Source organism: Streptomyces sp. NPDC101227 (assembly GCF_044767545.1).
In the GTDB taxonomy this organism is placed as follows: Bacteria; Actinomycetota; Actinomycetes; order Streptomycetales; family Streptomycetaceae; genus Streptomyces.
The window spans coordinates 321,650-377,420 of sequence record NZ_JBIWOD010000004.1 but is presented as its reverse complement, the minus strand read 5'-3'; the positions used below and the strand labels follow the sequence as shown (position 1 = coordinate 377,420).

Annotated in this window: 49 protein-coding genes (1 of these 49 only partly in view); 27 read left to right on the top strand and 22 right to left on the bottom strand. The window is 72.3% G+C overall.

Translation table 11 applies throughout. From position 1 onward, the window contains the following. Positions 1–95 precede the first annotated feature (95 nt). Entirely contained in the window at positions 96–668 is a 573-nt protein-coding gene (locus ACIRPT_RS11265) for a L,D-transpeptidase (RefSeq protein WP_403825408.1), read from the bottom strand. Positions 669–786: 118 nt separating this feature from the next. Here ACIRPT_RS11265 and tsaB point away from each other — a divergent pair, with 118 nt between their 5' ends. Genes tsaB through tsaD form a run of 3 tightly spaced genes read left to right on the top strand, consistent with a single transcriptional unit; the run spans position 787 to position 3,099 of the window. After that, entirely contained in the window at positions 787–1,446 is a 660-nt protein-coding gene (gene tsaB, locus ACIRPT_RS11260; protein ID WP_403825405.1) for a tRNA (adenosine(37)-N6)-threonylcarbamoyltransferase complex dimerization subunit type 1 TsaB, read from the top strand. A gap of 44 nt (positions 1,447–1,490) precedes the next feature. Further along, positions 1,491–1,985, top strand: coding sequence for a ribosomal protein S18-alanine N-acetyltransferase (gene rimI, locus ACIRPT_RS11255; RefSeq protein WP_403506026.1), 495 nt, complete (start codon positions 1,491–1,493; stop codon positions 1,983–1,985). Next, a complete protein-coding gene (tsaD, locus tag ACIRPT_RS11250) occupies positions 1,978–3,099 on the top strand; it encodes a tRNA (adenosine(37)-N6)-threonylcarbamoyltransferase complex transferase subunit TsaD (protein WP_403825402.1) in 1,122 nt (373 codons plus the stop codon). The genes rimI and tsaD overlap by 8 nt, the downstream gene beginning before the upstream one ends. Positions 3,100–3,109: 10 nt before the next feature. Here the strand turns inward: tsaD and ACIRPT_RS11245 are convergent, their stop codons facing one another. Beyond that, positions 3,110–3,724, bottom strand: a complete 615-nt coding sequence (locus tag ACIRPT_RS11245; RefSeq protein WP_403825399.1) for a Uma2 family endonuclease — start codon at positions 3,722–3,724, stop codon at positions 3,110–3,112. Positions 3,725–3,754: 30 nt separating this feature from the next. Next, positions 3,755–4,954 (bottom strand): methyltransferase domain-containing protein, encoded by a 1,200-nt coding sequence (locus ACIRPT_RS11240; protein ID WP_403825397.1) that lies wholly within the window; start codon positions 4,952–4,954, stop codon positions 3,755–3,757. A gap of 82 nt (positions 4,955–5,036) precedes the next feature. On the opposite strand from ACIRPT_RS11240, the gene ACIRPT_RS11235 reads away from it, so the two are divergent. Then, positions 5,037–5,918: a polysaccharide deacetylase family protein gene (locus tag ACIRPT_RS11235; protein WP_403825394.1), complete on the top strand. Its 882-nt coding sequence runs from the start codon at positions 5,037–5,039 to the stop codon at positions 5,916–5,918. A gap of 23 nt (positions 5,919–5,941) precedes the next feature. Here ACIRPT_RS11235 and ACIRPT_RS11230 read toward each other — a convergent pair whose 3' ends face one another. After that, entirely contained in the window at positions 5,942–7,321 is a 1,380-nt protein-coding gene (locus ACIRPT_RS11230; RefSeq protein ID WP_403825900.1) for an FtsW/RodA/SpoVE family cell cycle protein, read from the bottom strand. A 480-nt stretch (positions 7,322–7,801) separates the two neighbouring features. Here ACIRPT_RS11230 and groES point away from each other — a divergent pair, with 480 nt between their 5' ends. Together groES and groL are read left to right on the top strand one after the other, a co-directional pair. Then, positions 7,802–8,110 carry a co-chaperone GroES gene (groES, locus tag ACIRPT_RS11225; protein WP_240110632.1) on the top strand — a complete coding sequence of 103 codons (309 nt, stop codon included), beginning with the start codon at positions 7,802–7,804 and terminating at the stop codon, positions 8,108–8,110. Between the two features lie 146 nt (positions 8,111–8,256). Further along, on the top strand, positions 8,257–9,879 hold the full coding sequence (groL, locus tag ACIRPT_RS11220) for a chaperonin GroEL (protein ID WP_403825897.1): 1,623 nt from the start codon (positions 8,257–8,259) through the stop codon (positions 9,877–9,879). 90 nt (positions 9,880–9,969) lie between these two features. Here the strand turns inward: groL and ACIRPT_RS11215 are convergent, their stop codons facing one another. From ACIRPT_RS11215 to ACIRPT_RS11195, 5 genes are all read right to left on the bottom strand, one after another. Continuing rightward, positions 9,970–11,007 (bottom strand): hydroxyacid dehydrogenase, encoded by a 1,038-nt coding sequence (locus tag ACIRPT_RS11215; RefSeq protein WP_403825894.1) that lies wholly within the window; start codon positions 11,005–11,007, stop codon positions 9,970–9,972. 102 nt (positions 11,008–11,109) lie between these two features. Further along, the gene (locus tag ACIRPT_RS11210) at positions 11,110–12,057 is read right to left on the bottom strand and encodes a carbohydrate ABC transporter permease (RefSeq protein ID WP_403825391.1); all 948 of its coding nucleotides are present in this window, start codon (positions 12,055–12,057) and stop codon (positions 11,110–11,112) included. Continuing rightward, complete coding sequence (locus tag ACIRPT_RS11205; RefSeq protein ID WP_403825388.1) at positions 12,057–12,962, bottom strand: carbohydrate ABC transporter permease; 906 nt, start codon at positions 12,960–12,962, stop codon at positions 12,057–12,059. The genes ACIRPT_RS11210 and ACIRPT_RS11205 overlap by 1 nt, the downstream gene beginning before the upstream one ends. Next, positions 12,959–14,290 carry an ABC transporter substrate-binding protein gene (locus tag ACIRPT_RS11200; RefSeq protein ID WP_403825385.1) on the bottom strand — a complete coding sequence of 444 codons (1,332 nt, stop codon included), beginning with the start codon at positions 14,288–14,290 and terminating at the stop codon, positions 12,959–12,961. The genes ACIRPT_RS11205 and ACIRPT_RS11200 overlap by 4 nt, the downstream gene beginning before the upstream one ends. 123 nt (positions 14,291–14,413) lie before the next feature. Then, positions 14,414–15,586 carry a LacI family DNA-binding transcriptional regulator gene (locus ACIRPT_RS11195; protein ID WP_403825382.1) on the bottom strand — a complete coding sequence of 391 codons (1,173 nt, stop codon included), beginning with the start codon at positions 15,584–15,586 and terminating at the stop codon, positions 14,414–14,416. A 285-nt stretch (positions 15,587–15,871) separates the two neighbouring features. On the opposite strand from ACIRPT_RS11195, the gene ACIRPT_RS11190 reads away from it, so the two are divergent. Next, complete coding sequence (locus ACIRPT_RS11190) at positions 15,872–17,803, top strand: DUF2264 domain-containing protein (protein WP_403825379.1); 1,932 nt, start codon at positions 15,872–15,874, stop codon at positions 17,801–17,803. 31 nt (positions 17,804–17,834) lie between these two features. On the opposite strand, the gene ACIRPT_RS11185 is transcribed toward ACIRPT_RS11190, so the two are convergent. Together ACIRPT_RS11185 and ACIRPT_RS11180 are read right to left on the bottom strand one after the other, a co-directional pair. Continuing rightward, on the bottom strand, positions 17,835–18,608 hold the full coding sequence (locus ACIRPT_RS11185; protein ID WP_403505559.1) for an SDR family NAD(P)-dependent oxidoreductase: 774 nt from the start codon (positions 18,606–18,608) through the stop codon (positions 17,835–17,837). 50 nt (positions 18,609–18,658) lie between these two features. Beyond that, positions 18,659–19,336, bottom strand: coding sequence for an MOSC domain-containing protein (locus ACIRPT_RS11180; RefSeq protein ID WP_403825376.1), 678 nt, complete (start codon positions 19,334–19,336; stop codon positions 18,659–18,661). 404 nt (positions 19,337–19,740) lie between these two features. On the opposite strand from ACIRPT_RS11180, the gene ACIRPT_RS11175 reads away from it, so the two are divergent. Further along, entirely contained in the window at positions 19,741–20,658 is a 918-nt protein-coding gene (locus ACIRPT_RS11175) for a LysR family transcriptional regulator (RefSeq protein ID WP_403825374.1), read from the top strand. A gap of 179 nt (positions 20,659–20,837) precedes the next feature. On the opposite strand, the gene ACIRPT_RS11170 is transcribed toward ACIRPT_RS11175, so the two are convergent. Continuing rightward, the gene (locus tag ACIRPT_RS11170; RefSeq protein WP_403505550.1) at positions 20,838–21,170 is read right to left on the bottom strand and encodes a WhiB family transcriptional regulator; all 333 of its coding nucleotides are present in this window, start codon (positions 21,168–21,170) and stop codon (positions 20,838–20,840) included. 379 nt (positions 21,171–21,549) lie between these two features. Between ACIRPT_RS11170 and ACIRPT_RS11165 the strand changes: the two genes are divergently transcribed. From ACIRPT_RS11165 to ACIRPT_RS11150, 4 genes are all read left to right on the top strand, one after another. Next, positions 21,550–22,161 carry a response regulator transcription factor gene (locus tag ACIRPT_RS11165; protein WP_003948568.1) on the top strand — a complete coding sequence of 204 codons (612 nt, stop codon included), beginning with the start codon at positions 21,550–21,552 and terminating at the stop codon, positions 22,159–22,161. A 359-nt stretch (positions 22,162–22,520) separates the two neighbouring features. Further along, a complete protein-coding gene (locus ACIRPT_RS11160; RefSeq protein ID WP_393545966.1) occupies positions 22,521–23,096 on the top strand; it encodes a sigma-70 family RNA polymerase sigma factor in 576 nt (191 codons plus the stop codon). A gap of 137 nt (positions 23,097–23,233) precedes the next feature. After that, positions 23,234–24,736, top strand: coding sequence for an IMP dehydrogenase (guaB, locus tag ACIRPT_RS11155; RefSeq protein ID WP_403505544.1), 1,503 nt, complete (start codon positions 23,234–23,236; stop codon positions 24,734–24,736). A gap of 100 nt (positions 24,737–24,836) precedes the next feature. Further along, the gene (locus ACIRPT_RS11150) at positions 24,837–25,964 is read left to right on the top strand and encodes a GuaB3 family IMP dehydrogenase-related protein (protein ID WP_403505541.1); all 1,128 of its coding nucleotides are present in this window, start codon (positions 24,837–24,839) and stop codon (positions 25,962–25,964) included. Positions 25,965–26,027: 63 nt separating this feature from the next. On the opposite strand, the gene ACIRPT_RS11145 is transcribed toward ACIRPT_RS11150, so the two are convergent. Continuing rightward, on the bottom strand, positions 26,028–26,555 hold the full coding sequence (locus ACIRPT_RS11145; RefSeq protein WP_403825368.1) for a hypothetical protein: 528 nt from the start codon (positions 26,553–26,555) through the stop codon (positions 26,028–26,030). A gap of 113 nt (positions 26,556–26,668) precedes the next feature. After that, complete coding sequence (locus tag ACIRPT_RS11140; protein WP_403825365.1) at positions 26,669–27,916, bottom strand: nucleotide sugar dehydrogenase; 1,248 nt, start codon at positions 27,914–27,916, stop codon at positions 26,669–26,671. A gap of 191 nt (positions 27,917–28,107) precedes the next feature. On the opposite strand from ACIRPT_RS11140, the gene ACIRPT_RS11135 reads away from it, so the two are divergent. Continuing rightward, the gene (locus ACIRPT_RS11135) at positions 28,108–29,814 is read left to right on the top strand and encodes a glycerol-3-phosphate dehydrogenase/oxidase (protein WP_403825362.1); all 1,707 of its coding nucleotides are present in this window, start codon (positions 28,108–28,110) and stop codon (positions 29,812–29,814) included. Positions 29,815–29,887: 73 nt separating this feature from the next. On the opposite strand, the gene ACIRPT_RS11130 is transcribed toward ACIRPT_RS11135, so the two are convergent. After that, positions 29,888–31,081 carry a serine hydrolase domain-containing protein gene (locus ACIRPT_RS11130; RefSeq protein ID WP_403825359.1) on the bottom strand — a complete coding sequence of 398 codons (1,194 nt, stop codon included), beginning with the start codon at positions 31,079–31,081 and terminating at the stop codon, positions 29,888–29,890. Positions 31,082–31,300: 219 nt separating this feature from the next. Here ACIRPT_RS11130 and ACIRPT_RS11125 point away from each other — a divergent pair, with 219 nt between their 5' ends. The 3 genes from ACIRPT_RS11125 (at position 31,301) to ACIRPT_RS11115 (ending at position 36,871) form a co-directional block, all read left to right on the top strand. Beyond that, on the top strand, positions 31,301–33,409 hold the full coding sequence (locus tag ACIRPT_RS11125; protein WP_403825356.1) for a serine/threonine-protein kinase: 2,109 nt from the start codon (positions 31,301–31,303) through the stop codon (positions 33,407–33,409). A 128-nt stretch (positions 33,410–33,537) separates the two neighbouring features. Next, positions 33,538–36,012, top strand: coding sequence for a protein kinase (locus ACIRPT_RS11120; protein WP_403825354.1), 2,475 nt, complete (start codon positions 33,538–33,540; stop codon positions 36,010–36,012). A gap of 124 nt (positions 36,013–36,136) precedes the next feature. Continuing rightward, positions 36,137–36,871 carry a DUF6333 family protein gene (locus ACIRPT_RS11115; protein ID WP_403825351.1) on the top strand — a complete coding sequence of 245 codons (735 nt, stop codon included), beginning with the start codon at positions 36,137–36,139 and terminating at the stop codon, positions 36,869–36,871. 147 nt (positions 36,872–37,018) lie between these two features. On the opposite strand, the gene ACIRPT_RS11110 is transcribed toward ACIRPT_RS11115, so the two are convergent. Continuing rightward, a complete protein-coding gene (locus ACIRPT_RS11110) occupies positions 37,019–37,966 on the bottom strand; it encodes an alpha/beta fold hydrolase (protein ID WP_403825348.1) in 948 nt (315 codons plus the stop codon). 107 nt (positions 37,967–38,073) lie between these two features. Between ACIRPT_RS11110 and ACIRPT_RS11105 the strand changes: the two genes are divergently transcribed. Then, positions 38,074–38,745, top strand: a complete 672-nt coding sequence (locus tag ACIRPT_RS11105; protein WP_403825345.1) for a TetR/AcrR family transcriptional regulator — start codon at positions 38,074–38,076, stop codon at positions 38,743–38,745. Positions 38,746–38,796: 51 nt separating this feature from the next. Here ACIRPT_RS11105 and ACIRPT_RS11100 read toward each other — a convergent pair whose 3' ends face one another. Beyond that, positions 38,797–39,984, bottom strand: coding sequence for a winged helix DNA-binding domain-containing protein (locus ACIRPT_RS11100; RefSeq protein ID WP_403825342.1), 1,188 nt, complete (start codon positions 39,982–39,984; stop codon positions 38,797–38,799). A gap of 70 nt (positions 39,985–40,054) precedes the next feature. Further along, a complete protein-coding gene (locus tag ACIRPT_RS11095; protein ID WP_403825891.1) occupies positions 40,055–41,581 on the bottom strand; it encodes an AMP-binding protein in 1,527 nt (508 codons plus the stop codon). A gap of 321 nt (positions 41,582–41,902) precedes the next feature. Here ACIRPT_RS11095 and ACIRPT_RS11090 point away from each other — a divergent pair, with 321 nt between their 5' ends. The 3 genes from ACIRPT_RS11090 to ACIRPT_RS11080 all read left to right on the top strand — a co-directional run bounded on the left by ACIRPT_RS11090 (position 41,903) and on the right by ACIRPT_RS11080 (position 45,050). Beyond that, on the top strand, positions 41,903–43,096 hold the full coding sequence (locus ACIRPT_RS11090) for an acyl-CoA dehydrogenase (protein ID WP_403825339.1): 1,194 nt from the start codon (positions 41,903–41,905) through the stop codon (positions 43,094–43,096). 8 nt (positions 43,097–43,104) lie between these two features. Next, positions 43,105–44,112 carry an acyl-CoA dehydrogenase family protein gene (locus tag ACIRPT_RS11085; protein ID WP_403825888.1) on the top strand — a complete coding sequence of 336 codons (1,008 nt, stop codon included), beginning with the start codon at positions 43,105–43,107 and terminating at the stop codon, positions 44,110–44,112. A gap of 464 nt (positions 44,113–44,576) precedes the next feature. Beyond that, the gene (locus tag ACIRPT_RS11080) at positions 44,577–45,050 is read left to right on the top strand and encodes an ATP-binding protein (RefSeq protein ID WP_403825336.1); all 474 of its coding nucleotides are present in this window, start codon (positions 44,577–44,579) and stop codon (positions 45,048–45,050) included. 486 nt (positions 45,051–45,536) lie between these two features. Here ACIRPT_RS11080 and ACIRPT_RS11075 read toward each other — a convergent pair whose 3' ends face one another. Then, positions 45,537–46,463 carry a cyclase family protein gene (locus tag ACIRPT_RS11075; RefSeq protein ID WP_403825333.1) on the bottom strand — a complete coding sequence of 309 codons (927 nt, stop codon included), beginning with the start codon at positions 46,461–46,463 and terminating at the stop codon, positions 45,537–45,539. A gap of 99 nt (positions 46,464–46,562) precedes the next feature. Between ACIRPT_RS11075 and ACIRPT_RS11070 the strand changes: the two genes are divergently transcribed. The 5 genes from ACIRPT_RS11070 (at position 46,563) to ACIRPT_RS11050 (ending at position 52,170) form a co-directional block, all read left to right on the top strand. After that, a complete protein-coding gene (locus ACIRPT_RS11070) occupies positions 46,563–47,468 on the top strand; it encodes an SDR family oxidoreductase (protein WP_403825330.1) in 906 nt (301 codons plus the stop codon). 55 nt (positions 47,469–47,523) lie between these two features. Next, positions 47,524–48,723: an acyl-CoA dehydrogenase family protein gene (locus tag ACIRPT_RS11065; RefSeq protein ID WP_403825327.1), complete on the top strand. Its 1,200-nt coding sequence runs from the start codon at positions 47,524–47,526 to the stop codon at positions 48,721–48,723. Further along, entirely contained in the window at positions 48,720–49,790 is a 1,071-nt protein-coding gene (locus ACIRPT_RS11060) for a Zn-dependent alcohol dehydrogenase (RefSeq protein WP_403825324.1), read from the top strand. Before ACIRPT_RS11065 ends, ACIRPT_RS11060 begins: the two co-directional genes overlap by 4 nt. Positions 49,791–49,922: 132 nt before the next feature. Next, complete coding sequence (locus tag ACIRPT_RS11055; protein ID WP_403825885.1) at positions 49,923–51,209, top strand: MFS transporter; 1,287 nt, start codon at positions 49,923–49,925, stop codon at positions 51,207–51,209. A 64-nt stretch (positions 51,210–51,273) separates the two neighbouring features. Then, positions 51,274–52,170 carry a hypothetical protein gene (locus ACIRPT_RS11050; protein WP_403825321.1) on the top strand — a complete coding sequence of 299 codons (897 nt, stop codon included), beginning with the start codon at positions 51,274–51,276 and terminating at the stop codon, positions 52,168–52,170. Positions 52,171–52,199: 29 nt separating this feature from the next. Here the strand turns inward: ACIRPT_RS11050 and ACIRPT_RS11045 are convergent, their stop codons facing one another. Next, positions 52,200–52,835: a flavin reductase family protein gene (locus ACIRPT_RS11045; RefSeq protein WP_403825882.1), complete on the bottom strand. Its 636-nt coding sequence runs from the start codon at positions 52,833–52,835 to the stop codon at positions 52,200–52,202. Positions 52,836–53,105: 270 nt separating this feature from the next. Between ACIRPT_RS11045 and ACIRPT_RS11040 the strand changes: the two genes are divergently transcribed. Continuing rightward, positions 53,106–53,696: an RNA polymerase sigma factor gene (locus tag ACIRPT_RS11040; protein ID WP_403825318.1), complete on the top strand. Its 591-nt coding sequence runs from the start codon at positions 53,106–53,108 to the stop codon at positions 53,694–53,696. Next, positions 53,693–54,292, top strand: a complete 600-nt coding sequence (locus ACIRPT_RS11035) for a hypothetical protein (protein WP_403825315.1) — start codon at positions 53,693–53,695, stop codon at positions 54,290–54,292. Before ACIRPT_RS11040 ends, ACIRPT_RS11035 begins: the two co-directional genes overlap by 4 nt. Before the next feature lie 457 nt (positions 54,293–54,749). On the opposite strand, the gene ACIRPT_RS11030 is transcribed toward ACIRPT_RS11035, so the two are convergent. Next, positions 54,750–55,628, bottom strand: coding sequence for an enoyl-CoA hydratase/isomerase family protein (locus ACIRPT_RS11030; protein WP_403825312.1), 879 nt, complete (start codon positions 55,626–55,628; stop codon positions 54,750–54,752). Positions 55,629–55,704: 76 nt separating this feature from the next. Next, positions 55,705–55,771: the 3' end of an acetate--CoA ligase family protein gene (locus tag ACIRPT_RS11025; RefSeq protein ID WP_403825309.1), read on the bottom strand. The gene runs 2,219 nt beyond the window's last position; 67 of the gene's 2,286 nt are visible here — the last part of the coding sequence; its start codon lies beyond the right edge, outside the window; its stop codon occupies positions 55,705–55,707.

Sequence of the window (55,771 nt, the reverse complement as noted above, 5' to 3'; positions counted from 1 at the left end):
CCGAAACGCAAGGAAAGCGGCGGACCGCGGAAGCGGCGAAGCGGGCGGAGCCTGCTCCTGCCGGGGCCCCGCCGGGTGGGCGAGGAGAACGGGCGTCAGGCGACCACGACGACCTTGGTGCCGACCAGCGCGAAGTCCCACATCGCCTTGCCGTCGCCCCGCGACTCACGGATGCCGCCGGTCTTCTTCGTCGCGCCCGGGTTCGGCTTCGGCGTCGAGCCGTCGACCGCCGCACTGAAGCCGACCACGACGCCGTTGACGCTGCCGAACAGCACGACGTGCTCGATCGCGAGGCCATCGGAGCCCGTCAGGCTCACCGAACGCTGGGTGACCTGGTACGCCCCGGCCACCGGGCTGACCGTGCTCGGCGCCACCTTGTACGTACGCAGCGCCTTGCCCTGCGCATCGACCAGCCACACGCGCTTGGCGCCGAGGGAGTAGACGACCCGCTTGCCGGTGCCGGACGCCGCGGGAACGGCGGCGGGGCGCGGCGTCTTGTCCTTCGGCGCGGGGCGGCCGGGGTGTGCGGGGCGCTTGGCGTGGTGGCTCGCGCCGCGCGCCGTGAGGTGGTCCGGGGCGGACGCCGAGGCCTGGTAGCCGAGGACGCCGACGGCCACCAGGGCGGCCGCGGTCAGAGCGGTGACGATCGTGCTGCTCTTAGCGGGCACCCCTGTGCCACCTTTCCGCTGCGCCGGATCCGTACAGAATTCTTGACCATGTACTCATGTACCGGGCCGACGGTAGCACCGGAACGGGCACCATCGGCCGAGCCGTAGTCTTGAGGGCGTGCTGCTGCTAGCTCTTGACACCGCCACCCCCGCCGTCACGGTCGCCCTGCACGACGGCTCCCGCGTCCTGGCCGAGTCCCGCCAAGTGGACGCCCGCCGGCACGGCGAGCTCCTGCTGCCCGCCGTCGACCGGGTGCTGGCCGAGGCCGGCCGCAAGCTCGACGCGGTCAGCGACATCGTGGTCGGCGTCGGACCGGGCCCGTACACGGGCCTGCGCGTCGGACTCGTCACCGCGGCGACGTTCGGGGCCGTCCTGGGCGTCCCGGTGCACGGCCTGTGCTCGCTGGACGGCCTCGCGTACGCCGCCGGCCTGGATGAGCCCTTCGTCGTGGCGACGGACGCCCGCCGCAAGGAGGTCTACTGGGCCCGCTACGAGAACGCGCGGACCCGCCTGACCGAGCCCGCCGTCGACCGCCCCGCGGACATCGCCGACCAGGTGGCCGGGGTCCCCGCCGTGGGCGCGGGCGCGCTGCTGTACGAAGAGGTGTTCACCGGCGTACGGCGCGAGGGCCCCGAGTACCAGTCCGCGGCCGCGCTCGCCGCGCTGGCCGCCGAGAAGCTCGCGGCCGGCGAGGAGTTCCTGCCCGACCGGCCGCTGTATCTGCGCCGCCCCGACGCGCAGGTCCCGGCCAACTACAAGGTGGTCACCCCCAAGTGACGGCCGGCCCCCCGCCCGAACTCCGCTCCGCGGCGCTGCGCGAGATGCGCTGGTGGGACATCGAGCCGGTGCTGGCGCTGGAGCGCGAGCTGTTCCCCGAGGACGCCTGGTCGGCGGGGATGTTCTGGTCCGAGCTGGCCCATGCGCGCGGTGCGGCCGCCACCCGCCGCTATCTCGTCGCCGAACTGGACGGCCGCCTCGTCGGCTACGGCGGCCTGTGCGCCATCGACGCCACCGGCGACATCCAGACCATCGCCACCGCCCGCGACCAGTGGGGCACCGGCCTGGGCGCCCGCCTGCTGACCGAACTGCTCTCGGCCGCCACCGCCTTCGAGTGCCGCGAGGTGCTGCTGGAGGTACGGGTCGACAACCTCCGCGCGCAGCGCCTGTACGAGCGCTTCGGCTTCGAGCCGATCGGCTTCCGGCGCGGCTACTACCAGCCGGGCAATGTCGACGCGCTGGTCATGCGCCTGACCACTGAGTCCCCCTCACCCGCATCCCCCGTACCAGGAACCCAAGGAAACCCGACCCATGGCTGACGAACCGCTCGTCCTCGGCATCGAGACCTCCTGCGACGAGACCGGAGTGGGCATCGTCCGCGGCCATACGCTGCTGGCCGACGCGGTCGCCTCCAGCGTCGACGAACACGCCCGCTTCGGCGGCGTCGTCCCCGAGGTCGCCTCGCGCGCGCACCTGGAGGCGATGGTCCCCACCATCCAGCGCGCCCTCAAGGACGCCGGGGTAGCGGCGAGCGACCTCGACGGCATCGCGGTCACCGCCGGTCCCGGTCTCGCGGGCGCGCTGCTGGTCGGCGTCTCGGCCGCCAAGGCGTACGCCTACGCCCTCGGCAAGCCGCTCTACGGCGTCAACCACCTGGCCTCGCACATCTGCGTCGACCAGCTGGAGCACGGCGCGCTGCCGGAGCCGACGATGGCGCTGCTGGTGTCCGGCGGCCACTCCTCCCTCCTCCTGGCCCCCGATATCACCTCGGACGTCCGTCCCCTGGGCTCGACCATCGACGACGCGGCGGGCGAGGCGTTCGACAAGATCGCGCGGGTGCTGCACCTCGGCTTCCCGGGCGGCCCGGTCATCGACCGCTTCGCGCGCGAGGGCAACCCGGACGCGATCCGCTTCCCGCGCGGGCTGACCGGCTCCCGCGACCCGGTCTACGACTTCTCCTTCTCCGGCCTGAAGACGGCGGTCGCGCGCTGGATCGAGGCCAAGCGGGCGGCGGGCGAGGACGTCCCGGTGGCGGACGTCTCGGCGTCCTTCCAGGAGGCCGTGGTGGACGTGCTGACCCGTAAGGCCGTACGGGCCTGCAAGGACAACGGCGTCGACCACCTGATGATCGGCGGCGGCGTCGCGGCCAACTCCCGCCTGCGGGCGCTCGCCCAGGAGCGCTGCGAGAAGGCGGGGATCACGCTGCGGGTGCCGCGGCCCAAGCTGTGCACGGACAACGGGGCGATGGTGGCGGCGCTGGGCGCGGAGATGGTGGCCCGCAACCGGCCGGCGTCGAACTGGGCCCTCTCGGCGGACTCGTCCCTCCCGGTCACCGAGCCGCATGTGCCGGACCCGGATCATGTCCATGGGCAGGGGCACGGCCACAGCCACGATCATGTGCATGAGCTGAGCAAGCGGAATCTGTATTCCTGAGGGGGCGGGCTCAGCCTGCCACCATGAAAGCAGTCTCCAGGGCGGGGTAGGGGGCGGGAAGCGGCAGGGTATGGCCGAGTTTCACCTCGACCCTGTCCCCGTAGTACGCCTTGTCCGGGTCTTCGTTGGGCACCGGGTCAGAGAAGGCGTAGGCCTTGCCTTCCTGGCGGTGGATCAACACGTAGACAGGCACTCCGGCCGCTGCGTAGCTGTGGTACTTGGGGCCGGAGTCCGTCGTGTGGTTCGTTGACGTGACCTCTCCGACGAGGGTCACCAAGTCGATCGAGTACCAGCCCTTGTGTGCTTTGCAGTACGCCTCGTCCATCTCGGTGGCTTCGCGGTGCAGCACGAAAAAGTCGGGGATGACCAGAGCGTCCGGTCGCCGGCCCTTTCCGGTGATGCGAAAGCCAGAGTTGGTCGCTGCAATGAAACCGGCCAATTCCAACTGGGTTGCCAGTTTGAAAGCACCTCGGTTGTGGTTCAAGTTGGGCTGAGGCGGCAAGATCGGAATTCCCTCGACGAACTCGGCCCGAACAGGCTCCCCGTATGCCTCTTCGAGCGCGACCAGCAGATCGGCGGGGTCCTGCCACTTGCTCACCGGCTCGGTGATGGGATCGGCGCTCATCGCTGTCCTCCCTCGTCGCTGAATGCCAGGCTAAGCCCGTACCGGGCTCCCCAACAGCATGCTCGGCCTCCCCGCCACCCGCGTGAGGATGATCGTGCAGGAGTTCACCCCTTCGAGGCGGAGCTTCTTGCGCAGCTCCTCCGGGGATACCGCAGAGCCCCGCTTCTTGATCTCCGCGATGCCGATCCCGCGTTCGCGCAGCAGGGCGCGCAGCTTCTTGACGTTGAAGGGCAGGACATCGGTGATCTCGTAGGCCGTGGCGTACGGGGTGGGGGTCAGCTCGTCGGCGGTGACGTACGCGATGGTCGGGTCGATCAGCCGGCCGCCGACCTGCCGGGCGACATCGGCCACCAGGTGCGCGCGGATGACGGCGCCGTCCGGCTCGTACAGATAGCTGCCGACGGGGCCCGGCTCGGGGTCGGGCAGGCCCGCGCCGAGCAGGGTGGCGCCGCCGGGGAGGAGGGTGGCGCGGCGGCCGCCGGGCGAGAGGGCCGTGCCGGGGCCGAACCACACCACCGCCTCCTTCACATCGCCGCCGTCGGAGATCCACTCCGTCTCGGCGTCCTCCGGCAGCGCCTCGTGCGGCACGCCGGGCGCGATCTTCAGCGCCGCGTGGGGAGCCGTGCGGGCGGCCTCGACGGCCCATGACAGGGGCGGCGAGTAGGCCTCGGGATCAAAGATCCGGCCGCCGCGCGCCTTCGTCCGCCGCGCCGGGTCGACGAACACCGCGTCGAACCCGGCCGTGTCCACCTCCGTCACATCCGCGCAGCGCACCTCGATCAGGTCGGCCAGCTCCAGCGCCCCGGCGTTGGCGCGCGCGGCGGCGCAGGCCAGCGGGTCGCGGTCGACGGCCAGGACCCGGATTCCGGCGCGGGCCAGGGCGATGGCGTCGCCGCCGATGCCCGAGCAGAGGTCGGCCAGCGTACGGACGCCCAGCGCGGCGAGCCGGGCGGCGCGATGGGTGGCGACGGTGGCGCGGGTGGACTGCTCGACGCCGTTCGGGGTGAAGTACATCCGCCGGGCGTCCGCCCCGAACTTCGCCGCCGCGCGCTGCCGCAGCCGGGCCTGGCCGAGGGCGGCGGACACCAGTGGCGCGGGGTGGGTGCGGCGCAGCCGGGTCGCGGCGGCCAGGTCGTCGGCCGGATCGTGGTCCCGCAGTGCGGCCAGCAGCTCCTGTCCCTCGGGGGCGAGCAGCGCGGAGAAGGTGTCGAGGTCGGTCACCTGCCCCATTGTGGGCCAGTCGGCTGACCGCTTCGGCGTGGTGGGTTGTGTCGCCGTGGCGAGGGGGCCCGCCGCTGCCAAAATCCCAGTTATGCAGATTGTCAGACTTTTCCGATCCGTCCGTGTACGGGACGAGGGTACGGGCGCGGTCGCGGGGGCCGCCGCCAGGGCTCGGGGCCTGGCGGCCCTCTCCGTACTCGGGTTGCTGGCCGCCGGCTGCGGCGTGGTGCGCGGCGAGGACCTGCTCGACAACGAGCCGGGGGCCGGGCCGACCGTCGTCGCCCCGGATCCCCGCGCCCTGCTCTCCCAGGCCCGGATGCTGGAGCGGGCGCAGGCGCGCCAGGTGGCGGCGGCCAAGCGGTACGGGCTGGCCGGGGCGCCGCTCAGCCCGCCGCGGCCGCCGGCCTTCAAGCCGTTCCTGACGACCGAGCCGCGGCTCGCCCGGGGCAAGGGCACGGGACTGCCCGCGGTGATCGCCCGGGTACCGACCCGCGCCAAGGTCGTGTTCCTGACGGTCGACGACGCCGACGCGAAGGACCCGGACTTCGTCCGGATGATGCGCGAACTCGACGTCCCCTACAGCGCGTTCCCCATGGCGCACCAGCGCGTGCTGCCACCGCTTCCCGCGGCGGCGCAGCGCGACGCGATCTGCGACCAGCAGGACCTGCGCAAGCGCGCGAGCGGCCGGTGGCCGGCGCTCTTCAGGCCGCCGCTGGGCGCGTACACGCTGGAGACGCTGCGGATGGCGGCCGCCTGCGGCGTCAGGGTCGTGCCACTGTGGAACGAGGAGGCCTCCCCCGGCCGGATCGCCTACCGCGAGCGGGGGCACCGGCTGCAGCCCGGCGACATCGTCCTGGCCCGCACCGACCCCCACCGGGGCCGGCACGGGGCGTTGCCGGAGGCGGCCCGCGAGGTGCTGCGGACGGCCCGCGCACAGGGCTTTGCGATCGGGGCGCTGGAGGACTATGTGTGAGCGGGCCGGTTGCGGGACGGCTCTTACTGCGGGCGCGGCGGGGGGCCCACCGGCTCGCGGCGGCGCTGGGCGGTGTCGCTGATCCGCAGCAGCAGCCCGACCATCACCCAGTTCGCGACGAGTGACGAGCCGCCCTTGGCGAGGAACGGCAGCGCCTTGCCGGTGAGCGGGATCAGTCCGGTGACGCCGCCGGAAACGACGAAGACCTGGAGGATCAGCGCGCTGGAGAGCCCGACGGCCAGCAGCTTGCCGAACGGGTCGCGGGAGGAGAGCGCCACCCGCAGACCGCGCTGCCCCAGGAGGACGTACAGCAGGATCACGGCCGTCACCCCGGCCAGGCCCAGCTCCTCGCCGATGGTGGTCAGGATGAAGTCGCTGTTGCCGGCGAAGCCGACCAGTTCGGGATGGCCCTGCCCCAGCCCCGTACCGCCGATCCCGCCGCTGCCGAAGCTGAAGAGCGCCTCGGCGAGCTGGTTGGACATTCCCTCGGCCCGGCCCGCCTTGGTGTACGCCCGCATGGGGTCCAGCCAGGCGGTGACCCGGCCGTGGACATGCGGCTCCAGGGAGCCGACGACCGCCGCGCCGACGACGGCCATCAGCAGGCCGAACGCCACCCAGCTGGTGCGTTGGGTGGCCATGTAGAGCATGATCACAAAGACGCCGAAGAAGATCAGCGAGGTGCCGAGGTCCCGCTCGAAGACCAGCACCAGCAGGCTGATCGCCCAGATCGTGAAGATCGGCCCGAGCTGGCGCGCCACGGGCAGCTGCACTCCCAGGAAGCGCTGTCCGGTCAGCGCCAGCGCATCGCGCTTGACGGTCAGATAGCCCGCGAAGAACACCGCGATCATGACCTTGACGAATTCGCCGGGCTGAACGGACAGCGGCCCCAGCAGAATCCAGCGCTTGGCCCCGAACTGGTCGGCGCCGAAGAAGGCCGGCGCCATCAGCAGCACCAGCGCGCCCGCCATCGTCAGATAGATATAGCGCTGCAGCGTGCGGTGATCGCGCAGCGTCAGCAGCACGCCCATGCAGACCGCCACCCCGATCACCGTCCACAGCAGCTGGCCGTCCGCGGCCTGGCCCATCGACCGCAGCAGCGTGGGGCTGGCCTTGTAGGTGATGTCCAGCCGGTGCAGCAGCACCAGGCCGATGCCCGTCAGCAGCGTCGACAACGGCAGGATCAGCGGATCGGCGCGCGGCGCGAAGCGGCGTACCAGCAGATGCGGAACCAGCGCGACGGCAGCGAAGACGGCGGTGAAGACGATCAGGTCGCGGGAGACCGCGCCCTTCATCGTCAGCTCGGTGCAGACGTAGCCGAGGACGGTGATCCCGACGGTGAGGAGCAGCAGCCACGCCTCGGTCCGGCGGCGGTCGGGAGCCTGGGCGAGGGCGGCGAACGTCATCGTGCGTTCGACGTCGCTCTCCTGCCGCTGTCTCCTCCTCCGGGCCGTCCGGGGAGCGCTGGTCTGTCCGTGCACGCGGGTCCTCCGCCTTGGGGTCTGCCCTGGTCCTCAAGACCTGGGGGAAGGTTCGTACGCCGGAAGCCGGCTCGGCAGTCAGTTCGGTCGTTGGTTCGGGGGTCAGTTCGGTGGTCGGGAAAGGAGACGAGGAAGCCGGGAGTGCGGTTGCGGCCGATGCGAGAGGTGTGTCCGATTTTCGACGTCCGGCGGCCGCCGATGGGGCCGCGCGGACGACAGGCCGCGCCCCGATTGGCACTCCGCTTGACCGAGTGCTAACCGCGTCATAGTCTCGGCGTTGGCACTCTCCACCGGGGAGTGCCAAGTATGCGCGACGGGCAGGTCCGGCACCCGCGACGACGGATCCACCTGGTCGCCACCTCAGACAGTTAACCCCGTGAGATCTCCGAAGGGGGAGGTCGGATCGTGACGACCACCAGCTCCAAGGTTGCCATCAAGCCGCTCGAGGACCGCATTGTGGTCCAGCCGCTCGACGCCGAGCAGACCACGGCTTCGGGCCTGGTCATTCCGGACACTGCCAAGGAGAAGCCCCAGGAGGGCGCTGTCCTGGCCGTTGGCCCGGGCCGCTTCGAGAACGGCGAGCGCCTGCCGCTCGACGTCAAGGTCGGCGACGTCGTCCTCTACAGCAAGTACGGCGGCACCGAGGTGAAGTACAGCGGCGAGGAGTACCTCGTCCTCTCGGCTCGCGACGTGCTCGCGATCATCGAGAAGTAACTCACCCACGTTTTGCCTTGATCTGCGCCCCTGGTTCCCGCGTCTAAACAACCCGGGGCAGGGGCGCAGTTTCGTATGAGCGATATGAGCGACAGCGGTCACGGCGGCGAGGCCGACGATCGCAACGAGAGGACTTGAAGCAACTCATGGCGAAGATCCTGAAGTTCGACGAAGACGCCCGTCGCGCCCTTGAGCGCGGCGTCAACAAGCTTGCCGACACGGTGAAGGTGACGATCGGCCCCAAGGGCCGCAACGTCGTCATCGACAAGAAGTTCGGCGCCCCGACCATCACCAACGACGGTGTCACCATCGCGCGCGAGGTCGAGGTCGAGGACCCGTACGAGAACCTGGGCGCCCAGCTCGTCAAGGAGGTGGCGACCAAGACCAACGACATCGCGGGTGACGGCACCACCACCGCCACCGTGCTGGCCCAGGCGCTGGTCCGCGAGGGCCTGCGCAACGTCGCCGCGGGTGCCTCCCCGGCCGCCCTGAAGAAGGGCATCGACGCGGCGGTCAAGGCCGTCTCCGACGAGCTGCTGGCCACCGCCCGCCCGATCGACGACAAGTCCGACATCGCCGCCGTGGCCGGCCTGTCCGCGCAGGACAAGCAGGTCGGCGAGCTCATCGCCGAGGCGATGGACAAGGTCGGCAAGGACGGTGTGATCACCGTCGAGGAGTCCAACACCTTCGGTCTGGAGCTGGACTTCACCGAGGGCATGGCCTTCGACAAGGGCTACCTCTCGCCCTACATGGTCACCGACCAGGAGCGGATGGAGGCCGTCCTCGACGACCCGTACATCCTCATCCACCAGGGCAAGATCGGCTCGATCCAGGACCTGCTGCCGCTGCTGGAGAAGGTCATCCAGGCCGGCGCCTCCAAGCCGCTGCTGATCATCGCCGAGGACGTCGAGGGCGAGGCGCTCTCCACCCTGGTCGTCAACAAGATCCGTGGCACCTTCAACGCCGTCGCCGTCAAGGCCCCCGGCTTCGGTGACCGCCGCAAGGCGATGCTCGGCGACATGGCCACCCTCACCGGTGCCACCGTCATCGCCGAGGAGGTCGGCCTCAAGCTCGACCAGGCCGGTCTGGACGTGCTGGGCACCGCCCGCCGCGTGACCGTCACCAAGGACGACACCACCATCGTCGACGGCGGCGGCAACAGCGCCGACGTCGAGGGCCGCGTCGCCCAGATCAAGGCCGAGATCGAGTCCACCGACTCGGACTGGGACCGCGAGAAGCTCCAGGAGCGCCTCGCCAAGCTCGCCGGTGGCGTCTGCGTCATCCGCGTGGGTGCGGCCACCGAGGTCGAGCTCAAGGAGAAGAAGCACCGTCTGGAGGACGCCATCTCCGCGACCCGCGCCGCGGTCGAGGAGGGCATCGTCTCCGGTGGTGGCTCCGCTCTGGTCCACGCCGTCAAGGTGCTCGAGGGCAACCTCGGCAAGGAGGGCGACGAGGCCACCGGTGTCGCCGTCGTCCGCCGCGCCGCCGTCGAGCCGCTGCGCTGGATCGCCGAGAACGCGGGCCTCGAGGGCTACGTGATCACCGCCAAGGTTGCCGAGCAGGACAAGGGCAACGGCTTCAACGCGGCCACCGGCGAGTACGGCGACCTGGTCAAGGCCGGCGTCATCGACCCGGTCAAGGTCACCCGCTCCGCCCTGGAGAACGCCGCCTCCATCGCCTCGCTGCTGCTGACGACCGAGACCCTGGTCGTCGAGAAGCCGGCGGAGGAGGAGCCCGAGGCCGGTCACGGCCACGGCCACACCCACTGACACGTGCGCTGAGCGCGTGCAGTAATCCGGTACGGCTTCGAGGCCCGGTCCCCGCTGATGCGGGGGCCGGGCCTCGGCCTTGTCCGCCGCTCACGCCGAGCGGCCCAGCCCCTCCGGCCGTACGGGATCGTCGAAGGGCAGGCCGCGGGTGTAGCGCTCGAGTTCGTCCAGGGCCAGGTCGGCCATGCGGTGGAGTTCGCCGCCGAGGGAGCCGGCGATGTGCGGGGTCAGCAGGACGTTGGGGAGGTCGTACAACGGGGAGTCGGGGGGCGGGAGTTCGGGGTCGGTGACGTCGAGGACGGCGTTCAGGCGGCCGGTCCACAGCTCGGGGAGGAGGGCCGCTTCGTCGATGAGCGAGCCGCGGGCGGTGTTGATCAGGGTGGCGCCGTCGGGCATCAGGGCCAGTTCGCGGGCGCCGAGCAGATGGTGGGTGGCGGGCAGCTGGGGGGCGTGCACGGTGACGATGTCGCCGGCGGCGCAGAGGGTGTCGAGGGGGACGAGGGTGGCGCCCAGGCGGGCGGCCTCGGCGGGGTCGACGTACGGGTCGTGGAGGAGGACCCGCAGGTCGAAGGGCTGGAGGAGTGCGATCACGCGGCGGCCGATACGGGAGGCACCGATGATGCCGACGGTGCGGCCGTGGTTGCCGGCGCCGCTCAGTTCGTGCAGCCAGTCGTGCGGGGCGCGCAGGGTGCGGTAGCGGTGGGCGGTGTGCAGGACGCGCTTGCCCGCGAAGAGGATCGCGGCGAGGGTGAATTCGGCGACCGGCAGCGCGTTGGCGGCGGCGGCCGAGGTGACGGCGAGGCCGCGCTGCCAGCAGGCCTCGGTGATGTGGTGTTTGACGGAGCCGGCGGCGTGGACGACGGCGCGCAGGCGGGGTGCGGCCGCCAGGACGCGTTCGGTGAGCGGCGGGGCGCCCCAGCAGGTGAGGAGCACCTCGGCGCGGGCGAGGGCGGCGGCGACCTGGGGGGTGGGGTCGGCCAGGTCGTGCGCGACGAGCCGGGAGTCGGTGCGGGCGAGGGACGCGAGGCGGGTGTGGTGGCGGTCGGTGAGCAGCCGGGCGGCGATTCCGGGGCCCATCGACAGCAGCAGTTCGGGCCGGCGCGGCCGGCTGAGCGGGCCGGCCAGCATTTCCGCAGGTCCGGGGGGATTGTCAGTGGTGGGGTGCATGGTGGGGAACGGTGCTCCTTCGCGGTCGCCCGTGCGTCGCCCGTTGTCGTCCGTCATCGCCGGCTATCTGACGCTGCCGGCGGTGAGGCCGGCCTTCCAGTGCCGCTGGAGGGCGACGAAGGCGACGATCAGCGGGATGACGGCGAGGAGCGAGCCGGTGACGACGAGGGGGTAGTAGGACGGCTCGGCACGGGTGTTGCTGTTCCATGCGTACAGGCCGAGGCTCAGCGGGAAGAGGTGCTGGTCGGAAAGCATGACCAGGGGGAGGAAGAAGTTGTTCCAGATGGCGGTGAACTGGAAGAGGAAGATGGTCACAAAGCCCGGCATGACCATGCGCAGGCCGATGGACCAGAAGATGCGCAGCTCGCTCGCGCCGTCCATACGGGCCGCCTCGACGGCCTCGCCCGGTATGTAGCCGGCGCTGAAGACCCGGGCGAGATAGACGCCGAAGGGGTGCGCGAGGACGGGGATCAGCACCGCCCAGTAGGTGTTGACCAGGCCGGACTTGGCGGCGAGCAGATACAGCGGCAGCGCGAGCGCCGTGGTGGGGACGAGCACGCCGAGCAGGACGATCCCGAACAGCCGCTCCTTGCCGGGGAATTCAAAGGTGTCGAAGGCGTATCCGGCGGCCACGGACACGAAGGCGGAGAGGGCGGCGCCGCCGCCCGCGTAGAGCAGGCTGTTGGCGTACCAGCGGAAATAGATGCCGTCGTTGTAGGACGCCAGGCGGGTGAGGTTGCCGCCGAGGTCGAAGCCGTCGAAGGAGAGCGCGTCGCCGGCCAGCAGACCGCCGGCGTCCTTGGTGGCGGCGGTCAGCAGCCAGACGAGGGGGAAGAGCGTGTAGAGGGTGGCGAGGACGAGGGTGCCGTTGACGGCGGCCTTGGAGAGCAGGCGGCTGCGGGGCGGCCGGGCGGCGGCGCGGACGATGCCGCGGGGGAGGCGGCGGACCGGTGAACGGTCCCCGGAGGCGTGGGCGGCCGCCGCGGTACGGGCCGTCGAGGTGGGGGCCATTACGCGGTCCTGCCCTTCTGCCGGATGCGGGGCGCGCGGTGCGAGAAGCGGGTGACGGCGAAGGACAGCACCGCCGCGGCGAGGGCGAGGAGCACGGACGCGGCGGCCGCCAGCCCGTAGTCGTTACGGGTGAAGGCCGCGGCGTAGGCGTACATGTTCGGGGTCCAGGAGGAGTCCAGCGCGGACGCGGAGGCCTGGTTGATGATCAGCGGTTCGGTGAACAGCTGGAGCGAGCCGATCACGGTGAAGAGGGCGACCATCACGACCGAGGACCGGATCAGCGGGATCTTGATGCCGGTCGCGACGCGCCAGGCGCCCGCGCCGTCGACGGTCGCGGCCTCGATCACCGACCGGTCGATGGCCTGGAGGGCGGCGTAGAAGATCACCATGTTGTAGCCGAGCCACTCCCACAGTGCGATATTGACGACGCCGGGCAGCGCACCGGAGGGGGAGAGGAAGGAGAAGTCCAGACCGCCGGAGCGCAACGCTCCCACCACCGGGCTGAGTTGGGGGGTGTAGAGGTAGACCCAGACGAGCGCGGCGATGATGCCGGGCACGGCGTGCGGCAGGAAGAGCGCGAGCTGGAAGAGGCGCCGGGCCCGCGCCAGCGCCGAGTCCAGCAGCAGCGCCAGCGCCAGGCCGCCCGCCAGCAGCAGCGGGATGTAGACGGCGCAATAGCCGGTCAGGACGAGGAAACCGTCGCGGAAGGCGTGGTCGCCCAGCGCGGAGAGGTAGTTGCCGAGGCCGGTGAAGACCGTCTCCGTACCGCCGAAGCCGAGCCCGGACTGCCGCTCGGTGAAGAGGCTGAGCCAGAGTGCGTAGCCGACCGGCAGCACCATCGCGACGGTGAACAGCGCGAAGAACGGCGTCAGCAGGACGAGGACGGCGCGGGCCTTGGCGCTCACCGGCCGGCGACCTTCAGACCGCGCTTGCGCAGCTCCCGCAGGGTCGCGTCCCGGGCGGCCCGTACGGCGTCGGAGAGGGTGCCGTTGCCGTCGGCGGCCTTGCCGAACGCGTCCTTGAGGGTGGCGTTGGTGGTGCCGCCGGTCGGGCCCCAGGCCCAGTGCTGCCCGATCGAGGCGGCGGCGTCGTCGAAGAGCCGGTAGACGTCCTGCCCGCCGTAGAAGCGGGTGTCGAAGGCCTTCTTGGCGACAGGGCGGAGCGCCTCGGCGGCCGGGTAGGCGCTGGACTCGCCGGAGGACAGTCGCGCCTTGACGGCCTGGGGCGAGGTGGACATCCAGGTCGCGAACTTCACCGCCGCCGCGGCGTGTTCGCTGTCTTTGGTGACCGCCCAGGTGGAGCCGCCGAGCATGCCGCTGGCCGGTTTGCCGTCCCAGGTGGGCATCGGAGCGGCCGCCCACTTGCCGCTCTGGTCGGGTACGAGTCCCTTCAGCACGCCCGCACCCCAGGAGGCACCGAGGTAGCCGACCGTGTCGCCCTTCTTGAGGGCGCCGGTCCAGGCGGGGCTGAAGGAGGTGGCGCTGTTGACCAGCCCGTCGTCGAGCAGGCCCTGCCAGTAGGCGGTGACCTTCTTGGTGCCGGGGTCGTCGGTGTCCACCTTCCAGGCGTCGCCGCGGGTGGCGAACCACCGCCCGCCCGCCTGCCAGGCCATCGCCTCGAACGTCGTCGGGTCGTCCGGGAAGAACGTGCCGATACGCGCCCGGGGGTCGGCCTTCTTGGCGGCGGCGGCCGTGGCCCGGAACTCCGCCCAGGTCTTGGGCACCTTGAGGTGATGCGCGGCGAAGAAGTCCTTGCGGTAGTAGTACGTCTGCGGTGCGGCGTCGAAGGGCACCGCCCAGCTCTTGCCGCCGAGCGTGGTCAGCTCCACGGCCTGCGGCAGCAGCCGCTTCTTCAGGTCGTCGGTGACATAGCGGCTGATGTCCTGCAACGCCCCCTGGCTGACGAACTCCGGCAGCGACGGGTATTCGATGCTGACGACGTCGGGGGCGTTGCCCGCCCTGACCGCGTTGGAGATCTTCGCGTAGCCGCCGGCGTTGCCCGAGGGGATCTCCTCGTACCTGACCTTGATGTCCTTGTGGCTCGCGTTGTACGCGTCCACGGTCTGCTGGGTGCCCTTGGTCCAGCCCCAGTACGTGATCGTCACGGGCTTGCCGTCGCCGCCCGCGTTGTCGCCGCCCCCACCCCCACCCCCGCCGCCGCAGGCCGCGAGCAGGGCGAGGGCGGCGGTGGCGGCGGCGGTCGCGACGGTGTTTCTGCTCCAACTGAGGCTCATGGCAAGGCTCCTGAGTGGATGGCCTGACAGGCAGAAGGGAAGCGCGAAGCGATGGCGGCGATCCTTGAGCCCGCCCTGAGCGAAGTCAAGAGCGAATGACCGGATGATCGAAAAACGAACAAACTACGCGTGGTCGTGGGTGGTGCCCTGCTTGATGCCCGGGGCTTCCGGGGCTTCCGGGGCGGTCGTGGCCTCCGTGGCGGTTGTGGCGGCCGCGAGCGCACCGCAGGAGGCCCGTACATGCAACCGGGGCAGCAGCGTCACATGCCGCCGCGGCGCGTTGGCCGTCCCGGCCGGCCCCCGGCCCAGCCGCTCCAGCAGCAACTCCGCCGCCAGCCGCCCCACTTCGCGCTTCGGCGGGGCCACCGCCGTCAGCGGAGTGTCCGCCAGTGCCGCCACCTCGTCGTCGTACGCAATCAGCGCCAGCTCCCCGGGGACCCGTATGCCCAGCTCGGCCAGTCGCTGCACCAGCCGGATCGCGTCCACGTCGTTGTGCACCAGCGCGGCCGACGCCCGCCCCGACGTCACCGCCGTCCACAGCTCCTGGACGCCGCGTTCGAACCCTTCCGGGTCGCGGTGGGCCGGCGCGTCGATCACCGGCTGCGGCCGCTCCAGCCCCAGGGCGCGCAGCGCCCCGTCGTAACCGGCGCGCACGGCCAGCGCCGTCGGACTGTCCATGCGCGCCACCAGCAGGGGCGCCGGATGTCCCTGCCCGACCAGATGCCGCAGCGCCAGCAGCACCCCGTGCGCATGGTCGGACGACACCCGGTCCAGCCCCGCCAGCGGGCCGCCCGGATCCGCCGCGCGCTCCAACAGCACCACGGGAACCGGGAGTTCGGCGAGCCACCCGCCGTGCTCGGCCGGGTCCGCGAGCCCGCGCCAGCCCGGTGCGATCAGCAGTCCCTCGGCGCCGGCCGCCAGCAGCCCCTCGGCACGCGCCCGGTCCTGCTCGGGCCGGTAGTCGGAGATCCGCAGAACCAGCCGCGCCCCGGCCCGCGCCGCCGCCTCGTGCGCACCATGGATGACCTCGGAGAAGTAGTACGTGGCCGACGGCGCGAGCAGCCCCAGCACGGGGCCCGTGCCTCCGGAGCCCGCCTCCCCGGTGCGCGCCCGAGGCCAGGACACCGCCCCGTGCGCCCGGTCGACCAGCCCCTTACGGGTGAGCGCCTCGACGTCCCGCCGTACGGTCACCGGGGACACCCCCAGCCGCGCGGCGAGGTCGCTGATCCGGGCGGTGCCGCCTTCCCGTACCAGCGTCAGCAGGCGGTCGTGGCGTTGCGCAGCGCTCTCGCGCACGGCGGCATTCCCCCTCGCGGATGGCGGCCAGGAAGGCCGAGCGGCCCGGACGGCGACCGGACGGCGGCCGGCTGGTGGCCGGATCGTGGCCGAGCGGCCCGGATGGCGGCCGAGCCTAGAGGAGCGATCCGGACCCGGCCACCCCCATCCGATCGCTCGCACAAAACCCGCTCATCCGATCACTCGATCACGTTCTCTCACCGTTCGATCCCTTGACGTTCCCTCACCCGCGGCTGAAGGATTCCCGCGTCGCCCGGCACGCCGCCCACCGCCCAGGGGAAGCCCATGCCCGACCCGACGACCTCCGCCGCCACGGCCTCCGCGCCCTTCCCCCTCCCGCCCGAGGACCACCGCCGCAGCCCGTACACCGGCTGGACCCGCGCCCACTGGGAGGCCGCGGCCGACGCCCTGCTGGACGCCACCACCCCCTACGCCTCCCCGCACCACGCCCTGATCGCCCTCCCCGGCGCCCGCCCCAGCTCCTCCGGCCCCCGGTCGGACGGCCTGGAAGGCTTCGCCCGCACCTTCCTGCTCGCCGCCCTGCGCACGGCCGGCAGCAACGGCCACGCCTCCCGGGACCGCCTCGCCCGCTACGCCGAGGGACTCGCCGCGGGCACCCGAAACCCCACCACCGAACGGCACTTGACGTCCGGCAACCCGGACTCCTGGCCCGGCATCGCAGCCGTCCGCCAGGCCCGTGTCGAAGCCGCCTCCATCGCCCTGGGCCTGCGCCTGACCCGCCCCTGGCTCTGGGACACCCTCGACGACCGGGTCCGCGCCCGCCTCGCCGACTGGCTGCTGCCCGCGCTCACCCCGTCCCCCGTGGACAACAACTGGTGGCTCTTCGGCCTCACCGTGGGCGGCTTCCTCCGGGACGCGGGCATCGAGCCCGTACGCGCCCAGGCCGCCATCGACCGCGCGCTGACCCGTATCGAGGACTGGTACCTGGGCGACGGCTGGTACTCCGACGGCGACAACCGCGCCTTCGACCACTACAACGCGTGGGCGCTGCACTTCTACCCCGTCCTGCACGCCCATCTGGCCGCCGACGCACCCCTGCTGGCCACCTACGGCGACCGCCTGCGCGCCCACCTGGCCCACTACACCCGCCTCTTCGACGCCAACGGCGCACCGCTCCCCTTCGGCCGCTCCCTCACCTACCGCTTCGCCGCCACCACCGCCCCCTGGCTGGGCGCCCTCACCGGCCACACCCCGCTCGCCCCCGGCGCCACCCGCCGCCTCGCCTCCGGCACCCTGCGCCACTTCCTCGACCGCGGCGCCGCCACCGGGAACGGCCTGCTCTCCCTCGGCTGGTACGGGCCCTACGCCCCCATGCTCCAGACCTATTCGGGCCCGGCGTCCCCTTACTGGGCGTCCAAGGGGTTCCTCGGCCTGCTGCTGCCGCCCGACCACCCGGCCTGGACGGCCACCGAGGAACCCCTGCCCGCCGAAACCAAGGACACCGCCGAACCCCTGGGCCCCACCGGCCTGCTCCTTCACTCCACCGCCTCCGACGGTCTGGTCCGCCTCCACAACCACGGCAGCAACGCCATCCACCCCGCCCCCGACCCGTACTACGCCCGCTACGCCTACTCCACCCGCACCGGCCCCACCGCCGAGGACGCGCCCGACAACCACTTCGCCCTGCTCATCGACGGCCGCCCCACCACCCGCGGCCCCGCCACGCCCCACAGCCAGGGCACCGACTGGGCCGCCTCCACCCACACCCCCCGCACCGCCGACGGCACCGAACTCCCCGGCGTCCAGGTCCTGTCCGTCACCGCCGTGCACGGTCGCACCGAACTCCGCGCCCACCTGGTCACCGGCGCCCCGCCCGGCACACCCGTACGCCAGACCGGCTGGGCCGCACCCCCCAACGGCCCGACCCCCAACGGCCGCACCGCCCGCGGCCTCACCGCCCAGCTCCACCCGGTCCACGGCTACGAGACCGCACCCCGGCAAACCCCCACGGGAAGTACCCTCGCCGCCCCCGACACCCACGCCGCCGTCCTGGAGGGCACCACCACCTCAGACCCCCGGGGCACCCTCTTCGTCGCCCTGGCCTCCCTGACCGGGGACCCGGCGCCCGCCCCCGTACACACCCTGGCCACCGCCACCCTCACGGGCCACACGATCCACATCGCCTGGCAGGACGGCACCACCACCCGCCTGTCCCTCAACCCCCGCCAACGGCAGACGCCGGGCCGGAGCGGCTGAACCGCCCGGTCCCGGCGCCGCGGCCGGCCCTCTAACGAGGCCCGTACTTCCGCCCCGTACGAGAGCTGAGACCCCCCAGCACCCCCCGCGGCGCCAGCTTCACGGCACCCATCAACGCCTTGTACCGCGGGTCCGGAATCGACAGGGACTTCCCCCGCGTCAGATCCTTCATCGCCGCATCCACCAGCTTGTCCGCATCCAGCCACATCCACGAGGGGATGTTCTCCGTCCCCATCCCGGCCCGCTGATGGAACTCCGTCCGTACGAACCCGGGGCACAGCGCCATCAACCGCACCCCGCTCCCCGCCAGATCCCGCGCCGCCCCCTGCGTGAACTGCACGACCCACGCCTTGCTCGCCCCGTACGTGCCCCGCGGCACGAACGCCGCCACCGACGCCACATTGACCACCGCGCCCCGCCGCCGGTCCCGCATCCCGCGCACCGCCGCCGAGGTCAGCCGCAGCACCGCCTCGCAGTGCACCTTCAGCATCGTCAGCTCGTCGGCCATCGGCACTTCGAGGTACTCGCCCTTGTTGCCGAAGCCGGCGTTGTTCACCAGCACGTCCACCGGATGCCTGGACTCCCCGAGCCGCGCCTCGACGGCTCCGATGCCGTCCTCGGTCGCCAGATCGGCCACCAGCACCTCCGCCTCGATGCCGTGCCGGTCGTGCAGCTCGGTGGCCTGTTCGCGCAGCCGCTTCTCGTCGCGCGCCACCAGCACCACGTTGTGTCCGTCGCTCGCGAGCCGCCGGGCGAACGCCGCCCCGATGCCCGCCGTAGATCCCGTGATCAATGCAGTCGTCATACGGGCACGCTATCCGCCCGGGTTCGGCAACCCCCACCCCGAACGGATGCTCAATTCCCTGCCCGCCCCACCTGCTTCATCCGCTCCACCCGCTTGAGCGCCTTGGCCCGCGCCTCCGGATGCAGCGCCTCGCCCGCCTCGAGCAGCCGGGGCAGCAGCTCCGGCTGTGTGGTGAGGGCCCGGAACATCAACGCGATGGTCACCTCGTGATCCGGGCGGTGCACCAGCCGAAGGGCGTCCCCCGAGCGGATCTCGCCCGCCTCGAGCACCCGCAGATACGCGCCGGGCGCCGCGGCCAGGGTGAACCGTTTGATCCACCCGGGTTCGCCGAGCCACTCCTGGAACGTCCGGCACGGGATGCGCGGCGAGGTCACCTCCAGCAGCAGCCGCGGGCCGATCCGCCAGCGCTCGCCGATCCGGGCGCCGGTGAGGTCGGCGCCGGAGGTGGTGAGGTTCTCGCCGAAGGCCCCGTTGGCCAGCGCGCGGCCCAGCTCCCGCTCCCAGTCGTCGAGGTCCTCGCGGGCGTAGGCGTACACGGCCTGATCGTTCCCGCCGTGATGACGGGTGTTCACCACCGCGTCCCCGGCGAGCCCGCTCGCCCCGACGCCCTTGGGCCCAGGGGCGGCGACCGCAACCGGGCCGTCCACCGGACGCTTGTCGATACCCGTGCCGGCGCGCGCGGCCTCGCACGGCCCGGCCCGTCCCATATTCACGGTCAGCAGCTGCACACCGCGCTCCCTACACCGACCCCCGTCCTGCTCAACATCGTCACGCTAAGCCCTCGCGCCGCCCCCTGCGCGGCCTGGTGCGCCGCCCACTGCGCCACCCCGTGCGCCGCCCGGTACGCCGCCCGAAGCGTCGCCCCATCCGCCGCCCCATCTGCCGCCCCATCTGCCGCCCGAAGCGCCGGCTCACCCACCATCCCAAGCGCCACCCACGCCGCCACCCCAAGAGCCGGCAAAGGCGCCACCCGACGCGCCACCCGATCCGCCGCCCCACCCACCACCCCAGGGACAGCCCCTCGCCGAGCCCCCAGCGAAGCCCCCTGCCACCCAAGGACCTACCCCAGGACCCACCCAAAGACCACAACCGACTTTTCATGATCTATCCAAGATTCGCTTATGCTTGAACCATGATCGAGGCCCGCCATCTCCGCGTACTGCGCGCCGTCGCCAGGACCGGTTCCTTCTCCGCCGCCGCGCGGGAGCTGGGCTGCACCCAGCCCGCCGTCAGCCAGCAGATGAAGGCCCTGGAACAGGCCACCGGCACCCCGCTCCTGGTCCGTACGGGCCGCGAGACGCGGCTGACGCAGGCGGGCGAGGCGCTCGTACGGCACGCCGTCGGCATCCTTGCGGGACTGACCGCCGCCGAGGAGGAGGTCGCGGCCATCGCGGGCCTGCGCGCGGGGCGGGTGCGGCTGGTGTCGTTCCCTTCGGGCAGCTCGACGCTGGTGCCGACCGCGCTCGCCAAGATGCGGGCCGCGCACCCAGGCACCCGGGTCTCGCTGGTCGAGGCCGAGCCGCCGCGCTCGATCGAGATGCTGCGCAACGGCGACTGCGAGATCGCGCTGGCCTTCCGTTACCCGGAGGTGCGCGGTGCGGACCCGGCGGCCGGGGCGGAGTGGGACGACCTGGTGGCCCGGCCGATCCTGAAGGATCGGCTGATCGGGTTGGTCCCGGACGGCCACCGGCTGGCGAAGGCCGGGGCGGCGGGCTTCGCCGAACTGGCCGACGAGCCGTGGATCGCGGGCTGCCCGCGCTGCCGCCGGCATCTCGTCGAGGTCTGCGAGAGCGCGGGCTTCACGCCGCGTATCGACTTCGCGACGGACGACTATCCGGCGGTGATCGGGCTGGTCGGCGCGGGTCTGGGGGTCGCCGCGCTGCCCGAGCTCACCTTGGCGTCGGTGCGCCCCAAGGGAGCCACGGCGGTACGGATGGAGCCTGCCGTGCACCGGGAGATCGTCGCGCTGACGCTGCCGGATCTGGCGCGGGTCCCGGCCGTCGAGGCCATGCTCGACCAGCTGGTGGACGCCGCGGGCCGCGGGCGCTGAGGGTGCCGGGGCGCCGGGGGCGGGGAGGCTGAAGGGGGCGGGCGCTGCCGGGTCGCACGGAGCGGGGGCGCGCAGGCTGGAGGGGCGCCGGCGGGGCTCCATGGGGTCCGCCGGTTGTTCCGTGGGGTCTCGGGTCGCGCTGCGAAAAAGTGTCCTTGTAACCGATCCGCTCCGGATGATCAGGCGCCGCTCATGCCTGCTTGGCCGGTCAGGGAGGTCGCGGGGATCAGCCGGTGGCGGGCCCGGCCCATGAGTTCCTCGCGTTCGTCCTCGGTCAGTCCGCCCCAGACCCCGTAGGGCTCGCGGACAGCCAGGGCATGCGCCGCGCACTCGGCCCGCACTGGGCAGCGCATGCACACCTCCTTCGCCGATGTCTCACGCGCGCTGCGGGCCGCTCCGCGCTCACCTTCGGGGTGGAAGAAGAGCGAGCTGTCCACGCCGCGGCAGGCGGCGAGGAGCTGCCAGTCCCAGAGGTCTGCGTTCGGGCCCGGGAGGCGGGAGAAATCTGCCATTGCTTGTCCCCTCGAAGCGATGCTGATTCGGGCTCGGTGCTCAGAACGTACATCTACCGTCTAAGTAGATGTAAATATGACTCATTGCGAATCTAGTCGCAGACTCCGCGAAAATGGAAGCAAGAGAGCCAAATAGGGCATAGGGTGCACGCGCGGATGCCGGTCGCCTGAGATGCCGTCTGCGTATCCGGCTCCTCACGGAGCGTGCTGAAGACGGTCATCGAAGCCGTAACTCTTTCGAGTGACCGTCGTTGAGTGTGCGGAGGCGGTTGGCAGAGGTAGTCGTCGGGCAGGTGTCCGAGGGCCGTCAATCGCACAGGTGACGATACGTACCAGCCTGGAGGCTCAAGGTGACGCGCATCAGCTGCGGAGGACGGTCATGACATCCGTCCTCGTCTGCGACGACTCCCCGCTTGCCCGAGAGGCGCTCCGTCGGGCGGTTGCGACCGTGCCCGGCGTCGAGCGTGTGACGACCGCGGCCAACGGCGAGGAAGTCCTCCGCCGCTGGGGTGCCGATCGTTCGGACCTGATTTTGATGGACGTACGGATGCCCGGTCTCGGCGGTGTCGAGACCGTGCGCCGGCTGCTGTCCGCCGACCCCGGCGCCCGGATCATCATGCTCACGGTGGCCGAGGACCTCGACGGGGTCGCGCTCGCGGTCGCCGCCGGTGCCCGCGGCTATCTGCACAAGGACGCCTCGCGCGCCGAGCTGCGGGCGACGGTGACCCAGGCGCTGGCCGACCCGACGTGGCGGCTCGCCCCGCGCCGGCTGCGGTCCGCCGAGATGGGCGCCGCGCCGACGCTCACCGCGCGCGAGATCCAGGTGCTGGAGGGCATGAGTCACGGCCGCTCCAACGCCGAGATCGGCCGCGAGCTGTTCCTGTCGGAGGACACGGTCAAGACCCACGCCAGGCGCCTGTTCAAGAAGCTCGGCGCCTCGGACCGCGCGCATGCGGTGGCGCTCGGTTTCCGCTGGGGACTGGTCCGCTGATTCTGCTGTGCATCGGGGTTACGGCACCCGCCCGCTGACCGGGTGGTGACCGTCGTAACCCCGTCGCGTCGACGCCCGGCGCCGAAAGCTCGCGGGATGCCGCATCCTTGAGGTGTGACTCCTCCCCGGCGGAGGCCGGGGCTTCTCACTCGGCCAGAAGAGACCTCATGACGGACAAGGCCTGCCCGGCGCCGTACGGCTCGCAGACAAGCCATCGGCGAGGGCTCGCGGTCGGTATGGGTACAACCCGAACGGGGGAGGCGTGGAACGTGAGTGCTAGCGCGACGGCTCGTAACGGTTCGGGGCACAACGACGGGGGTGGTGCCACAGATCGTCTGGCACCAAGGCACCATGGACCGATGCGCGATGACGGGAATCAGGAGATCGGCGATCTCGTCGCACGCGCCGTAGAGGGTGACCAGCGGGCCACGCACGACCTCCTGGCCCACGTCCACCCCCTCGCCCTGCGCTACTGCCGCACCCGGCTGTCGAGGCTGCCCGGTGACGCCCGGCACTTCGTCGAGGACCTGGCGCAGGAAGTCTGTGTCGCGGTGCTGTGCGCGCTGCCGCGCTACCGCGACACCGGCAAGCCCTTCGAGGCGTTCGTCTTCGCCATCGCCGGCCACAAGGTCGCCGATCTCCAGCGGGCCGCGATGCGGCATCCGGGAAGTACGGCCGTGCCGTCCGACGAGATGCCCGAGCAGCCGGACAACTCCCTCGGTCCCGAGGAGCGGGCGCTGCTGAGCAGCGATGCCGAGTGGGCCAAGAAGCTGCTGGCCAATCTGCCGGAGAACCAGCGCGAGCTCGTCCTGCTCCGGGTCGCCGTCGGGCTCACCGCCGAGGAGACCGGGCAGATGCTGGGGATGTCGCCCGGCGCGGTACGGGTCGCCCAGCACCGCGCGCTGAGCCGGCTGCGGGCGCTCGCCGAGCAGTAAGCCGTATGGGTCACACGGCGCGATCTCGCCGTAGAAACCCACAAGTGACGAGCCCCTCATCCGCCGTGGAATCGGACACCCCTCCAGGCCGTTAGCATGGGAGTCCGCGCTGAGGCAAGAGCATTGGGGAAGGTGTCATGAGTGACAACGTCGACGGTATGCCCGCCAAATTCGCCATGCTCGGGCTGACATACGACGATGTCCTGCTGCTGCCCGGTGCGTCGGAGGTGCTGCCGAACACGGTGAACACCGCCTCCCGGGTCTCGCGGAACGTCTCGGTCAACATCCCGCTGCTGTCCGCCGCGATGGACAAGGTCACCGAGGCGCGCATGGCCATCGCCATGGCGCGTCAGGGCGGCGCCGGTGTGCTGCACCGCAATCTCTCCATCGAGGACCAGGCCAACCAGGTCGATCTGGTGAAGCGCTCCGAGTCCGGCATGGTCACCGACCCGATCACGGTCCGCCCGGACGCCACGCTCGCCGAGGCCGACGCGCTGTGCGCGAAGTTCCGCATCAGCGGCGTCCCGGTGACGGACGCGGCCGGCAAGCTGCTGGGCATCGTCACCAACCGCGACATGGCCTTCGAGATGGACCGCGCCCGTCAGGTCCGCGAGGTCATGACGCCGATGCCGCTGGTCACCGGCAAGGTCGGGATCTCCGGCGACGACGCCATCCAGCTGCTGCGCCGTCACAAGATCGAGAAGCTGCCGCTGGTCGATGACGCGGGTGTGCTCAAGGGCCTGATCACGGTCAAGGACTTCGTCAAGGCGGAGAAGTACCCGAACGCCGCCAAGGACGCCGAGGGCCGCCTGGTCGTCGGCGCGGCGGTGGGCGTCGGCGACGCGGCGTACGACCGGGCGCAGGCGCTGGTCGAGGCCGGTGCGGACTTCCTCGTCATCGACAGCGCGCACGGCCACAGCCGCGGCATCCTCGACATGATCGCCAAGGTCAAGTCCAACATCACCGTCGATGTCGTGGGCGGCAACGTCGCCACCCGCGACGGCGCGCAGGCGCTGATCGACGCGGGCGTGGACGGCATCAAGGTCGGCGTCGGCCCCGGCTCCATCTGCACCACCCGCGTCGTCGCCGGTGTCGGCGTGCCTCAGGTCACCGCGATCTACGAGGCCGCGCAGGCCGCGCACGCCGCGGGCGTCCCGCTGATCGGCGACGGCGGCCTCCAGTTCTCCGGCGACATCGCCAAGGCCATCGCGGCCGGCGCGGACACCGTGATGCTGGGCTCGCTGCTGGCCGGCTGCGAGGAGTCGCCGGGCGAGATGGTCTTCATCAACGGCAAGCAGTTCAAGTCGTACCGCGGCATGGGCTCGCTGGGCGCGATGCAGTCCCGCGGCCAGGCGCGTTCCTTCTCCAAGGACCGCTACTTCCAGGACAACGTCCTGTCCGAGGACAAGCTCGTCCCCGAGGGCATCGAGGGCCAGGTCCCCTACCGCGGCCCGCTGGCCTCGGTCGCCCACCAGCTCGTCGGCGGCCTGCGCGCCTCCATGGGTTACGTCGGCTCCGCCGACATCCCCGAGCTCAAGGAGAAGGGCCGCTTCGTGCGCATCACCACGGCGGGTCTCAAGGAGAGCCACCCGCACGACGTCCAGATGATCACCGAGGCGCCGAACTACGCGCGCGGCTGAGCCGTAGCAAGGGATTTTCCAGGACCCGCGACCGGGAGGTCGCGGGTCCTGTCGTGTCAGGGATACTGGGGGGCGTATTCCGTAGGAAGGGCCAATCACAGTGACTGAGATCGAGATCGGACGCGGCAAGCGCGGCCGCCGGGCGTATGCCTTCGACGACATTGCCGTCGTACCGAGTCGCCGCACCCGCGACCCGAAGGAGGTCTCGATCGCCTGGCAGATCGACGCCTACCGCTTCGAGCTGCCGTTCCTGGCGGCTCCCATGGACTCGGTGGTCTCCCCGCAGACCGCCATCCGCATCGGCGAACTGGGCGGCCTGGGCGTCCTCAACCTTGAGGGTCTGTGGACCCGGTACGAGGACCCGGAGCCGCTGCTCGCGGAGATCGCGGAGCTGGACGGCGAGGCCGCCACCAAGCGGCTCCAGGAGATCTACGCCGCGCCGATCAAGGAAGAGCTGATCGGGCAGCGGATCAAGGAGGTGCGCGACTCGGGTGTCGTCACCGCCGCCGCGCTCTCCCCGCAGCGCACCGCCCAGTTCTCCAAGGCGGTCGTGGACGCGGGGGTGGACATCTTCGTCATCCGCGGCACGACGGTCTCGGCGGAGCACGTCTCCTCGGCCGCCGAGCCGCTGAACCTCAAGCAGTTCATCTACGAGCTGGACGTCCCGGTCATCGTCGGCGGCTGCGCCACCTACACCGCGGCGCTGCACCTGATGCGTACCGGCGCGGCCGGTGTGCTGGTCGGCTTCGGCGGCGGCGCCGCGCACACCACCCGTAACGTCCTGGGCATCCAGGTGCCGATGGCGACCGCGGTGGCCGATGTCGCGGCCGCGCGTCGCGACTACATGGACGAGTCCGGCGGCCGTTACGTCCACGTCATCGCCGATGGCGGCGTCGGCTGGTCCGGCGACCTGCCCAAGGCGATCGCCTGCGGCGCGGACGCGGTGATGATGGGCTCCCCGCTCGCGCGCGCGACGGACGCACCGGGCCGCGGTCACCACTGGGGCATGGAGGCCGTCCACGAGGACGTGCCGCGCGGCAAGCGGATGGACCTGGGCGCGGTGGGCACCACCGAGGAGATCCTCTGCGGCCCCTCGACCAGGCCCGACGGTTCGATGAACTTCTTCGGCGCGCTGCGCCGGGCGATGGCCACCACCGGGTACTCCGAGCTGAAGGAGTTCCAGCGGGTGGAGGTCACGGTCGCGCCGTCGCAGCACGACAACCGCTGACGCACGACGCACGAAGGGCCCGGACCGCGGAGGCGGTCCGGGCCCTTCGGCGTGTGCGGCGTGTCAGCCGGCCAGCTTCCTGGCGGTGGAGAAGCCACCGGCGGCGGCCAGGATGAAGAAGAGCGCGTCGATCGCCTCGAGGGACTTCGTCCAGCCCTCGTTGAGGAGGTCGAAGTGCTGGAAGAACGCCTCGAAGAAGGAGACGTTCGCGATGTCGCCGAGCGCGAAGGCGAAGGCCAGGATCCCGCCGAGGTAGTAGCACAGCAGGCCGAGGACCGCGGCGATCACGGGAACGGCGGGGTTGCGGCCGCCGATCTTGCCCATGACGGCGCCGATCGCCGCGCCGAGGGCCAGCGCCGCGTAGCCGATCGTGGCGCCGTCGGTGGCCTTGAGGATCGCGCCGTAGATGGCCGCCACGATCAGCATGACGACGATGCCCGCGACGATGGCGAGGCCCGCGTTTCCGGTGGCCGCCGGGGCCGGCGGCGGGTAGCCGCCCGGTGCCGGGAAGGCGCCCGGGGCAGGCGCGCCGTACTGCGGCTGCTGCGGCTGCTGGGGCTGCCCGGGTGGCGGCGGATAGGACTGGCTCATGGTGGTCCCCCGTAGAAGTTCGTAAAGGAGAGACCAAAATAACAGCGCAGCCTGACATGCTCACAAAAACTTTAACGTCGTGATCCGTTCGATGCCGTGGCGTGCCGCCGGCGTCACAGCCGATGCGCCGCGCCCGTAGGCGTCGCCCCCCGCGTGTCCAGGAGGAGCTGGGCCTTTACGGCCAGGCCCTGGAGGTCGTAGACGCGGTGCGGCTGGAGCAGCACCGTCAGATCGGCGGCGGCCGCGGCCTCGTAGAGGGAGTCGGCGCGTGGGATGGGGCGGTCGAGGACGTTCCACTGGGGGACGTAGGGGTCGTGGTACGTGAGGCCGGCGCCCAGTTCCATCAGGCGGGAGGCGATTTCGCGGGCCGGGGCGGCCTCCTGGTCGCCGATGTCCGGCTTGTAGGTGACGCCGAGGAGCAGGATGCGGGCGCCGCGGGCGGACTTGCCGTGTTCGTTGAGGAGGGTGGCGCAGCGCTGGATGACATAGCGGGGCATCCGGCCGTTGACCTCTTGGGCGAGCTCGACCATGCGGAGCGGGTAGCCCAGTGAACGGCCTTTGTAGGAAACGTAGTTGGGGTCGATGGGGGTGGCGTGGCCGCCGACCCCCGGGCCGGGGCGGAAGGCCTGGAAGCCGAACGGCTTGGTCTCGGCGCAGCGGATGACGTCCCACAGGTCGACGCCGATGTCGTGGCAGAAGACCGCCATCTCGTTCATCAGGGCGATGTTGATGTGGCGGTAGTTGGTCTCCAGGAGCTTGGACGCCTCGGCCTCGCGGGGGCCGCGGGCGCGTACGACCTTGTCGGTGATCCGGCCGTAGAACGCCGCGGCGGCCTCGGTGCAGGCGGGGGTGAGGCCGCCGATGACCTTGGGTGTGTTGCGGTAGGGGTGGGTGCGGTTGCCGGGGTCGTGGCGGCTGGGGGAGCAGGCGAGGTGGAAGTCGCGGCCCGCCGTCAGCCCGGAGCCCTCTTCGAGGAGGGGGCGCACGAATTCCTCGGTGGTGCCCGGGTAGGCGGTGGATTCGAGGATGACGGTGGTGTGCGGGCGCAGCCGCGCGCCGAGCGCGCGGGCCGCATCCGCGATGCCGGTCAGGTCCAGGGCGCGGTCCGCGCCGAGCGGGGTGGCCGCGCAGATGACGGCCGTACGGACCTTGCCGAGGGCGGCGGGGTCGTCCGTGGTGCGGAAACCGGCCGCGAGCAGGCGGCGGATCTCGGTTGCCGACAGCGGCCCGTCGGCGCCTGAGGGGGCGGCGGCGTGCGGGTCGGGGTCGTAGCCGATGGTGCCGATGCCGGCGGCGGTGGCGGCCTGGGCGAGGGGGAGGCCGAGGTGGCCGAGTCCGATGACGGCGAGGTCCGCGGGCATGTCTGCTGCCGTCCTTCCCGAGCGACTGCGAATAACGCATAAGTAGACTAAGCCGACATTTGACCCAGAATAGGGATTGGTGGATCAAGGAGGCGGGGTGTTGCCGTAACGGGCGGAGCGGGGATACCGGCATGGAGCACGGCCAGAACGACGAACGATTGGTACGGCACCGATCACAGCGGGAGGCAGTGGTGAAAACAGCGACACTGGGACCGGCCCAGCGTGCCGAGGCGCTCGCCCGAATGGCGGAGCAGGAGTTGGACATCCTGGTGGTCGGCGGCGGGGTCGTCGGCGCCGGAACGGCACTGGACGCGGCGACGCGCGGGCTGGCCACCGGGCTGGTCGAGGCCCGCGACTGGGCCTCGGGCACCTCGAGCCGGTCGAGCAAGCTCATCCACGGCGGCCTGCGCTATCTGGAAATGCTGGACTTCGCGCTCGTACGGGAGGCGCTCAAGGAACGGGGGCTGCTGCTGCAGCGGCTGGCGCCGCATCTGGTCAAACCCGTGCCGTTTCTCTATCCGTTGCAGCACCGGGCCTGGGAGCGCTGGTACGCGGGCTCCGGCGTGGCGCTCTACGACGCGATGTCGGTGTCCTCGGGGCACGGCCGCGGGCTCCCCGTGCACCGCCACCTCTCCCACAAGCGGGCCCTGCAGGTGGCTCCCTGCCTCAAAGGGGACGCGCTGGTCGGCGCGCTCCAGTATTACGACGCACAGATGGACGACGCGCGCTATGTGGCGACGATGGTGCGCACCGCCGCCGCCTACGGCGCGCAGGTCGCCAACCGGGCGCGGGTGGTGGGCTTTCTTCGCGAGGGCGAGCGGGTGGTCGGCGCGCGGGTGCAGGACGTGGAGACCGGCGGCGAGTACGCCATCCGGGCCCGGCAGATCGTCAACGCCACCGGGGTGTGGACCGACGACACCCAGGCGCTGATCGGCGAGCGCGGGCAGTTCCATGTCCGCGCCTCGAAGGGCATTCACCTGGTTGTCCCAAAGGACCGGATCCATTCGACGACGGGGCTCATCCTCCGTACCGAAAAGAGCGTGCTGTTCGTCATCCCGTGGGGACGGCACTGGATCATCGGGACGACGGACACCGACTGGGACCTCGACAAGGCCCACCCCGCGGCCTCCAGCGCCGACATCGACTATCTGCTGGAGCATGTGAACTCCGTCCTCGCCATACCGCTGACCAGGGACGACGTGGAAGGCGTCTATGCCGGCCTGCGGCCGTTGCTCGCCGGGGAGTCGGATGCGACCAGCAAGCTCTCGCGCGAGCACACCGTCGCGCATCCGGTGCCGGGCCTGGTCGTGGTCGCCGGCGGCAAGTACACGACGTACCGGGTGATGGCCAAGGACGCCGTTGACGAGGCCGTCCACGGGCTGGACCGGCGGGTCGCGGAGTGTGTGACGGAGGACGTGCCGCTGGTCGGCGCCGAGGGCTACCGGGCGCTGTGGAACGCGCGGGCCCGGATCGCGGCGCGCACCGGCCTCCATGTCGCCCGTATCGAGCACCTCTTGAACCGCTATGGCTCGCTGACCGAGGAACTGCTGGAACTGGTGGTGGGCGATCCTTCACTGGGCGAACCGCTCACGGCCGCGGACGACTATCTGCGCGCCGAGGCCGTCTACGCCTGTACGCACGAGGGCGCCCGGCATCTCGATGACGTCCTGACCCGACGCACCCGCATCTCCATCGAGACCTTCGACCGCGGCACCCGCAGCGCCCGCGAGATCGCCGAACTGATGGCGCCCGCGCTGGGCTGGGACAGCGCCCAGATCGAGAAGGAGGTGACGCACTACGAGAAGCGGGTCGAGGCCGAGCGCGAATCGCAGCGGCAGCCGGACGATCTGACGGCGGACGCGGCCCGTCTGGGCGCGCCCGACATCGTCCCGCTGTAGCCGCTGCAATCCCCCCTGCCCCTGCCCCCTGCCCCTGCCCCCTGCCCCCTGCCCGTGCCGCTGTCCGTGCCCGCTACGGCCGGTGCTCAGGGCAGAATTCCGCCGCCAGTACGGCCGTCCCGTCCTCGGGCCGGGCCGGAGTGTCGATGTTGACCCGGTAGCTGACGAGGTGCCGGCCGTCGGCGGTGCCCGCGGCCTCCGCGTACGACCCGTTGATGTCGCCGCTGTGGCCCCAGACCGTGACGCCGCACGGCAGTCTCGTCGCGTACAGGCCGAGGCCGTAGGCGCCGCCGGTGCTCTTCTCGTTGCGCAGCTGCGCCATCTGGCGCGGGGCGAGGAATTCGCCGCTGAGCAGGGCGGAGAGGAAGCGGTTCAGGTCGCCGAGGGTGGTGACCATCGCGCCCGCGGCGCCGGCCCGGCTGGGGTCCAGGAAGGTGGCGTCCACCCGCCGGCCGCCGACCAGGGAGTAGGCGCGGCCGTGCGGCTTCGGCAGCGACGGGTCGGTGCCGGGGAAGGAGGTGTGGCTGAGCCCGGCGGGGACGAGGATGCGCCTGCGGATCTCCGTGGCGTACGAGTGGCCGGTCACCCGCTTGATGATCAGGCCGAGCACCAGATAGTTGGTGTTGGCGTACGAATAGCGGGCGCCGGGCGCGGCCACCGGACGGTGCCGGAGGGCGATCCGCAGGAGCTGGACCGGGGTGTGGGTGTCATAGCGGTGGGCGGCGAAGCCCGTGCCGTACAGCTGCCGGACGAGCCGGGGGTCCCGGGGGTAGTCGAACAAACCACTCGTATGGGCCAGCAGCTGGCGGATTGTCACCTTTCGTAGATCGCTGCCGTCGCTCTTTCCCGTGGCGGGCCAGCGGGCCGGTACACCCGCGGGAAGGTGCGCGGCCGCGGTGTCGCGCAGGGCCAGCTTCCGCTCGGCGACGAGTTGCAGGATCACCGTCGCGATCAGAGGCTTGGTGAGACTGCCGGCCCGGAAGTGGTCGGACTGCTCCATCGCACGGCCGGTGCGCAGATCGGCGGCGCCGGCCGTGGAGAACCGCGAGCCCCAGAACCGGCCGTCGCGCGTGATGAGGGAGGCGGCGCCCGGCGCGCCGTCGGCCACCAGGTGGCGCAGTGCCCCTGCCGTCGTGGCGGGCGGCCGGCGGATTCCCGCAGGTGGGGTGGCGGCGACAGGCGTCTGACCAGTACACCCCGTCAGAACCGGCACGATGAGCGCGAGCAGGGCGGCCAGTGCGGCTCGGCGGGGCGAGCGCATCGTCATAGAGACTCCCGTTCGTCCCGGCCATCATGACGGGTACCTGGCGCCCTCCCGGAGCGACCCGGGCCTTCCGCACGGGCGCGGATGAGAGAGAATGAAGGCTCCGCCAGGGTGGGTTGTCCGAGTTGGGTCAGTTTGGCGATCGCCAGGGGATCGACATGCGGTCGCATGGGGTCTCATGGCATCGCGATGCCAACTCGGCTGGATTGCAGAGGGGTTTCCGTGGGCGACGAGGTCGAGATGGACGGCAAGGAGGGCAGGCTGCTCGCCGGCCGGTACCGGCTCGCCGATGTTCTCGGCCGGGGCGGTATGGGCACCGTCTGGCGGGCCCGCGACGAGGTCCTGGGCCGTACGGTCGCGGTCAAGGAACTGCGCTTCCCCGGCGGGGTCGAGGAGGACGAGAAGCGCCGTCTGATCACCCGTACGCTGCGCGAGGCCAAGGCGATCGCCCGGATCCGGAACAACGGCGCGGTGACGGTCTACGACGTGGTCGACGAGGACGACCGGCCGTGGATCGTCATGGAGCTGGTCGAGGGCCGCTCGCTCGCCGAGGTCGTACGGGACGACGGCGCGCTCACCCCGCGCCGCGCCGCCGAGGTCGGCCTCGCCGTCCTGGACGTGCTGCGCGCCGCGCACCGCGAGGGCATCCTGCACCGCGATGTGAAGCCGTCCAACGTGCTGATGTCCGACGACGGCCGCGTCGTGCTCACCGACTTCGGCATCGCCCAGGTCGAGGGCGACCCCTCCGTGACCTCCACGGGCATGCTCGTCGGCGCCCCCTCCTACATCTCCCCGGAACGCGCCCGCGGCCAGAAGCCGGGCCCGCCGGCCGACATGTGGTCGCTGGGCGGCCTGCTCTACGCCTGCGTCGAGGGCCATCCCCCGTACGACAAGGGCTCGGCTATCGCCACCCTGACGGCGGTGATGACCGAGCCGGTCGAGCCGCCGAAGAGCGCCGGTGTGCTGGAAGAGGTCATCTACGGCCTGCTGGTGAAGGACCCGGCGGGCCGTCTGGACGACGCCGGCGCGCGGGCCCTGCTGCTGGACATCGTCAACGGCCCCGAGCCCGAGCCCGAGCCGCCGATGGACGCCACGCGGGCGATGGCGCTGCCCACGACGCCGGCCGAACGGAGCGCGAAGGCGTCGGCCAAGACCAAGCCCGAACCGAAGCCGAAGGCCGCGCCGAAGCCGAAGGTCTCGCGGAAGCCGAAGGCGAAGCCCGCCGCCGGGGCCGCCGCCGCCGGTGCCGGGGGGACGGCCGCGGCCGCCGCCTCGGTGGAGGCACCGGAGAAGGCCGACACGCCCGACACGCCCGGCACGCCGGCCGGCCCGGACCGTAAGGAATCCGCCGCCGCGAAGAACGACGCGGCCCGCGAGAAGCCGGGCGCCACGGACGCCGCACGCCCCGCGACCCGTCCCGCCTTCGACGCCGACGCCGCCAAGGAGCGGGTGCGCGGCGCCCTGCAGTCCGTACGCAACGCCGCCGCCGCGGCCCGCAGCGAGTCCAGACCCGGTGACGGCGGCCGGCCCGCACCGCGCGCCTCGGTGACCGATGTCGTGCCGCGCCGCACGCTGATCATCGGTGCCGTGATCGTGGCGCTGCTGGTCCTGGGAACGATCCTGGCCGTCGCGCTCAGCGGCGGCGACACGGCGAACGGCGCCTCGGACGGCAAGCGCGGCAAGGCCACCACCGGCCACGGCAAGCCCTCGAAGGACGCCAAGAACGACCCGGACGCCGCCACCGCGAGCAATCCCTCGAACGGCGGCACCGGCCCGTCGGACCCGCAGTCACCGAACCCCGGGCAGGGCGACGGCAGCAAGGGCGACAACAAGGGCGGCGCGGACGGCAAGGGCGACAAGGGCGACAAGGCCCTGCCGGGCGGCTTCGCGCCGGTCTCCAACGGCCGGTTCCACTTCACCGTGGCGATGCCCAAGGGCTTCAAGCAGACCGCCACCGCGGGCCAGGGCTCCGGCGCCATATACAGCGCCTCGGGCGGGTTCCCGCGCATCCAGATCGACTACAACGCCAAGCCGGGCAACGACGCGGCGGCCTCCTGGCGCGACCTGGAACCGGCCGTGGCGGGCTCCACCCCCGGCTACCACCTCCTCGGCATCAAGTCCGTCAGCTGGCGGAACTATCCGACGGTCGCGGACTGGTCGTTCACCCGCCGGCAGGACGGCCAGAAGGTGCGCGTCCTCGACCGCGGCTTCCGGGCCGACGACGATCACGGCTACGCGATCATGATCACGTGCAAGGCCGACGCCTGGTCGGACAAGGAGTGCGCCCAGCTGCGCGAGACGGCGTTCCGGACATTCGCCGTGAAGGACTGACGCGACCGGACTCGCGCCGCGAACGACTGACGCGGCGCGGGCCCGTGTCGGTCCCGGCACGTATCGTGAGAGCGAACAGGTCGTACGCATGAACGCCGTACGCCTGAGCGCGCTGTTGGGGAGGCGTCGTGGACGAGTACGCGGGGAGAGTGCTCGCCGAGCGCTACCGCCTGCCGCTGCGCCCCTCCGGCGAGGAGTACTTCGCCGAGACCCGCGCGTTCGACACGTACAGCGGGCAGGAAGTGCTGCTCCGTCAGGTGCCGCTGCCGGAGGTCGTGGAGGCCGAGGTCGTCGGCGACCCCGGTTTCCCGGGCGGCGGATACGCGGGCGGCCCCGGTCCGGCGACGGCCGACCGCAGCCCCCGGGACCCGGCCGTCCGCCGCGCGCTGGAGGCCGTGACGGCAGCCGCGCAGATCCCCGACCACCCCCTCCTCGACCAGGTCTTCGACGTCTTCGCCCAGGACGGCAGCCTCTGGATCGTCGGCGAGCTGATCCCCGCCCGCCCGCTGTCCGCGCTGCTCGCCGAGCGGCCGCTGAGCCCACACCGCGCCGCGGAAATCGCCGCCGACGTCCTCACCGCACTGCGCGCCCTGCACGCACACGGCCGCCTCCACCGGAACATCACCGCCCGCACGGTCCTGGTCTGCGACGACGGCCGGGCCATCCTGACCGGCCTGGCGGTCGGCGCGGCCCAGGAAGCGCTGTGCGGATACGACCTCGCCCCGGGGGAGGGCGCGGTGGTGCCGGAGCAGCCGGTGCCGGACGCCTCCGCCGCGGCGCGCGCCGAGCCGGCCCGGGTGTCCGGGGCCCGCCAAGAGGAGTCCCCGGGGGCGCGGTTCAGCCCGTACGGCGACCACGTCGGCGTACCCACCGACCTGCCCGGCAACGGGGACACCGACCTGCCCGGCGGCACGGACGCCGACCCGCACGCCGACGCGCACACCGGCATCGGCGCCGATACGGGCGAGCTGCCCGCCCCGCGCCGCGAGCCGGCTCCGGAGTCCGCGCCCGAGCCCCAGGTCCGCCTCACCAAGTCACCCACGACCACGCCCGCGGCTTCGGCCTCTCCCTATGGGCGTCCCAGTGCCGCCCTGGCCGCCGAGCGCGCGTGGCAGGCCCGGCTCCAGATCGTCGGCCCCGTCACCGAGCGCTGGGCGCCCGAGCAGGCCGAACCACCCGAGCACACCGGCGAGTTGATGGCCCGGACCGTCCCGGCCACCGACCTCTGGGCGGTCGGTGTGCTGCTCTTCCGCGCCGTCCAGGGGCATCCGCCCTTCCCGGAGGAGAGCGCCGCCGAGCTGGCGCACCTGGTCCGCTCGCAGCCGCCCGCCCCGGCCGGGGAGTGCGGCGAGGACCTGGGCCCCCTCATCGCCGCCCTCCTCAGCCAGGACCCCGCCGGCCGGCCGGACTTCGAGGAGCTCCGCGGCCGGCTGCGCGCGCTGATCCGTACGGCACCGGAGCCGGAGATCGGCCGCCGCCTGGTCACGATTCCGGCGCTGGAGCAGGGCTCGGATCCCCGCCGGCTGCCGATCCTGCGGCGTCGCGGGGAGCTGGTCCGCAAGGAGCGGCGCAAGAAGGGCCGGGCCCGCCGGGAGCGCCGGCCGCAGGCGGTGCCCCTCGCCGCGCCGCTGTCCGCCGAGGCCGCGCCGCGGGTTGCCCCGGTACCCCGCCCCGCGCGCCCGCCGCGCCCCCCGAAGCAGCCCAAGCCCTTCCGGCAGCCCCGCCCGGCCCGTCCCGTTCGGAGCTTCGGGCCGTCGGCCGGGGACCCCTACGAGGAGCAGCAACTGCTGGTACGGGTCGGCCTGGAGGCGGCACCGAAGCAGCCGCGCCGGGCCGCGCGGGACGATGACGACGCACGGGCCCCGCGCGGTCGCGGCCCACGCCACCTCGGCCGCCTCCTCCTGGCCCTGATCCTGCTGCTGCTCGTGGGCGCCGTCGCCTACGCCATGGTCTTCCTGCCGAAGTCCGGCGAGGAGGCCCAGGGCGGGCCGGGCGGCTCGGACGGTACGGGCGTGTCGGGCGCGGTGTCCGGCGGCAGCCCCGCGCCCCCCACCGGCCAGGACAGCGGGCAGGACCAGGGCCGGACCGAGGGCCAGGACGGCGGCGGCTCGGGCGGCAGCCAGGCCCCACAGCCCACCCCGCCCGCGAACGTCGCCCCGGGGTACGCGCTCCGCACCGACCCCGAGGGCTTCCAGGTCGCGGTCCACAAGGGCTGGCAGCGCCGCGCCAAGAACTCCCAGGGCCAGGTCCGTTACCTGGGCGGCGACTACGAGCTGCTGATCGTGCCCGGCCGCGACACCACCGCTCACTTCGGCGCGGACCCCATGGCCTACCAGCAGGACAAGGAGGGCGAGCTGGCCCCGTACCGCGGCTCCGGCTGGTCCTCGGCCTCCGGCCTGCGGCGCACCGACGTCGGCAAGACGGCCATGGCCGAGGGCACCTTCACCTGGAAGGACTCCAGCGGCCGCGCGGTCTACGTCCGCAACCTCGCCATGATCCACAACGGCCGCTACCACCTCGTCGTGGTCATCGGCCCCGACAACGGCCGCCGCGAGGTGGACCGCCTGTACGAGCAGGCGACGAGCACTTACACGCCGAAATAGCCCGAGTCCGAGTCCGAGCCCAAGCCCGCACCCGACCGGCGTCGTCCGCCCTTGCGTCCGCCGCCCGTTGGCCCGTTGAGCCGTTGGTCCGTCCGATGTCAGTGGCCGCCGCTACGGTGCGATCATGACCGAAATCTCATTCTGGGAGCGCCCGCCGGAGACGGCCATCCGCGGCTCGTATTCCGGCGAGTACACCATCACTCTCCTGGACCTGCCACTGCCCGGAAGCGGCGCCGAGCTGCCGCCCCACGACCATGCGAGGGCGCGCGCGTTCGTCGAAGCCTTCCCCACGGTCGATGCGGTTCTGGAGGAGCTCCCTCCCATGCCCGCGTCCGAATTTCTGTCCGCGGAGACGCTCTCGGACCTGGACCTGATCACGGTCGGCTGCTGGGGCAATGTGACGTGCATATCCGATCCGGCCCTCACCACGTACGACGCCGGCCATGATCCGGTCGCGCGTGAGGTCGCCGCGCTTCACGAGCGCTACCCCGGCGCTCTCATCGTGGGTTCCGCCCAAGTCGACTTCGGCGAGAACCACACGCAGCACGCGATCTTTCTTCCCGACGGCCGGATGTTCTCCGCCTCCGGCTTCTCCTGCTACGAAGACTCGTGGCACGCGGACGGCGACCCCCATGTCCTCCTGAACGCTCTCGGCATCGACCCGGCCGATCTGGATGACGCATACCGCGAAGACCTCGGCCTGGAGGGAAAACCCCACCGCACCAACTGGGAAATGCTGGGCGCCCTGGCCCTCGACCACTGCGGCCGCAAGTACCCCACCGGCCTGGAGATGTCCGTCTTCCGCGTCCGCCACACCGAGTTCTACACCGCGATGATGGAGGAAATGAGTGAGTGGTGAACGGCTCAACGGCACTGTCGGCCGGGCCAGTTGACCGATCGCTCCGTCCGTGAACGCCCCGGCGCGTTCCAGTCGGCGCAGCATGCCGTTGCCGTTGCCGTTCCCGTTTCGGGCCTGGGCAGGCCGAGCGAGGGGGGACGGGGCCGGTTACCCGCGCGTGTCCCCGTTCGCCGGCCGGTCCGTGTGGGCCCGGTCGGCGAGCGCGCGCAGGTGGGCGGCGTAGGTGGCCCAGGCGTCGCGGGTGAGGAAGTGGCCGACGCCGGGCAGGGTGCGTAGCCGGGCGCCCGGGACGGCGGCGGCGATGGCGCGCGCGGCCGCCACGCGCACCAGCGGGTCGTGTTCGCCGTGCAGCACCAGGGTCGGCGCGGTGATCCGGGCGAGCGGCCCGCCGCGCCATTTCGCGCCGATCTGACGGCTCTGAGCCTTGTCGTCGCGGAAGCTGGAGACCTGGTGCGCGGCCTCCTTGTCCACGAACTCGCGCACCTCGCGCGCGCCGATGGCCTGGCCGGGCGCGGCCAGGATGCGGCCGACCGCCACGGCCAGGGCCAGGTTGCCGTGCGGGGTCTCCGGGTGGTGCAGCCGCGCGAAGCGGACCAGGGTCGCCGGGCGCAGATAGCGCAGGACGCTCAGGCCCTTGGTGTCGCTGGGCACGGCGGAGGACGTGGTGAGGCTCCGCACGCGGTCCGGGTGGCGGATCGCGGTGCGCTGCGCCACGAGCCCGCCCAGTGAGTGGCCGAAGACGTGGGCGCGCTGCCAGCCGAGGGCGTCGAGCACGGCGACCGCGTCGTCGGTGAGGTCCTCGGCGCTGTAGGCCGGGGCCTCGCGGCGCAGCAGGGCCTTGACCGGCGGGTCGATCCGCCGGTCCGGCACGTGGGTGGACTGGCCGGCGTCGCGCTGGTCGTAGGCCACCACGTGGAAGCCGCGCCGCACGAGCTCGCCCACCAGACCGTCCGGCCACCAGTACCGCGACGTTCCGAGCCCCATGACCAGCAACAACGGGTCGCCGCCCGCTCCGCCCAAGTCCTCGAAGGCGAGCCGGATCCCGCCGTTGTGCGCGTAGCGCGTGATCGCACTCGCCGCACTCGTCACACTCATCACACCCCTTCGATCCGCGAGCGTGATGTTCGCAAACTTCGTTCGCAAACATCATTCGCGAACACCGTACGCGATGGATAGGCTTACGGCAACGCAGGAGGTGGCAGGTGGCAGGACAACAAGAGCCGGTGATCTGGATGCGGCCGGAGCAGGCGCCGGTCGGACGCCCGGCCGAGCGCAGCCGCGCCGAGATCACCGCTGCCGCGGTGGAACTGGCCGACCGCGAGGGCCTGGAGGCCGTCTCCATGCGCCGCGTCGCCGCCGCCCTGGGCACCGGCGCCGCCTCGCTCTACCGCTACGTGGCCACCCGCGACGACCTGCTCGACCTGATGACCGACAGCACCGCGAGCGAGTACCACCCGCCCGCCCCCAGCGGCGACTGGCAGGCCGACCTCCTCGCCATCGCCCGCCAGGGCCGGGGGATCATGCGCCGCCATCCGTGGCTGCCGGCCATGGTCATCGGCCGCCCCGCCCTCGGCCCGCACGGCATCGACCTGCTCGAGCACGTACTCGACGTGCTCGCCGACCACCCGGCCGACCCCACCCGCAAGCTCGAGGCCTTCGCCCTCCTCAGCGGCCTGACCGCACTGTTCGTCCAGAACGAGACGGCCGCCACGGGCACCGGCGCCACGCACCGGTCCGCCTACCTCGGCCACGTCGCCGCCGCAGGACATCACCCCCGCATCGCCGCCCTGCTCGCCGCTGCGCCGCCCGACGACGACCCCCGCGACCGGTTCGACACCGTCCTCGCCCGCTCCCTGGCCGGCGTGCTGGGCTGACGTCCGCCGTCGCCGGCCCGGCGCCCCGGCGTCGGCGCACCGAAGTGCCCACTACGCGCTCAACTCCCGTTCCAGCGGCGTCCGGAAGCGCGGCGTGACGCGGACGTCGCCGACCCATCCCGCCAGCCGCGCCGCCTCGGCCGCGACCGCCGACGCGGCCTCGCGCCCGCCCTCGTCCGACAGCAGCCGCCAGACGATCTCGCCGTCCGCCCGCTGCGCCCAGCCGCCGATGATCCGGCCGTTCCACCACACCGTCGGGCCGATGTTGCCGCTGCGGTCGAAGAGGTGGGGGACGTGACCGGGGTCGAGGTACCAGTCGCGGGACTTCCAGCCCATGGCGGTGGGGTCGAGGCCGGGCAGCAGGGCGGCCCAGGGCTCGGGCGCGGGGACCGGTTCGAGGTCGTCGGGGAGCGCCAGTGCGGCGACACCGCCGTCCAGGGTCACCTCGACCGCGTCCGTGGCGGTCACCGCCCGCCGGGTGTCGGTCAGGGTCCAGCCCGTCCACCACCTGAGGTCCTCGACGGTCGCCGGGCCGTACGCGGCGAGCCAGCGGCGGGCGAGGCCGGCGCGGGCCTCGGGGGCCGGCGGGGCGGGCAGGTCGGCGAAGGCGGTGCCGGGGGTCCAGCGGAAGGAGCTGCTGGTCCAGCCACCGCGCGGCCGGCCGCGGCGGATCGTCCCCTCGGCGGCCAGTACGCGGAGGATCCGGCTGGAGACGGCGACGGTGGCCTCGTACGGTTTGCCGGGCGAGACGACGATCGTGTCGCGCAGGTCGGGCACATCGGCGGCGAGATCGCCGGCCGCCGCCTCGCCCCGGGCGGCCAGCGCGGCGAGGGTCCGCGCCTCCACCTCCGCGAGCCGCCGCTCGTCCCACCCCGCTGCGCCGCCGAGCACCCACCGGGTCATGTTGCGCCGCTCCTTGGCGGCGATGGCCAGTGCCGTGGACGAGGCCACCACCGGCGCGAGACCGGCGCCGACCGCGAAGAGCGTACGGCGCATGCACAGCAGCCGGACCAGCGAACGGTCGTCGTAGAGCGCCCGCTCCACCTCCGCCGGGCCGGGCGCGGTCAGGCGGGCGCAGGCCGCCAGATGGACGGTGGCCGCATCGCTGGCGTGCAGCGCCACGACCGCGTCGGCGACCTCTTCGGTACGGGCCGACCGGTACGCGGGCGCGAGCAGATGGCGCCGCCCGAGGCGGGCCCGGCGTCCGGAGGCGTCGATGTGGGGGCGGGGGCGGCTCATGCGGCGACCGTGCGGGGGCGGTGGTGGGTCATGCGGAGGACCGTAGGGCGTGGGGAGGACGGATCGCGTCCTACACGCCGGTCCCCTTCGCGCCCCCGAAGCGCTCCCGCAGCTCGTGCTTGAGCACCTTGCGCAGGGTCGCCCCGCGTGGCAGCGCCGGCAGCACCTCCAGCTGTTCGGGGAGCTTGTGCGGCGCCAGGCCCTGGGAACGGAGAAACGCGCACAGTGCGGGGAGGGCCAACTCCCCTGTCCCTGCCCGTTGTTCGACCGCCGCGCAGAGCCGCTCGCCCCGCTCCGGGTCCGGCAGGCCGATCACCGCCGCATCGGCCACGTCCGGGTGCCGGTGCAGCAGATCCTCGATCTCCCGGGCGGAGATGTTCTCGCCCTTGCGGATGATGATGTCCTTGAGGCGGCCGGTGACGACGAGGTGCCCGGTGGGCGTGAGGTGGCCGAGGTCGCCGGTGGGGAGGAAGCCGTCGGCGTCGAAGGGGGCGGGCTCGTCCAGGTAGCCGCGGCAGACGGCCGGGCCGCGCAGCCGTATCTCCCCGCTGTCGGGCGCGATACGGATCTCCATCTCGTCGGGCGGCCGGCCGTCGGTGGTGGCGAGGCGCTCGGGGCTGTCGTGCGGGTCGCCCATGGTGACCATCGGGGCCTCGGTCATGGCGTAGCCATGAGTGAGCTGACAGCCCAGCTCGGCGACCACCTCGTGGTAGAGCGAGGGGGGTTTGGGGGCGCCGCCGCCCGCCAGCAGGCGGAGGGCGGGCAGGAGCCGGCGGCCGGGGGCGAGCTTGCGCTGTTCGGCGAGGAAGAGGGCGTAGAAGGCGGTGGATCCGCCGGCGAGGGTGACGCCGTGGCGGCGGTAGGCGGCCAGCGAGCCGGGGAGGGCGAAGTGCTCCAGGAGGACGGCGGGGATGCCGTGCCGCAGGAGCATGACGGTGTAGTCGGGGCCGGCGACATGGGCGTACGGGAAGGCCATCGAGCCGACGTCGGACGGGGCGATGCGCAGCGCGTCGCCCAGGCAGCGGCCGGCGGCCAGCAGGCTGCGGTCGGTGTGCAGTACGCCCTTGGGGCCGGCGGTGGTGCCGGACGTCCAGTAGATCCAGCGCGTCTCGTCGGCGTCGGCGGGCGGCGGCGGCAGTACGGCCGGGTTCCCGTCCGGGAGGGTCCGGTACGCGTCGATGACCCTCGGCGGACCGGGCAACGAGGCCGCCAGGCGGCGGGCCATCGCGGTGTGGTCGAAGCCGCGCCAGGTACCGGGGACGGCGAAGAAGGCGGCGCGGGTGCGGCGCAGCACCTGGCGGACCTCGTGGTCGCGGTAGAGGGGGATGACCGGGCTCTGTACGGCGCCGATCCGGGCCAGCGCGAGGCTGAACAGCACGGTCTCGATGCGGGTCGGCAGCTGCCAGACGACGCGGCTGCCGGGCCGTACGCCCCGCTCGTACAGGCCGGCGGCGACCCGTTCCGCCCGCCGGTGCAGCGCCCCGAAGGTGATCCGGCGCTCGTGCCGGGCGGACTCGGTGCCCTGGATGAGGGCGGGCGCATCGGGGCTGCGGGCGGCGCGCCAGGCGAGAAGGTCCCAGAAAGTGGCGCCGGTCATCGTCATCCGGATCTGCCTCCCATGCACCCCAGCTGGCTGACGGTGCGTCAGATTTTCTGGCGAGGTTAGAGGTCGGCGCCTTGTCGGTCCAGGGTGTCGGGGCTAGCCTGATTCTGACGGGTCATCAGATAGCTGCTCGGGCACGGCCGCTTCACGGGGCGAGGGGACACGATGGGCAATCCGGCAGAGCCACCGCGCATCATCAGCGTCGACGACCGTACGAGCGGGCCCGCGCGCCTCTTCGGGGCCCGCCCGCGGGGTACTGCGATCCGCGTGCCCGCCCCGGCCGTCCACTCCGGCCCCGGCAAGTAGCCGCCGCCCATGGACCTCACTTACACAGCGGAAGAGGAAGAGTTCCGGGCGCGGCTGCGGACCTGGCTCGGCGAGGTGCTGCCGAAGCTTCCCGCCAAGCCCGCCGCGACCGACTGGCCCGGCCGCCGGGCGTACGACGCGGCCTGGCAGCGGATGCTGTACGACGCCGGCTACGCCGGGCTGCACTGGCCCCGGGACGCCGGCGGCCAGGGCGCCACCCCCACCCAGCACCTGATCTTCCTGGAGGAGACCGAGCTGGCGGGTGCGCCCTACGTCGGCGCGGGGTTCGTCGGGCTGCTGCACGCCGGGCCCACCATCGCCGCCGAGGGCACCACCGAACAGCGCGCCCGCTGGCTGCCGCCGATCCTGCGCGGCGAGGAGATCTGGTGCCAGGGCTTCAGCGAACCGGACGCCGGGTCGGACCTCGCGGCGCTGCGGACGAAGGCGGTGCGCGACGGCGACGCGTATGTCGTCACCGGCTCCAAGATCTGGACCTCGCACGCCGAGGTCGCCGACTGGTGCGAGCTGCTGGTCCGCACCGACCCACAGGCGCCCAAGCACCGCGGGATCAGCTGGCTGGCGATGCCGATGGACGCGCCCGGCGTCACCGTGCGGCCGCTGCGCACGCTCGCCGGGTCGACGGAGTTCGCCGAGATGTTCCTCGACGAGGTCCGGGTGCCCGTCGGCAACCGCGTCGGGGCGGAGAACGACGGCTGGCGGGTGACCATGGTGACCCTCTCCTTCGAGCGCGGCACCGCCTTCGTCGGCGAGGTGGTCGCCTGCCGCCGGGTGCTCGGCGCGCTCGCCCGTACGGCGCGGGCCAACGGCCGCTGGGACGATGCGGTGCTGCGCCGCAGGCTCGGCCGGCTGAGCGCGGAGTTCGCGGCGCTGTGGCGGCTGACCCAGTGGAACGTCAGCGAGGCGATGGGGGTCCCCCCTGCTCGAGCGGAGTCGAGAGCTCGGGGGAGGAGCGGGGGCGTCCCCGGGGCCGGCGGTTCGGTCTTCAAGCTGCGCTATTCGCACGCCCGGCAGGAGCTGTACGACGCGGCGGCGGAGGTGCTGGGCGCCGGGGCGCTGGACGCGGACCAGGAATGGATCGCGGACCGGCTCTCGTCCCTCTCGTACACGATCGCGGCGGGTACCTCCCAGATCCAGCAGAACATCGTCGCCGAGCGCATCCTCGGCCTGCCGAAGGGTCGGTGAGCGGGCCGGTGGACTTCCAACTCACCGCGGACCAGCGGGCGTTGAAGGACGGCATGCGGGAGCTGCTGGCCGGGCGCTTCGGCCGGGACCGGCTGCGGACGGCCGTGGACGAGCCCGCGCTGGACCGCGCTCTGTGGCGGGAGCTGGCCGAGGCCGGATTCTTCGCGCTACGGCTGCCGGAGTCGGACGGCGGCGTGGGGCTCGGCCTGCCGGAGGCGGTGCTGGTCTTCGAGGAGGCCGGGCGGGCGCTGCTGCCGGGGCCGCTGGTCGCCTGCCAGCTGCTGGCCGGCGCTGTGGACGGCGTCGCCGCCGGCGAACGGATCGTCGCCCTGGCCGACGCGACGCCCGCACCGGCCACCGGCGCGACGGCCGACCCGACCGCCCCCGTGCTGTGGGAGCACCCGGCCGACTGCGACGCGTTGATCTTGCTGGGGGGTGTGCAGGGGGCGGATCCGGTGCACCAGGGGCGCGTACACGGGGCGTACCGTAGCGCGGCCGCCTCGGTGACCTGCGCCCCTTTCGCCTCAGTTGACCCGCTGACCCCGCTCGCCCGCGTAACGGACATCTCGGACGCGTCTCCGCTGGCCCTCGACGTGCCGCGGCTGCGCCGCGAGGCGGCGCTGCTCACCGCCGCCCAGCAACTGGGCAGCGCGGCCCGTACGGTCGAGATGGCGGTGACGTATGCCCGCGAACGCGAGCAATTCGGCGCACCCATCGGATCCTTCCAGGCGGTCAAGCATCTGTGCGCGCAGATGCTCGTACGAGCCGAAATCGCCCGAAGTGCGGTGTATGCGGCGGCGGTCACGGAGGGTGTTCTCGACGCGGTCGGCGCGAAACTGCTCGCCGATACGGCTGCGGTGCGTAACGCCCGGGACTGCCTGCAGGTTCACGGCGGCATGGGGTTCACCTGGGAGGCCGATGTGCATTTGCATCTGAAGCGCGCCTGGCTGCGCGCCGAGTGCTGGGGCCGGGCCGCCGAGGCGGAGGAAGCGCTGGCGGAGGGCTTGCCGGCCTGACGGAGGTTGAGGCGATGGGCCGTCTCGGAGGCCGTGATGTCGGGTTCTGGCATCCCGTGTGCGGAATGTCGGGTACCGCACGCATAAGCGGTCACGGAGGGTCGATATCGGGTTGTGTCCTAGGCGTGACTCGTCACAGGCGGGAGTCGGCGTTCCGCTCGGGTACGCTCCCTTGGGTGCGAGTGGTTCTGTGGCGCAACGTCCACGGTGCCGTCGAGAAGACGGCTCCGGGGTACGGACTGCGCGCCGCTCGCCTCGGGCGGGGGCCCGAGAATCCCCCTTGTTCGACTCCCCGCAAAGTGCGTCGCACAGTATGCAGTACGCATACTCCCTTGCGCTGGAATATGCCCGAAGCGCTTGTTGGGGTGACTGAACGTCAACCATGCTGTGCTTCACCGGGGTCACGCACCGTGATCCTGTGGAGGCGCGAGGCGATGTTTCCGCCGGTTCGGATGGTGTGAGCGGTGCAGGTGCTTCAGGTTCAGTTGGAGGTACGGCCCGACCCCGCAGAGGTGGGGCGGGCCAGGCGATGGGCCCGATCACGGCTGATGGGGTCCGGCATAGGGGCCGATGAGCCACTGGCCGAGACGTTGATCTTGCTGATCTCCGAGCTCGTCACCAATGCCGTGGTGCATACCGGCTCGGCGGCGAAGCTGCGGATGTGCTTCTCGGGATCGGGTGCGGTGGTGGGGACCGTACGCGTCGAAGTGCTGGACGCCAGTGCCCGCCCGCCGCGCCAGCGGCACGCGGACGGCGAGGACACCAACGGGCGCGGCCTCGAGCTGGTCGACGGCCTGGCGGACCGCTGGGGCTGGCAGCAGGAAGGCGCCGGCAAGCGGATCTGGTGCGAGGTGGACCGCTGCCAGTCGCTGTTGCTGGCGGCGGGGGGCGAACTGGGGGCGTACGAGGCCCCTTGCGCCGTGACCCACCCGGCCTGACCGCATCGAGGGTAACGGGGCGCGCGTCGTTGCCTCGCGCCTCGGCGGGTTGTGCGCCAGAAGATGGCGGCCCAGTGAATGACGCGCCAGTGCATTGCGCGGCACCGCATAGTGCGTCACCGCATCGCGTGCCGTTGCCTCGTGTGCCAGTAGATGGCGTGTCAGTGCGTCAGTGCATTGCGCGGCACTGCATCGCGCGGCAGTACATCGGATCCGAGTAAATCGGGTGCAACGGAATTAGTCCAGACCAGCTGTTGACGTGGCGTGGTCTGTTGATCACCCTTGGGTGGAGCGATTCGCCGCGAGGGGACGTCGAGGCCATGGGGAGAGCCGGCCATCCGGTCGGGATCTCGGCGAGTGCGGGTCGCGGCCTGGTTGGGGGTCCCCCGGCGGTAGCCGGGGCAGGTGGCGGTCCGCGGTGCCGCGCTCGGGGCGCGCATGGGCGCACCGCCACCTGGCCGGGCCGGACGGGGTCCGGCGGGACGCTCAGAGGATGGCCACGGGCGCCACCGGTGTCCCGGTTCCGCCGACGAACGGCTCGGCCATCGCCGACAGCAGGAACGTGGCGCGGCCCGCCGCCGCACACGCCGCGCTCAGCTCCTCCAGATTCCAGTTCTGGCCCTGCAGCATGCCCATCTCCACCAGGTCGAGGGCGTGTACCGGCAGCCACAGGTTGTCGATCTCCGGCGGGAAGATCTCAAACGTGAGGGTGTCATTGGCGACGGCGGCGACATCGCGGGCGTGGAACCACTCGGGGGTGCGCAGCGACAGTCCGGGGGAGGGGAAGGCGTACGCCTGGCGGTCGCCCGCGAGGTAGTGCTGGATCTGGCCGGTCCGGACGAGGACGATGTCGCCCGCGCGGACCTTCGTACCCGCCAACTCCTCGGCGGCGTCGAGGTCTTCGGGGGTGACGGCGTGCGCGCCCGGCAGCCGGTCGGTGCCGTGGGCGCGGGCGACGTCCAGGAGGACGCCGCGGGAGACGATCGGGGTGGCCTTCTCGATGCCGAGGCTGGTGGCGCCGCGGTGGGCGGTGATCGAGTCGGCGGGGCGGTTGTTGTAGAGCCGTCCGGAGTGGGAGACATGGGTGAGGCCGTCCCAGTGGGTGGCGGCCTGGAGGCCCATGGTGACCGCGTCGTCCGAGGTGGCGACCGTACCGGGGCCGAAGATCTCCTGGTTGATCGCCACCATGGTGTGCAGGGGGTTGACCCGGCCGGGGATCATGCCGGTCTGTACGCCGTCCTGTTGGAGGGGCAGCGCGAGGGGGATGCGGCGGCCGGTACGGATGCCGGCGGCGGCCGCGCGTACCACCTCGTCGGTGATCAGGTTGAGGGTGCCGATCTCGTCGTCCGCGCCCCAGCGTCCCCAGTTGTTGACGCGTTTGGCGATGTCGTGGAACTCCTGCGGCAGTGCCATGAGGTCTCCTCGGGGCGGGTTCGGCTCGGGGTCTTGTGTTCGTACCGCGTCTGCTCAAAAATCTAACGGTCCGTCAGAAAGTGCGGGAAGGGGTGCGGCATGGGGAACTTCTTGGCCGGCAAGGTGGTCGCCGTCACGGGGGCCGGACGAGGCATCGGGCGCGCGGTCGCCCTGGCCTGCGCCGAGCACGGCGCCAAGGTGATCGTCAATGACTACGGGGTCTCCATCGCGGGCGGTGAACCGAGCAGCGAGGTCGCCGAGTCCGTGGTGAAGGAGATCGAGTCGGCGGGGGGCGTGGCGACGGCCGTTGCCGACGACGTTTCCACGATGGCCGGCGGGCAGCGGATCGTGGACATCGCGCTGGCGCAGTACGGGCGCATCGATGGCGTGGTGTGCGTGGCCGGAATTCTGCGGGAGCGGATGCTCTTCAATATGTCCGAGGAGGAGTGGGATCCGGTGGTCGCCACTCATCTCAAGGGGACCTTCACGGTTTTCCGGGCGGCCGCGGCGGTGATGCGCAGGCAGGGATCGGGCACCCTCGTGGGATTTACCAGCGGGAATCACCAGGGATCCGTCTCCCAGGCCAATTACTCGTCCGCCAAGGGCGGGATCATTTCGCTGGTGCGCAGTGCCGCGCTCGGCCTGCACAAGTACGGGGTGACCGCCAATGCGGTGGCTCCGGTCGCGCGGACGCGGATGTCGGCGAATGTGCCGATGGAGCTGACGGAGATCGGGGAGCCGGAGGATGTGGCGGCTTTCGTGGTGTATTTGCTGAGCGAGCGGGCGCGGGAGATCACCGGACAGGTTTATACGGTGGCCGGGCCGAAGGTCGCGGTCTGGGCGCAGCCGCGGGAGCTGCGGTCCGCCTATGTCGACGGAGGGTGGACGCCGGAGAAGGCCGCCGAGGTGGTGGCGGGGCCGGTCGGCACGGATCCGATGCCGATGCTGGCGCAGCTGTCCGACATGGCGCGGGCGGCGGCGGCCAAGGACCGGCCCAACCGTTAGGAATTTCCCCGGCGTTGCCGACGGGCATGGGTGCGGGCGTTCCTGGGAGGCTGGCGTGGACTTTGGGTTCGAAAGTGCGGACGGCGAATTCCGGGGTGAGGTTCGTGACTGGCTGTCGCGTCATCTCGTGGGCCCTTATGCCGAATTGGGCGGGGCGGGAGGCCCCGGCAGCGAGCATGAGGGTTTCCCGGTGCGGTGGGAGTGGGAGCGGGAACTCGGAGCCGGTGGCTGGATAGGGCTCGGATGGGACCGTGCGCACGGCTCGTACGGGAATCGTCCGGCGACGCTGACGCAACAGGTGGTGTGGGCCGAGGAATACGCGCGGGCGAGGGCTCCCGGCCGGGTGGGGCATATCGGGGAGAACTTGCTGGCGCCGACGCTCATCGCTTATGGGGACGAGGCGCAGCGGGAGCGGTTTTTGCCGGCTATCGCGCGGGGGGAGGAATTGTGGTGCCAGGGGTACAGCGAGCCGGACGCGGGATCGGATCTGGCGGGGGTGCGCACGGCCGCCGTACGGGACGGGGGAGCGTACCGGGTCAGCGGGCAGAAGATCTGGACGTCGCTGGCCGGGGAAGCCGACTGGTGTTTTGTGCTGGCGCGGACGGATCCGGGGGAGCGGCGGCACCGGGGGCTGTCTTTTCTGCTGGTGCCGATGGACCAGCCGGGGCGCATCGAGGTGCGGCCGATCCGGCAGATGTCGGGGACCTCGGAATTCAACGAGGTGTTCTTCGACGGGGCGGTGGCGCGGGGCGAGCATGTGGTGGGCGGGGAGGGTGCCGGCTGGCGGGTGGCGATGGGGCTGCTGGCGTGGGAGCGGGGGGTGTCGACGCTCGTCCAGCAGATCGGGTTCGCGGCGGAGCTGGCTGAGGTGGTCGGCGAGGCGGTCGCGCGCGGCGCGGTACGGGATCCCGTACTGCGCGATCAACTCATCGCCCAGTGGGCCGAGTTGAACGTCATGCGGTGGAATGCGCTGCGGACCCTGGGGGCGTCCGGGGACGCGGGCGCGCCCAGCGTGGCGAAGCTGCTGTGGGGCGGCTGGCACCGGCGGCTGGGAGAGCTGGCCATGCGGGTGCGGGGAGCCGCCGCGGTGTCGGGGCCCGGCGACTGGTCCGCGCGGGCGCCGTACGAACTGGATGCGCTCCAGCGGCTGTTCCTGTTCAGCCGGGCCGACACCCTTTACGGCGGCTCGGACGAGATTCAGCGCAACATCCTCGCCGAGCGCGTGCTCGGCCTGCCCAGAGGGGAACGGCGATGAGGGGCGTTATTTTCGACGGCGAGCGGACCCGGGTCGTGGACGATCTGGAGGTGCGGGATCCGGGGCCGGGAGAGGTGCTGGTCGCGATCCGGGCCGCCGGGCTGTGCCACAGCGATCTGTCGGTCATCGACGGGACCATTCCGTTTCCGGTGCCGGTGGTGCTGGGCCACGAAGGGGCCGGGGTGGTCGAGGCCGTGGGGGCGGGGGTTGAGCATGTGGCGCCCGGTGATCACGTCGCCCTGTCGACGCTGGCCAACTGCGGGGCGTGCGGAGAGTGCGACCGGGGGCGTCCGACGATGTGCCGCAAGGCGATCGGGATGCCGGGGAAACCGTTCCGGCGGGGGGACACGGAGCTGTTCAACTTCGCCTCGAACTCGGCGTTCGCGGAGCGTACGGTCGTCAAGGCGGTGCAGGCCGTGAAGATCGCCGAGGATATTCCGATGACGTCCGCCGCATTGATCGGGTGCGGGGTGCTGACCGGGGTCGGGGCCGTGCTCAACCGCGCGAAGGTGGACCGCGGGGATTCGGTCGTGGTCATCGGCGCCGGTGGCATCGGGCTCAATGTGCTTCAGGGGGCGCGGATCGCGGGGGCGTCGACGATCGTCGCGGTGGACGCCAATCCGGCCAAGGAGGCGGTGGCGCGGCAGTTCGGGGCGACGCATTTCATCGATGCGTCGGCGGTGGTGGACGGCGTCAAGGCGGTCAAGGCGATCCTGCCGACCGGTGCCGATCACGCCTTCGAGTGTGTGGGCAGTACGCGGCTGATCCGGCAGGCGGTCGATCTGCTGGACCGGCATGGGCAGGCGGTCCTGCTCGGGGTGCCGCCGGCCAGCGCGGAGGCGTCGTTCGTGGTGTCGTCGATGTACTTGGACAAGTCGATCCTGGGATGCCGGTACGGATCGGCCCGGCCGCAGCGGGACATCGCGCTCTACGCCCGGATGTACCGGGAAGGGCGGTTGCTGCTGGACGAGCTGGTGAGCGAGACCTATCCGGTGGAGGACTTCGCCAAGGCCGCCGATGATGCGCACCATGGGCGGGTGGCCCGGGGCGTTTTGACGTTCGGGTAGCGGTGCGGTGGGGGCCGGTGCGTCGGGTGGGGCGCCCCGCTGGCCCGATCCTGGCGAAGGCTGGCCCTTCGGCCACTCGTTCCGTACGGACCGGTCGGTGATGCTGCTCGGGTGAGCCAGATACCCGAGCAGATATCCCCACCGACGCCGCCCGTCGCGACGCCCGAACCCGTCCCCGCCCGCCGCCGGCGGCCCCACCGGGCGTGGTCCGTCGCCGCCGTCGCCTTCCTCACCATCATCGGCGCCGCCGGCTTCGCCTCGCTGCCCGGTCTGCTCATCGATCCGCTGCACGCCGAGTTCCACTGGTCGCGCGCCACCATCGGCTTCGCGGTGTCCGTCAATCTCGCGCTGTACGGGCTGACCGCGCCGTTCGCCGCCGCGCTGATGGACCGCTTCGGGATCCGCCGGGTGGTCGCCGCCGCCCTGACGCTGATCGCGGTCGGTGCCGGACTGACCGTATTCATGACCACCAGCTGGCAACTCGTCCTGCTGTGGGGTGTGTTGGTGGGGCTGGGCAGCGGCTCGATGGCGCTGGCGTTCGCCGCCACGGTCACCGGGCGCTGGTTCGTCGCGCGGCGCGGGCTGGTGACCGGCATCCTCACGGCGGCCGGCGCCTCCGGGCAGCTGGTCTTTCTCCCGTTGCTGTCCTGGATGGTGGAGCGGCACGGCTGGCGGCCCGCCGCCGTCACCGTGGCGCTCGCCGCGCTCGCGGTCGTCCCCCTGGTGTGGCTGCTGCTGCGCGACCACCCGGCGAGTGTGGGCCTGGCGCCGTACGGGGCGACGGAGTTCGTGGCCAAGCCGCCGGCGCAGCGGGGCGCGGCCCGGCGTGCGGTGCGGGCGCTGGTGTCCGCGGCCGGCACGGGGCCGTTCTGGCTGCTGGCCGGCACCTTCGCGATCTGCGGCGCCACGACGAACGGCCTGGTCAAGACCCACTTCGTGCCCGCCGCGCACGACCACGGAATGCCGATGACGGCCGCCGCCTCGCTCCTCGCGGTGATCGGCGTCTTCGACATCGTCGGGACCATCGCCTCGGGCTGGTTCACCGACCGCTTCGACACGCGCCGGCTGCTCGCCGTGTACTACGGCCTGCGCGGCGTCTCGCTGATGTTCCTGCCGCTGCTCCTCGCGGACACCGTCCACCCGCCCATGGTCTTCTTCATCGTCTTCTACGGCCTGGACTGGGTCGCGACCGTCCCGCCGACCATCGCGCTGTGCCGCGAGTACTACGGCGAGGACGGCGCGATCGTCTTCGGCTGGGTGCTGGCCGCCCACCAGGTGGGCGCCGCCCTGATCGCCTTCCTGGGCGGCCTGGCGCGGGACGCCTTCGGTACGTACAACCCGGTCTGGTACGCCTCCGGGGCGCTGTGCGCGGTCGCGGCGCTGATGGCGCTGGTCATCCGGCGGCGCCGGGGCGCTTAGGGCGACCTGGTCGCGGGGCGGGTTTCCGCCGGGTGCATGATCCCGGTGGGAGGGGTGGTGCCGGATGAGCATGACCAGAGGTGGGACGGCCGGTGCGGTGTTCTGGAGCCGGCCGGCCTTCGCGGCCTCGATGGCCACGCTGCTGGGCGAACTGCTGGTCGCGGGCGCCGCGGTGACGATATCCGGACTCGGCGGGTCGGTGGGGCCGTCCAACAGCGCCTTCCTGATGGTGTTCGTGCTGCCCGTGGTGATCCTCCTGGGCGCCGTACCAGGGTTCGTGGTGACGACGACCCTGGTGCTGCCCTCCCTCTGGCTGGCGCGGTGGGCCGTCGGCCGGGGCCGCCTGCCGGGGCGGCCCGCGTGGTGGTGGCCGGTGATCGCCACGCCCTTCTCGGCGGCCTGCGCGACCGTTGTGTACAGCGCGATCTTCGCGTTCCTCTACGGCACCGTGGCGCCTTTGCGGTACCTCGCGTGGTGGCCGGCGCTGACGGTCATCGGCGTACCCGCCGTGCTGTTTGCCGCGTACGCCGCCCGGGACTCCGCCGCCCGGCGTTCCACGCGGCTGCCCTTCACCGTCAAGGGTGGCGGAGTCGCGGCCGCCGTCGGGGCGGCCCTGCTGGTCGTGGGCGCCTTCGACGCCGGGGTGCTGCCCGGGGACGAGCCGCCGAACCTGACGCGTTCCGCGCTCGTCGGCGTCTGGGAGGACGGCTCCGGCGGCACGCTGCGGCTGCGCGCCGACGGGACGGCGAGCGCGTCGCGGGTGGGCGACCCCGGGGAACGCTGTGACGGCACCGGTCACTGGAGCCTTCGGCAGCCCCTGCCGGACAACGGCCCGACCGTGGCGGTGACCGGCGACTGCGGGGCGCAGTGGGACATCGGCGGTTCGCAGTACCGGCCGGTGCTCTACTACGACCGGGACGATCCTGACGTGGGGGACCGGTATGAGCTGACCCGACGCTGAGGGCACGGAGGCGCGGAGCCCGGCCGCCGTCAGCCGCTGAGCCGCCCGAAGGCGCCCCGGTGGAAGAGCAGCGGCCCGGCCTCGGCGGCGGCCGGGTCCGCGGCGAGGGCGTCGACCTGGCCGACCACGATCAGATGGTCGCCACCGGTGTGCACCGCGTGGATGGTGCAGTCGATCCAGGCGGGCACGCCCGTCAGCCGCGGCGAACCGGTCGCCGGCGCCGCCACATACGAGACGCCCGCGAACTTGTCGCCGCCGCTGACCGCGAACCCGCGGCACAGTTCGCCCTGTTCGGCGCCGAGGATGTTGACGCAGAAGACCCCGGCGCGGGCGATCACCGGCCAGGTGGTCGACGTACGCGCCACCATGAACGTCACCAGCGGCGGGTCGAGGGAGAGCGACGCGAACGACTGACAGGCGAAGCCGGCCGGACCGGCTTCGCCCGGTGCCGTGATGACCGTGACGCCACTGGCGAAGTTCCCCAGGACGGAGCGGAATTCGGCCGGGTCCAGGGGGGCGCGCTCATCCTCCCGTACGGCGCGCAGCGCGGGGCGTCGGTGCGGTGCGGGGGCGGCGGCCGGGTCGGCCGATGCGTCCGCGCCTGGCGGGGAAGCCGTGGTCGGCGCGCCGACCGAGCGTAGATAGCGCACGGCCGTGGCCGCCATTCCCGCGTGTCCCATCATGAATTCATTGAATCTGATGCTGCGTCAGATGGGAAGTCCCCGGACGGGTGCCGAGGCATGGAGGGGCGGTGGCGGGCCGCCGTCGGGCGGGTGCCGGGGGCTGCCACTCGCGGGGGTGGTTTGGGGTGACTCAGGGGTGATGTAGGCGGTATTCGGGGGAGATTGGCGGGTGGCGCCTGGTTGGCTACGGACTGCACGGGTGACTTCCGTCTCGGTCGCCACCCGTAGTCCGGCACGGGGGAGTTCCACCACATGGCAGATGCGACGTCGTCGTCACCTCCGTCTGCCGTGTCACCCACCTTCGACGAGGTCTTCTGCGGGCTGCTGCCCCGGCTCTACCGGCGTGCGGTGCTGCTGGCCGGATCGAGACAGTCCGCGGAGGACGTGGTGCATGAGGCCTACCTCAAGCTCGCCGCCCGGCCCCAGCGCTTCCTCGCCCATCCGGAGCCGTACGCCTACGCCTTCACCGCGGTGCTCAACATCGCCCGCGACGCCCATCGCAAGGACCGCCGCCAGGTGCTGGTCGATGCGGTGGAGGGCGTCGAGGAAGTCGGCGCGGTCGGGCCCGGCGGCTTCGGGGCGGGGGCCGGCGGGGCGGCCGGGGGCTGGGACGGCGGCGTGGAGTGGCGGCATGCCGAGCTCGAAGCGGTACGCCTGCTGGGGCGGTTGTCGCAGCGCCAGGCCGGCATCGTCATCCTCGTCGACCTCGACGGCTACACCATCGACCAGGCCGCGAGGATCATGAAGGTGCACCGCGGCACGGCCGCCCGGCACCGCGCCCGCGCGCTGGACAGGCTGCGCGCGCACCTCGTGGCATCGCAGCACGGACGGGCGGGGAGGTGAGCGGCACGGTGGGTGCGGGGGACGACGCCGAGGCGCTGCTGCGCGAGCGGCTGCGGCGCGCGGACGAGCGGATCGAGGTGCCGGCCGGGTTGTGGGCCCGCATCAAGGGGGCAGGACCCGGACCTGCTCCCGGGCCCCGGGTGGCACATAAGGCGCCCGTGTCGCCCCTGCCGCCGCGCCGGAGGACGTACGTCCTCGCGCTCGCGGTCGCCGCCACGGTGGCCGCCGTGGCGCTCGGGGCGTGGTGGCTGGTGCGTCCGGGCGCCGGTGAGCGGCAGCCGGCCGCCGGTGTCCGCGCGGTGCCGGTCACCGTCTACAACAGCGAGTCGGCCTGCCGCCGGATCCGTTCACTGGAGTGCGGGCTGCGGCTGGCCAGGGACCCGCACGTCCGCTACGCCGCGCGGGACAACTCCGCGGGCCGCGTATGGCACGGCGATGTGCTGGCCGCGCACTGCGTGATCGCCGATGGGCGGCTGGTCCGTGATGAGGCGGGGGTGACGTCCACCCGCTGGTACCTGGTGACCGCCAGGCGGGGCGTGACGGGCTGGCTGCCGGGGGTGCGGACCCGCAATACGCGTGAGGTGCCGTACTGCTAGCGCCATGTGAGGCGCCGTGATGTGCCGTGACGGGTTGCGATGCGGTGCGTTGCGTGGCGATGCGCCCGCGATGTGTCGCGAGGTGTGGGGATGCGGCACGGTCGGCACTATGTGATGCAGGTCACGTCGAGGTGTGTCATGCGGGGCGGGGGCGCCGCGCGTGTGCCAGGTGGGGGGCCGGCCATGTGGCCGGCCCTACGGGCTTACAGGGAGTCGGCGAATGGTGGCGGCGGCAGGCGGCAGGCTCGGCGGTGCCGTGTGGGCCGGGGTGCTCGCGGCCGGCCTGTTGTGGGCGGCGGGGGCAGTCACCGGGGGATCGGGTGGGGCGGCGGACGGCGGGGGCGCGGTGGGCGTCGCGTCGGGGCGCGACCCGGATGTCAGCTCCGACGACCGTCCCCGGCCCGTGCGAAGGGCGACGCCCGTGCGGCGGGCGACCCCCGTGCCGCCCGCCGTCCTCCTACCGGCCCCGGTACGTCGGCTTGCGGCGCGCCACGAAGGAGGCGACGCCTTCCTGGGCGTCGGCGGTGGTCATGTTGATCTCCTGGGCGGTGGCCTCGGCGGTGAAGGCCGCGGCCCGGTCGGCGTCGAGCGAGGCGTTGACCAGCTGTTTGGTGAGGGCCAGCGCCCGGGTCGGGCCGGCCGCCAGGCGCTCGGCCCACTCCCGCGCCGTCTTCTCCAGCTCGCCGTCCGGGACCACTCGGTTGACCAGGCCCAGCCGCTCGGCCTCGGCGGCCGGGACGGCGTCGCCGAAGAACATCAGCTCCTTGGCGCGCTGTGGGCCGATCAGCCGGGGCAAGAGGTAGGCGCCACCGCCGTCGGGGACCAGTCCGCGGCGTACGAACACCTCGATGAAACGGGCCGATTCGGCGGCCAGGACCAGATCGCAGGCGAGCGCCAGATGCGCGCCGATCCCGGCCGCGGTGCCGTTGACGGCGGCGATCACGGGCTTCTCGCAGTCCAGCACGGCGCCGATGAAGCGCTGCGCCCCGCGCCGGATCATCCGGGCGACATCGCCCGCGACCCGCTCGGCGCCGGCTGACGGCGCGCCGCGCAGATCGGCGCCGGCGCAGAAGCCCTTGCCGGTCGCGGTGATCACCACGGCCCGTACGCCGGGGTCGGCCGAGGCGTCCGCGAGCAGCTCGATGAGGCGTTCGCGCTGGTCCCAGGTGAGGGCGTTCAGCGCGGCGGGGCGGTTGAGGGTGATCCACGAGACGCCGTTGTCAGTGGCGTGGAGTATCAAGGAGTCAACGGACGGTGAGGGGCCGTCGAGCGGTTCGGCGGATCCGGTGGATCCGGCGGGCTCGGGGGCGCCGGGGGACTCGGGGGAGGACGTCATGGGGGAGCGGCTCCAAGGGGTGCGGTGGGGATGGCGGCCGTGGGCCCGGTGGCGGGGTCGGTGGCGGCGTCGGCGATTACGAGGCGTGGGCCCCGTGGGGGCCGTGACACACGGCGAGCGCATCGAGGGCCACGGCACCCTGT

What these genes read in the sequence shown, in the direction of transcription:
- ACIRPT_RS11185 (WP_403505559.1), bottom strand. Translation starts at nt 18,608, where the DNA reads ATGACGACTGCATTGATCACGGGATCTACGGCGGGCATCGGGGCGGCG.
- ACIRPT_RS11215 (WP_403825894.1), bottom strand. Translation starts at nt 11,007, where the DNA reads ATGCTGGCCGGCCCGCTCAGCCGGCCGCGCCGGCCCGAACTGCTGCTG.
- ACIRPT_RS11045 (WP_403825882.1), bottom strand. Translation starts at nt 52,835, where the DNA reads ATGGCGGCCACGGCCGTGCGCTATCTACGCTCGGTCGGCGCGCCGACC.
- ACIRPT_RS11240 (WP_403825397.1), bottom strand. Translation starts at nt 4,954, where the DNA reads ATGGGGCAGGTGACCGACCTCGACACCTTCTCCGCGCTGCTCGCCCCC.
- rimI (WP_403506026.1), top strand. Translation starts at nt 1,491, where the DNA reads ATGCGCTGGTGGGACATCGAGCCGGTGCTGGCGCTGGAGCGCGAGCTG.
- ACIRPT_RS11130 (WP_403825359.1), bottom strand. Translation starts at nt 31,081, where the DNA reads ATGACGATGCGCTCGCCCCGCCGAGCCGCACTGGCCGCCCTGCTCGCG.
- ACIRPT_RS11245 (WP_403825399.1), bottom strand. Translation starts at nt 3,724, where the DNA reads ATGAGCGCCGATCCCATCACCGAGCCGGTGAGCAAGTGGCAGGACCCC.
- ACIRPT_RS11070 (WP_403825330.1), top strand. Translation starts at nt 46,563, where the DNA reads ATGGGGAACTTCTTGGCCGGCAAGGTGGTCGCCGTCACGGGGGCCGGA.
- ACIRPT_RS11110 (WP_403825348.1), bottom strand. Translation starts at nt 37,966, where the DNA reads ATGAGTGTGACGAGTGCGGCGAGTGCGATCACGCGCTACGCGCACAAC.
- ACIRPT_RS11145 (WP_403825368.1), bottom strand. Translation starts at nt 26,555, where the DNA reads ATGAGCCAGTCCTATCCGCCGCCACCCGGGCAGCCCCAGCAGCCGCAG.
- ACIRPT_RS11140 (WP_403825365.1), bottom strand. Translation starts at nt 27,916, where the DNA reads ATGCCCGCGGACCTCGCCGTCATCGGACTCGGCCACCTCGGCCTCCCC.
- ACIRPT_RS11190 (WP_403825379.1), top strand. Translation starts at nt 15,872, where the DNA reads ATGCCCGACCCGACGACCTCCGCCGCCACGGCCTCCGCGCCCTTCCCC.
- ACIRPT_RS11170 (WP_403505550.1), bottom strand. Translation starts at nt 21,170, where the DNA reads ATGGCAGATTTCTCCCGCCTCCCGGGCCCGAACGCAGACCTCTGGGAC.
- tsaD (WP_403825402.1), top strand. Translation starts at nt 1,978, where the DNA reads ATGGCTGACGAACCGCTCGTCCTCGGCATCGAGACCTCCTGCGACGAG.
- ACIRPT_RS11115 (WP_403825351.1), top strand. Translation starts at nt 36,137, where the DNA reads ATGACCGAAATCTCATTCTGGGAGCGCCCGCCGGAGACGGCCATCCGC.
- ACIRPT_RS11040 (WP_403825318.1), top strand. Translation starts at nt 53,106, where the DNA reads ATGGCAGATGCGACGTCGTCGTCACCTCCGTCTGCCGTGTCACCCACC.
- ACIRPT_RS11090 (WP_403825339.1), top strand. Translation starts at nt 41,903, where the DNA reads ATGGACCTCACTTACACAGCGGAAGAGGAAGAGTTCCGGGCGCGGCTG.
- groL (WP_403825897.1), top strand. Translation starts at nt 8,257, where the DNA reads ATGGCGAAGATCCTGAAGTTCGACGAAGACGCCCGTCGCGCCCTTGAG.
- ACIRPT_RS11230 (WP_403825900.1), bottom strand. Translation starts at nt 7,321, where the DNA reads ATGACGTTCGCCGCCCTCGCCCAGGCTCCCGACCGCCGCCGGACCGAG.
- ACIRPT_RS11095 (WP_403825891.1), bottom strand. Translation starts at nt 41,581, where the DNA reads ATGACCGGCGCCACTTTCTGGGACCTTCTCGCCTGGCGCGCCGCCCGC.
- ACIRPT_RS11060 (WP_403825324.1), top strand. Translation starts at nt 48,720, where the DNA reads ATGAGGGGCGTTATTTTCGACGGCGAGCGGACCCGGGTCGTGGACGAT.
- ACIRPT_RS11100 (WP_403825342.1), bottom strand. Translation starts at nt 39,984, where the DNA reads ATGAGCCGCCCCCGCCCCCACATCGACGCCTCCGGACGCCGGGCCCGC.
- ACIRPT_RS11235 (WP_403825394.1), top strand. Translation starts at nt 5,037, where the DNA reads ATGCAGATTGTCAGACTTTTCCGATCCGTCCGTGTACGGGACGAGGGT.
- ACIRPT_RS11210 (WP_403825391.1), bottom strand. Translation starts at nt 12,057, where the DNA reads ATGGCCCCCACCTCGACGGCCCGTACCGCGGCGGCCGCCCACGCCTCC.
- ACIRPT_RS11050 (WP_403825321.1), top strand. Translation starts at nt 51,274, where the DNA reads ATGAGCATGACCAGAGGTGGGACGGCCGGTGCGGTGTTCTGGAGCCGG.
- ACIRPT_RS11075 (WP_403825333.1), bottom strand. Translation starts at nt 46,463, where the DNA reads ATGGCACTGCCGCAGGAGTTCCACGACATCGCCAAACGCGTCAACAAC.
- ACIRPT_RS11160 (WP_393545966.1), top strand. Translation starts at nt 22,521, where the DNA reads ATGCGCGATGACGGGAATCAGGAGATCGGCGATCTCGTCGCACGCGCC.
- ACIRPT_RS11200 (WP_403825385.1), bottom strand. Translation starts at nt 14,290, where the DNA reads ATGAGCCTCAGTTGGAGCAGAAACACCGTCGCGACCGCCGCCGCCACC.
- ACIRPT_RS11175 (WP_403825374.1), top strand. Translation starts at nt 19,741, where the DNA reads ATGATCGAGGCCCGCCATCTCCGCGTACTGCGCGCCGTCGCCAGGACC.
- ACIRPT_RS11165 (WP_003948568.1), top strand. Translation starts at nt 21,550, where the DNA reads ATGACATCCGTCCTCGTCTGCGACGACTCCCCGCTTGCCCGAGAGGCG.
- ACIRPT_RS11030 (WP_403825312.1), bottom strand. Translation starts at nt 55,628, where the DNA reads ATGACGTCCTCCCCCGAGTCCCCCGGCGCCCCCGAGCCCGCCGGATCC.
- guaB (WP_403505544.1), top strand. Translation starts at nt 23,234, where the DNA reads ATGAGTGACAACGTCGACGGTATGCCCGCCAAATTCGCCATGCTCGGG.